General features: G+C 56.4%; 49 protein-coding genes and 1 riboswitch (2 of these 50 cut by a window edge). Of the genes, 28 read left to right on the top strand and 21 right to left on the bottom strand.

Annotated features, from left to right (window positions below; translation table 11 throughout):
• The 4 genes from ACRDD5_RS08275 to folA all read left to right on the top strand — a co-directional run.
• On the top strand, positions 1-314 hold the 3' portion of the coding sequence (locus tag ACRDD5_RS08275; RefSeq protein WP_271282487.1) for a hypothetical protein. 49 nt of this gene lie to the left of the window's left edge; 314 of the gene's 363 nt are visible here — the last part of the coding sequence; its start codon lies off the left edge, out of view; it ends in the stop codon at positions 312-314.
• 401 nt (positions 315-715) lie between these two features.
• Positions 716-1,246, top strand: a complete 531-nt coding sequence (kefF, locus tag ACRDD5_RS08270) for a glutathione-regulated potassium-efflux system oxidoreductase KefF (RefSeq protein WP_271282486.1) — start codon at positions 716-718, stop codon at positions 1,244-1,246.
• Positions 1,239-3,104 carry a glutathione-regulated potassium-efflux system protein KefC gene (gene kefC, locus ACRDD5_RS08265; protein ID WP_438676447.1) on the top strand — a complete coding sequence of 622 codons (1,866 nt, stop codon included), beginning with the start codon at positions 1,239-1,241 and terminating at the stop codon, positions 3,102-3,104. Before kefF ends, kefC begins: the two co-directional genes overlap by 8 nt.
• A 115-nt stretch (positions 3,105-3,219) precedes the next feature.
• Positions 3,220-3,699 (top strand): type 3 dihydrofolate reductase, encoded by a 480-nt coding sequence (gene folA / locus ACRDD5_RS08260; RefSeq protein WP_271282484.1) that lies wholly within the window; start codon positions 3,220-3,222, stop codon positions 3,697-3,699.
• A gap of 42 nt (positions 3,700-3,741) precedes the next feature.
• Here folA and apaH read toward each other — a convergent pair whose 3' ends face one another.
• From apaH to lptD, 6 genes are read right to left on the bottom strand one after another with little or no spacing between them, the layout of a single operon-like run.
• Positions 3,742-4,590, bottom strand: a complete 849-nt coding sequence (apaH, locus tag ACRDD5_RS08255; protein ID WP_271282483.1) for a bis(5'-nucleosyl)-tetraphosphatase (symmetrical) ApaH — start codon at positions 4,588-4,590, stop codon at positions 3,742-3,744.
• 3 nt (positions 4,591-4,593) lie between these two features.
• Positions 4,594-4,971: a Co2+/Mg2+ efflux protein ApaG gene (gene apaG, locus ACRDD5_RS08250; protein WP_271282482.1), complete on the bottom strand. Its 378-nt coding sequence runs from the start codon at positions 4,969-4,971 to the stop codon at positions 4,594-4,596.
• 3 nt (positions 4,972-4,974) lie between these two features.
• Positions 4,975-5,796, bottom strand: coding sequence for a 16S rRNA (adenine(1518)-N(6)/adenine(1519)-N(6))-dimethyltransferase RsmA (gene rsmA, locus ACRDD5_RS08245; RefSeq protein WP_271282481.1), 822 nt, complete (start codon positions 5,794-5,796; stop codon positions 4,975-4,977).
• Positions 5,793-6,779 carry a 4-hydroxythreonine-4-phosphate dehydrogenase PdxA gene (pdxA, locus tag ACRDD5_RS08240; protein ID WP_271282480.1) on the bottom strand — a complete coding sequence of 329 codons (987 nt, stop codon included), beginning with the start codon at positions 6,777-6,779 and terminating at the stop codon, positions 5,793-5,795. The genes rsmA and pdxA overlap by 4 nt, the downstream gene beginning before the upstream one ends.
• A complete protein-coding gene (gene surA / locus ACRDD5_RS08235) occupies positions 6,779-8,065 on the bottom strand; it encodes a peptidylprolyl isomerase SurA (protein WP_271282479.1) in 1,287 nt (428 codons plus the stop codon). The genes pdxA and surA overlap by 1 nt, the downstream gene beginning before the upstream one ends.
• Positions 8,066-8,117: 52 nt before the next feature.
• Positions 8,118-10,466 carry an LPS assembly protein LptD gene (lptD, locus tag ACRDD5_RS08230; RefSeq protein ID WP_438676446.1) on the bottom strand — a complete coding sequence of 783 codons (2,349 nt, stop codon included), beginning with the start codon at positions 10,464-10,466 and terminating at the stop codon, positions 8,118-8,120.
• 240 nt (positions 10,467-10,706) lie between these two features.
• Between lptD and djlA the strand changes: the two genes are divergently transcribed.
• Positions 10,707-11,525 (top strand): co-chaperone DjlA, encoded by an 819-nt coding sequence (gene djlA, locus ACRDD5_RS08225; RefSeq protein WP_271282477.1) that lies wholly within the window; start codon positions 10,707-10,709, stop codon positions 11,523-11,525.
• 40 nt (positions 11,526-11,565) lie between these two features.
• Here djlA and rluA read toward each other — a convergent pair whose 3' ends face one another.
• From rluA to araB, 6 genes are all read right to left on the bottom strand, one after another.
• Complete coding sequence (gene rluA / locus ACRDD5_RS08220) at positions 11,566-12,225, bottom strand: bifunctional tRNA pseudouridine(32) synthase/23S rRNA pseudouridine(746) synthase RluA (protein WP_438676445.1); 660 nt, start codon at positions 12,223-12,225, stop codon at positions 11,566-11,568.
• A 12-nt stretch (positions 12,226-12,237) separates the two neighbouring features.
• Positions 12,238-15,144, bottom strand: a complete 2,907-nt coding sequence (gene rapA / locus ACRDD5_RS08215) for an RNA polymerase-associated protein RapA (RefSeq protein ID WP_438676444.1) — start codon at positions 15,142-15,144, stop codon at positions 12,238-12,240.
• 128 nt (positions 15,145-15,272) lie between these two features.
• Positions 15,273-17,630 (bottom strand): DNA polymerase II, encoded by a 2,358-nt coding sequence (gene polB / locus ACRDD5_RS08210; protein WP_438676443.1) that lies wholly within the window; start codon positions 17,628-17,630, stop codon positions 15,273-15,275.
• 87 nt (positions 17,631-17,717) lie between these two features.
• Positions 17,718-18,413 carry an L-ribulose-5-phosphate 4-epimerase gene (araD, locus tag ACRDD5_RS08205; protein WP_438676442.1) on the bottom strand — a complete coding sequence of 232 codons (696 nt, stop codon included), beginning with the start codon at positions 18,411-18,413 and terminating at the stop codon, positions 17,718-17,720.
• Positions 18,414-18,464: 51 nt separating this feature from the next.
• Positions 18,465-19,967: an L-arabinose isomerase gene (gene araA / locus ACRDD5_RS08200; RefSeq protein ID WP_271282472.1), complete on the bottom strand. Its 1,503-nt coding sequence runs from the start codon at positions 19,965-19,967 to the stop codon at positions 18,465-18,467.
• Positions 19,968-19,977: 10 nt separating this feature from the next.
• Positions 19,978-21,687 (bottom strand): ribulokinase, encoded by a 1,710-nt coding sequence (gene araB / locus ACRDD5_RS08195; protein WP_438676441.1) that lies wholly within the window; start codon positions 21,685-21,687, stop codon positions 19,978-19,980.
• 335 nt (positions 21,688-22,022) lie between these two features.
• Between araB and araC the strand changes: the two genes are divergently transcribed.
• Together araC and ACRDD5_RS08185 are read left to right on the top strand one after the other, a co-directional pair.
• On the top strand, positions 22,023-22,868 hold the full coding sequence (gene araC / locus ACRDD5_RS08190; RefSeq protein WP_271282470.1) for an arabinose operon transcriptional regulator AraC: 846 nt from the start codon (positions 22,023-22,025) through the stop codon (positions 22,866-22,868).
• A gap of 141 nt (positions 22,869-23,009) precedes the next feature.
• A complete protein-coding gene (locus ACRDD5_RS08185) occupies positions 23,010-23,777 on the top strand; it encodes a DedA family protein (protein ID WP_271282469.1) in 768 nt (255 codons plus the stop codon).
• 6 nt (positions 23,778-23,783) lie between these two features.
• Here the strand turns inward: ACRDD5_RS08185 and thiQ are convergent, their stop codons facing one another.
• The 4 genes from thiQ to sgrR form a co-directional block, all read right to left on the bottom strand.
• Positions 23,784-24,479, bottom strand: a complete 696-nt coding sequence (gene thiQ, locus ACRDD5_RS08180) for a thiamine ABC transporter ATP-binding protein ThiQ (RefSeq protein WP_438676440.1) — start codon at positions 24,477-24,479, stop codon at positions 23,784-23,786.
• Positions 24,463-26,073: a thiamine/thiamine pyrophosphate ABC transporter permease ThiP gene (gene thiP, locus ACRDD5_RS08175; protein WP_438676439.1), complete on the bottom strand. Its 1,611-nt coding sequence runs from the start codon at positions 26,071-26,073 to the stop codon at positions 24,463-24,465. Before thiP ends, thiQ begins: the two co-directional genes overlap by 17 nt.
• The gene (gene thiB / locus ACRDD5_RS08170; protein ID WP_438676438.1) at positions 26,049-27,032 is read right to left on the bottom strand and encodes a thiamine ABC transporter substrate binding subunit; all 984 of its coding nucleotides are present in this window, start codon (positions 27,030-27,032) and stop codon (positions 26,049-26,051) included. Before thiB ends, thiP begins: the two co-directional genes overlap by 25 nt.
• A 34-nt stretch (positions 27,033-27,066) precedes the next feature.
• Positions 27,067-27,166: riboswitch (TPP riboswitch) on the bottom strand.
• 36 nt (positions 27,167-27,202) lie between these two features.
• The gene (gene sgrR / locus ACRDD5_RS08165) at positions 27,203-28,858 is read right to left on the bottom strand and encodes an HTH-type transcriptional regulator SgrR (RefSeq protein WP_438676437.1); all 1,656 of its coding nucleotides are present in this window, start codon (positions 28,856-28,858) and stop codon (positions 27,203-27,205) included.
• Positions 28,859-28,945: 87 nt separating this feature from the next.
• On the opposite strand from sgrR, the gene sgrT reads away from it, so the two are divergent.
• Entirely contained in the window at positions 28,946-29,098 is a 153-nt protein-coding gene (gene sgrT, locus ACRDD5_RS08160) for a glucose uptake inhibitor SgrT (RefSeq protein ID WP_271266681.1), read from the top strand.
• A gap of 103 nt (positions 29,099-29,201) precedes the next feature.
• Positions 29,202-30,380 carry a sugar efflux transporter gene (locus ACRDD5_RS08155; protein ID WP_438676436.1) on the top strand — a complete coding sequence of 393 codons (1,179 nt, stop codon included), beginning with the start codon at positions 29,202-29,204 and terminating at the stop codon, positions 30,378-30,380.
• A gap of 50 nt (positions 30,381-30,430) precedes the next feature.
• Here ACRDD5_RS08155 and leuD read toward each other — a convergent pair whose 3' ends face one another.
• From leuD to leuL, 5 genes are all read right to left on the bottom strand, one after another.
• The gene (gene leuD / locus ACRDD5_RS08150) at positions 30,431-31,036 is read right to left on the bottom strand and encodes a 3-isopropylmalate dehydratase small subunit (RefSeq protein ID WP_271282463.1); all 606 of its coding nucleotides are present in this window, start codon (positions 31,034-31,036) and stop codon (positions 30,431-30,433) included.
• 10 nt (positions 31,037-31,046) lie between these two features.
• Positions 31,047-32,447: a 3-isopropylmalate dehydratase large subunit gene (gene leuC, locus ACRDD5_RS08145; protein ID WP_438676435.1), complete on the bottom strand. Its 1,401-nt coding sequence runs from the start codon at positions 32,445-32,447 to the stop codon at positions 31,047-31,049.
• A gap of 2 nt (positions 32,448-32,449) precedes the next feature.
• A complete protein-coding gene (leuB, locus tag ACRDD5_RS08140) occupies positions 32,450-33,541 on the bottom strand; it encodes a 3-isopropylmalate dehydrogenase (protein ID WP_271282461.1) in 1,092 nt (363 codons plus the stop codon).
• Positions 33,541-35,112, bottom strand: coding sequence for a 2-isopropylmalate synthase (gene leuA / locus ACRDD5_RS08135; protein WP_271282460.1), 1,572 nt, complete (start codon positions 35,110-35,112; stop codon positions 33,541-33,543). Before leuA ends, leuB begins: the two co-directional genes overlap by 1 nt.
• 93 nt (positions 35,113-35,205) lie before the next feature.
• Positions 35,206-35,292 carry a leu operon leader peptide gene (gene leuL, locus ACRDD5_RS08130; RefSeq protein WP_350223412.1) on the bottom strand — a complete coding sequence of 29 codons (87 nt, stop codon included), beginning with the start codon at positions 35,290-35,292 and terminating at the stop codon, positions 35,206-35,208.
• 634 nt (positions 35,293-35,926) lie between these two features.
• Between leuL and leuO the strand changes: the two genes are divergently transcribed.
• The 19 genes from leuO to ftsZ form a co-directional block, all read left to right on the top strand.
• A complete protein-coding gene (gene leuO / locus ACRDD5_RS08125) occupies positions 35,927-36,871 on the top strand; it encodes a transcriptional regulator LeuO (protein WP_438676434.1) in 945 nt (314 codons plus the stop codon).
• 384 nt (positions 36,872-37,255) lie between these two features.
• A complete protein-coding gene (gene ilvI, locus ACRDD5_RS08120; protein ID WP_271282458.1) occupies positions 37,256-38,980 on the top strand; it encodes an acetolactate synthase 3 large subunit in 1,725 nt (574 codons plus the stop codon).
• Position 38,981: 1 nt separating this feature from the next.
• Entirely contained in the window at positions 38,982-39,473 is a 492-nt protein-coding gene (gene ilvN, locus ACRDD5_RS08115; RefSeq protein WP_271266689.1) for an acetolactate synthase small subunit, read from the top strand.
• A gap of 180 nt (positions 39,474-39,653) precedes the next feature.
• Positions 39,654-40,658: a catabolite repressor/activator gene (gene cra, locus ACRDD5_RS08110; protein WP_271282457.1), complete on the top strand. Its 1,005-nt coding sequence runs from the start codon at positions 39,654-39,656 to the stop codon at positions 40,656-40,658.
• 597 nt (positions 40,659-41,255) lie between these two features.
• The gene (gene mraZ, locus ACRDD5_RS08105; RefSeq protein ID WP_271282456.1) at positions 41,256-41,714 is read left to right on the top strand and encodes a division/cell wall cluster transcriptional repressor MraZ; all 459 of its coding nucleotides are present in this window, start codon (positions 41,256-41,258) and stop codon (positions 41,712-41,714) included.
• Between the two features lie 2 nt (positions 41,715-41,716).
• Entirely contained in the window at positions 41,717-42,658 is a 942-nt protein-coding gene (rsmH, locus tag ACRDD5_RS08100; protein WP_438676433.1) for a 16S rRNA (cytosine(1402)-N(4))-methyltransferase RsmH, read from the top strand.
• Positions 42,655-43,020, top strand: coding sequence for a cell division protein FtsL (ftsL, locus tag ACRDD5_RS08095; protein WP_271282454.1), 366 nt, complete (start codon positions 42,655-42,657; stop codon positions 43,018-43,020). The genes rsmH and ftsL overlap by 4 nt, the downstream gene beginning before the upstream one ends.
• 15 nt (positions 43,021-43,035) lie before the next feature.
• Positions 43,036-44,802 carry a peptidoglycan glycosyltransferase FtsI gene (locus ACRDD5_RS08090; protein WP_271282453.1) on the top strand — a complete coding sequence of 589 codons (1,767 nt, stop codon included), beginning with the start codon at positions 43,036-43,038 and terminating at the stop codon, positions 44,800-44,802.
• Complete coding sequence (gene murE, locus ACRDD5_RS08085; RefSeq protein ID WP_438676432.1) at positions 44,789-46,276, top strand: UDP-N-acetylmuramoyl-L-alanyl-D-glutamate--2,6-diaminopimelate ligase; 1,488 nt, start codon at positions 44,789-44,791, stop codon at positions 46,274-46,276. The genes ACRDD5_RS08090 and murE overlap by 14 nt, the downstream gene beginning before the upstream one ends.
• Positions 46,273-47,631, top strand: a complete 1,359-nt coding sequence (murF, locus tag ACRDD5_RS08080) for a UDP-N-acetylmuramoyl-tripeptide--D-alanyl-D-alanine ligase (RefSeq protein ID WP_438676431.1) — start codon at positions 46,273-46,275, stop codon at positions 47,629-47,631. Before murE ends, murF begins: the two co-directional genes overlap by 4 nt.
• Complete coding sequence (mraY, locus tag ACRDD5_RS08075; RefSeq protein ID WP_271266697.1) at positions 47,625-48,707, top strand: phospho-N-acetylmuramoyl-pentapeptide-transferase; 1,083 nt, start codon at positions 47,625-47,627, stop codon at positions 48,705-48,707. Before murF ends, mraY begins: the two co-directional genes overlap by 7 nt.
• A 2-nt stretch (positions 48,708-48,709) precedes the next feature.
• Positions 48,710-50,026 carry a UDP-N-acetylmuramoyl-L-alanine--D-glutamate ligase gene (murD, locus tag ACRDD5_RS08070; RefSeq protein WP_438676430.1) on the top strand — a complete coding sequence of 439 codons (1,317 nt, stop codon included), beginning with the start codon at positions 48,710-48,712 and terminating at the stop codon, positions 50,024-50,026.
• A complete protein-coding gene (ftsW, locus tag ACRDD5_RS08065; protein WP_271282449.1) occupies positions 50,026-51,270 on the top strand; it encodes a cell division protein FtsW in 1,245 nt (414 codons plus the stop codon). Before murD ends, ftsW begins: the two co-directional genes overlap by 1 nt.
• A complete protein-coding gene (gene murG, locus ACRDD5_RS08060) occupies positions 51,267-52,331 on the top strand; it encodes an undecaprenyldiphospho-muramoylpentapeptide beta-N-acetylglucosaminyltransferase (RefSeq protein ID WP_271282448.1) in 1,065 nt (354 codons plus the stop codon). Before ftsW ends, murG begins: the two co-directional genes overlap by 4 nt.
• A 59-nt stretch (positions 52,332-52,390) precedes the next feature.
• Positions 52,391-53,866 carry a UDP-N-acetylmuramate--L-alanine ligase gene (gene murC / locus ACRDD5_RS08055; protein ID WP_271282447.1) on the top strand — a complete coding sequence of 492 codons (1,476 nt, stop codon included), beginning with the start codon at positions 52,391-52,393 and terminating at the stop codon, positions 53,864-53,866.
• Complete coding sequence (locus ACRDD5_RS08050; RefSeq protein WP_271282446.1) at positions 53,859-54,779, top strand: D-alanine--D-alanine ligase; 921 nt, start codon at positions 53,859-53,861, stop codon at positions 54,777-54,779. Before murC ends, ACRDD5_RS08050 begins: the two co-directional genes overlap by 8 nt.
• 1 nt (position 54,780) lies before the next feature.
• The gene (gene ftsQ, locus ACRDD5_RS08045; protein WP_271282445.1) at positions 54,781-55,623 is read left to right on the top strand and encodes a cell division protein FtsQ; all 843 of its coding nucleotides are present in this window, start codon (positions 54,781-54,783) and stop codon (positions 55,621-55,623) included.
• Positions 55,620-56,876: a cell division protein FtsA gene (gene ftsA / locus ACRDD5_RS08040; protein ID WP_271266704.1), complete on the top strand. Its 1,257-nt coding sequence runs from the start codon at positions 55,620-55,622 to the stop codon at positions 56,874-56,876. The genes ftsQ and ftsA overlap by 4 nt, the downstream gene beginning before the upstream one ends.
• A 63-nt stretch (positions 56,877-56,939) precedes the next feature.
• Positions 56,940-57,671, top strand: the 5' portion of a protein-coding gene (gene ftsZ, locus ACRDD5_RS08035; RefSeq protein WP_271266705.1) for a cell division protein FtsZ. It continues 420 nt past the right edge of the window; the window shows 732 of its 1,152 coding nt (coding positions 1-732); the start codon lies at positions 56,940-56,942; its stop codon lies off the right edge, out of view.

Genomic DNA, 57,671 nt, shown 5'->3' with positions numbered 1-57,671 from the left:
CGATGGTTGCACCTTGGTTGTTATCAACAAGGAGGTTTTGTCCACCGGTACTGATCAGAAGCCCATCACCAGCACCGGTAATGGTACCTCGGTTTTCAACGTTTGTTACCACACTGTTCTCGAGCGTTACTGAAGGTGCCGTTGTTGCTGGAGAAATAATGACATTATCATTAATCGTATATGTCGTATCGCTGGAGAAAATTTGCGCTTCTGAAGTTGATTCTTCAATTGTTCCTGCATTAACTATTAACGGCGTAAATACAAATAACGCTGGAAATATTTTCCCTAACGACGTTGTTATTGAATTTAACTGAGGAGATTTGTTTTTCATTGCCACGTCCATTTGTGATTAAAAACGAAGATGTATTTTAAAGATAAGGGTATTTTTTTTGTAAATGCATGTTTTAAAAAGAAAAACCATATAATAAAACTCAGATTATTCACTCTTAACAGGTTTATGTATATTTATTAATTTTAAACCGTGATTTTATTATTAATTAAATGCTTTGTTATTAATATTGTTTTTATTAAAATGATCTATATTTTGTATATTATATTCTAGGATTATTAAATTAATTTCCGAAGTAGATTCCAGCAAGGACACGTTTGGCGATCCTTGCGCTATACCCGGTGAAAGGGCGGAACCCCTTCAAACGCCTTCCTTTCCTGACTACACTGACAGCTACAATAAGAACGCAGTCAAACCAGGTTAATCATGATACTCATCATTTACGCCCATCCTTATCCGCATCACTCCCATGCGAATAAGCGGATGCTTGAACAGGCAAGGTCAGTTGAAGGGGTGGAAATCCGCTCTCTCTATCAGCTATACCCTGATTTCAATATTGATGTCGCAGCCGAACAGGCGGCCCTGGCAAGGGCAGATCTCATCATCTGGCAACACCCTATGCAGTGGTATAGCGCGCCTCCTTTGCTCAAACTCTGGATCGATAAAGTGTTCTCTCACGGTTGGGCCTATGGGCACAACGGTAAAGCCCTGCAGGGAAAAAGCCTGCTGTGGGCCGTGACCACCGGGGGCGGTGAGCAACATTTTAACATCGGCTCCCATCCCGGCTTTGAGATACTGGCGCAGCCGCTGCAGGCCACAGCCCTGTACTGCGGGCTGAACTGGCTCCCGCCGTTTGCGATGCACTGTACCTTTGTCTGTGACGACGAGACCCTGCAGGCGCAGGCCCGTCACTACAAACAACGTTTACTCGACTGGCAGGAGGCGCATCATGGATAGCCACACGTTGATACAGGCGCTTATTTATCTGGGGGCTGCGGCGCTGGTTGTGCCTATTGCCGTCCGGCTGGGATTAGGGTCTGTACTGGGGTATCTGATTGCCGGGTGTGTGATTGGGCCCTGGGGATTACGGCTGGTCACCGATGCTGAGGCCATTTTGCATTTTGCCGAAATCGGCGTGGTGCTGATGCTGTTTGTTATCGGGCTTGAGTTAGATCCGCGTCGCCTGTGGAAACTGCGGGCGTCTGTGTTTGGCGGCGGAGCGTTGCAGATGCTGGCCTGTGGTCTGCTGCTGGGCGGGTTTTGCATACTGCTGGGGATGGACTGGAAGGTGGCGGAGCTGATCGGTATGACGCTGGCGCTCTCCTCCACCGCCATCGCCATGCAGGCGATGAACGAGCGTAATCTCACGGTTTCGCAGCTGGGGCGCAGTACCTTTTCGGTCCTGCTGTTCCAGGATATCGCAGCGATTCCGCTGGTGGCGATGATCCCGCTGTTGGCTGCCTCGGGAGCGTCCACTACCCTTGGCGCCTTTGCCCTCTCGGCATTAAAAGTTGCCGGGGCGCTGACCCTGGTGGTACTGCTCGGGCGTTACGTCAGCCGACCGCTGCTGCGGTTTGTGGCGCGCTCTGGCCTGCGGGAAGTGTTCAGCGCCGTGGCCCTGTTCCTGGTCTTTGGCTTCGGGCTGATGCTGGAAGAGGCGGGGCTTTCAATGGCGATGGGGGCTTTTCTGGCAGGCGTTCTGCTGGCAAGTTCGGAATACCGTCATGCGCTGGAGAGCGATATCGAGCCTTTTAAGGGGCTGCTGCTGGGGCTGTTTTTCATTGGCGTCGGCATGTCGGTCGACTTTGGAACCCTGGTGACCCATCCGCTGCGCATCGCAACCCTGCTGGTGGGTTTCCTGGTCATCAAAATGGTAATGCTCTGGCTGGTCGCGCGTCCGCTGAAGGTCCCTAATAAACAGCGCCGCTGGTTTGCCGTGCTGCTGGGGCAGGGGAGCGAATTCGCCTTTGTGGTGTTTGGGGCTGCAAATATGGCGAACGTGCTGGATCCCGAGTGGGCCAAAGCGCTGACGCTGGCGGTCGCGCTGTCGATGGCGGCGACGCCCTTACTGCTGGTGATCCTGAGTCGCCTTGAGGCGAAGGACAGTGGTCAGGAGCGTGAAGCGGATGAGATTGACGAAGAGCAGCCGCGGGTGATTATTGCCGGGTTTGGCCGCTTCGGGCAGATCGCGGGCCGTCTGTTACTCTCCAGCGGGGTGAAAATGGTCATTCTCGATCATGATCCTGACCACGTCGAAACGCTGCGCAAGTTCGATATGAAAGTGTTCTATGGTGATGCCACCCGCGTCGATCTGCTGGAATCCGCTGGGGCACACAAGGCGGAAGTGTTGATCAATGCGATTGACGATCCGCAGGCGAGTCTGCAGCTGGCAGAGCTAGTGCTGGCACATTTCCCGCATCTGAAAATTATCTCCCGCGCCCGCGATGTCGATCATTACATCAAGCTGCGTCAGGCGGGCATCGAGACCGCAGAGCGTGAAACCTTCGAGGGTGCGCTTAAATCAGGGCGTCTGGCGCTGGAAAGTCTCGGACTTGGCGCGTATGAGGCCCGGGAACGTGCGGATCTGTTCCGCCGGTTTAATACTGAGATGGTCGAAGAGATGGTCGAGCTGACGGAAAACGATGCTTCGTCGCGCGCGGCAGTCGTCAAACGCACCAGCGCGATGCTGACCGAGATCATCAATGAAGATCGTAATCATCTGTCTCTGACCCAGCGTCATGGCTGGCAAGGAACGGAAGAGGGCAAGCATACCGGGGATCCGCAGGATGAGCCGGAGAGTAAACCTTTAGCGTGAAGCGGGGTTGCCAGCAAATATAAAATATTTCCGCTTCTTTACTCCGCCGCCAGTCGACGAAAGATTACGCTTTCCGTATAGTGGCGGCAATTTTTTTGCATCCGGGAATTAATCAATGATCAGTCTGATTGCGGCGTTAGCGATAGATCGCGTGATTGGTATGGAGAACGCCATGCCGTGGGATCTGCCTGCCGATCTCGCATGGTTTAAACGTACAACGTTGAACAAGCCGGTAGTAATGGGCCGCCTGACCTGGGAGTCAATCGGGCGACCGTTGCCGGGGCGTAAAAACATCGTATTAAGCAGCCAGCCGGGCACTGACGATCGTGTCGAATGGGTTAAGTCTGTCGAAGAAGCCATTGCTGCATGCGGTGATGCCGAAGAAGTGATGGTGATTGGCGGCGGTCGAGTTTATGAGCAGTTCCTGCCAAAAGCCCAGAAGTTGTATCTGACGCACATTGATGCCGAAGTGGAAGGGGATACCCATTTCCCGGACTACGATCCGGACCAGTGGGAGTCGGTCTTCAGCGAATTCCATGATGCGGATGCGCAAAATTCGCACAGCTACTGCTTCGAGATCCTTGAACGCCGCTAATCCTTATTGCACCTTTCCCATCGGGAAAGGTGCAGCTCTCTGCTACGAGGCTACTGCTTCATCCTCGCCTAAATCCAACCGCCGGTTCGAAGGCTGAATAAAGTACGCTTTATCTTCCCAACGCAGGCAGGTGAGATCGCCCCCCCAGCAGCAGCCGGTATCCAGCCCATAGATGCCCTCAGGGGTACCTTTGCCTTCCAGCGATGCCCAGTGGCCAAAGATCACGCTGTAATGGTCCGTTACTGGCCCAGGGATCGCAAACCACGGCTTGAGCGGCGTTGGCGCATTTTCCGGCACGTCCTTGCAGTACATATCCAGCTGGCCGTTCGGGAAGCAGTAACGCATGCGGGTAAAGGCGTTAGAGATGAAACGCAGGCGCGCAACGCCGCTGAGTTCCAGGCTCCAGTTATTGGGCATGTCGCCATACATTGCATCAAGGAAGAAGGGATACGAGTCGCTGGCCAGCACCGCTTCCACATCGCGTGCGCACTCTTTTGCGGTATCCAGATCCCACTGCGGGGTAATGCCCGCGTGTGCCATCACCAGTTTCTTCTCTTCATCGACCTGCAGCAGCGGCTGACGGCGTAACCAGTTAATCAGTTCATCGGCATCGGGCGCGTCCAGTAACGGCGTGATCCGGTCTTTAGGTTTGTTACGGCTGATACCCGCAAAAACGGCCAGCAGATGCAGGTCATGGTTGCCGAGGACAACCCGAACGCTATCGCCCAGCGACTTCACGTAGCGCAATACTTCCAGCGAGCCAGGGCCACGCGCGACGAGATCGCCCGTCAGCCACAATGTGTCAGTACCCGGGGTAAAATCCACCTGCTTTAACAACGCGATCAGTTCATCGTAGCAACCGTGAACGTCACCAATGAGATATGTAGACATATTTTAGTGAATGAGTGTTGGAACAGCCAGACGGAATACAGGAATGGCAATGCGGAACGCATTGCCGTCGGTATCGACCATTTCATAATGGCCTTGCATGGTACCCAGCGGCGTTTCGATTACTGCACCGCTGGTGTACTGATATTCTTCGCCGGGCTCGATGTGCGGTTGTTCACCGACGACACCTTCGCCCTGCACTTCGATTTCGCGGCCATTGCCGTTGGTAATAAGCCAATAGCGCCCAAGCAGTTGCACAGGCATCCGCCCCAGATTGCGAATGGTAACAGTGTAAGCAAAGACAAAGCGTTCTTCATCCGGTGTGGACTGGGATTCAACATAGATGCTTTGTACATGAACACATACGCGGGGCGAATCAATCATGGCTTAGCTCTCCTTCGGCGGCGCATTTTCGCTGATGTAATTAGCCAGCTTGCAGTACTGCTCTACGGAAATGTTCTCCGCACGCATGGCCGGGTCGATCCCCAGCTCAGCTAAAACCTCAACGGTAAACGAATTGCTCAGGCTGTTACGAATCGTTTTACGGCGCTGGTTAAACGCTTCTGTGGTGATACGGCTCAATACGCGCAATTCTTTGACCGGATACGGCATCGTTTTATGCGGTACAAGACGCACAACCGCAGAATCCACTTTTGGCGGCGGCGTGAACGCGGTTGGCGGCACTTCAAGCACCGGGATCACGTTGCAGAAATATTGAGCCATTACGCTCAATCGACCATACGCTTTACTGTTTGGGCCTGCAACCAGTCGGTTAACAACCTCTTTTTGCAACATGAAGTGCATGTCGGCAATGGCATCAGTATAGCTAAACAGGTGGAACATCAGCGGCGTGGAGATGTTATACGGCAGGTTACCGAACACGCGCAGTGGCTGACCCAGTTTCTCCGACAGCTCGCCGAAGTTCATGGTCATCGCATCCTGCTGATAAATGGTCAGCTTTGGCCCGAGGAACGGATGCGTCTGCAGACGGGCTGCCAGATCGCGGTCCAGTTCGATGACGGTCAGTTCATCCAGACGTTCACCTACCGGTTCGGTCAGTGCGGCCAGACCTGGACCGATCTCGACCATTGCCTGGCCTTTTTGTGGATTGATAGCCGAAACAATACTTTCGATCACGAACTGATCGTTGAGGAAGTTTTGCCCGAAACGTTTACGGGCTAAATGGCCCTGATGGACGCGATTATTCATTGAGTATTAACAATCATTTTGATGGCGAGATTAAGCGCCGTAATAAAACTGCCGACATCTGCTTTCCCCTGGCCTGCTAAATCGAGCGCAGTACCATGGTCAACAGACGTGCGAATAAAGGGTAAACCGAGGGTGATGTTCACGCCGCGGCCAAAGCCCTGGTATTTTAGCACGGGAAGGCCCTGATCGTGGTACATCGCCAGCACGGCGTCAGCATTCCCAAGATATTTCGGTTGGAACAGGGTATCGGCAGGCAAGGGGCCGCTAAGGTTCATCCCCTGCGCCCGCAGCGCGTCCAGTACCGGAATGATGGTGTCGATCTCTTCCATGCCCATGTGTCCGCCTTCCCCTGCATGTGGATTCAGGCCACACACCAGCACGTGCGGATCATTGATACCGAACTTCGTGCGCAGATCGTGATGCAGGATTGTAATGACTTCATGCAGCAAGTCCGGGGTGATGGCATCAGCGACGGCTTTGATCGGCAGATGAGTCGTGGCCAGCGCGACCCGTAGCTCCTCAGTCGCCAGCATCATCACCACTTTCGGGCTGTGCGAGCGTTCTTCAAAAAACTCGGTATGACCGGTAAAGGCCACGCCCGCATCGTTGATCACCCCTTTATGAACCGGCCCGGTAATCAGCGCAGCAAATTCGCCGCTCAGGCAACCATCGCAGGCGCGCGCCAGCGTATCCACCACGTAATGACCGTTCCCGGTGCTGAGCTGGCCAGGGATAACCGGCGCACGTAGCGGAACGGGCAGCAGCGTGAGCGTACCGGCCTGCTGCGGAAGGGGGGCGTTGTCCGCGTGATAAGGCAATAGCGTAAGCGGCAAATTGAGCAGCTTCGCCCGTGCTTCGAGCACGCTGGCATCCGCGCAGATCACCAGTTCGACCGGCCAGCTGCGCTGGGCAAGCTGGACGACCAAATCAGGACCAATCCCGGCGGGTTCGCCGGGCGTGATGACAACACGATGCGGTTGCATTACTTGCTCAGAACTTTGACGTAGGCGCTGGCGCGTTGTTCTTGCATCCAGGTCGCGGCTTCTTCAGAGAACTTACGATTGAACAGCATACGGTACGCGCGGTCTTTTTGTGCCGCATCGGTTTTGTCCACATTGCGGGTGTCCAGCAGCTCAATCAGGTGCCAGCCGAAGGTGGAGTGAACCGGGGCGCTCAGCTGACCTTTGTTCATCTTCATTAATGCATCGCGGAAGGCCGGATCGTAAATATCCGCTGCCGCCCAGCCCAGATCGCCGCCCTGATTGGCAGATCCTGGATCCTGAGAGAACTCTTTCGCGGCGTTCACAAAGGAGGTTTTACCGCTGCGAATATCGGCGGCAATCTGCTCCAGTTTGGTACGCGCCTGGGTATCAGACATGATCGGGGAGGTTTTCAGCAGAATGTGGCGAGCGTGGACTTCGGTGACGGAGATGCTCTGGCTCTGGCCGCGCAAATCGTTCACTTTCAGCACATGGAAACCCACGCCGGAACGGATCGGCCCGACGATATCGCCTTTCTTCGCCGTGCTCAGCGCCTGAGCAAAGATAGAAGGCAGTTCCTGAATACGTCCCCAGCCCATCTGGCCGCCTTTCAGCGCCTGCTGGTCAGCAGAATAGGTGATTGCCAGTTTGCCGAAGTCATCACCGTTACGTGCCTGTTCAACGATAGAACGCGCCTGGCTTTCTGCGTCAGCCACCTGGTCGGAAGACGGGTTTTCCGGCAGTGGAATCAGAATGTGGCTCAGGTTGAGTTCGGTGCTGGCATCGTTCTGGTTGCCGACCTGTTTGGCCAGCGACTCCACTTCCTGCGGCAGGATAGTGACGCGACGACGCACTTCGTTGTTACGCACTTCAGAAATCAGCATCTCTTTGCGGATCTGATTGCGATAGGTTGAATTGCTGATGCCGTCATAGGCCAGACGGCTGCGCATCTGGTCGGCGGACATGTTGTTCTGTTTTGCAATGTTGGCGATTGCCTGATCGAGCTGCTCATCAGAGATCTTCACACCCATTTTCTGACCCATTTGCAGCACGATCTGATCCATGATCAGACGTTCAAGGATCTGATGACGCAGTGTGGCATCATCCGGAAGTTGCTGACCTGCCTGACCCGCGTTGAGCTTCACAGACTGCATCAAACCATCAACGTCGCTCTCAAGTACCACACCGTTGTTCACAACGGCAGCGACTTTGTCGACAACCTGTGGGGCCGCGAAGCTGGTATTCGCAACCATAGCGATACCGAGCAGCAGCGTTTTCCAGTTCTTCATACTTTTTCCATATCAATTACCGCAATTGCGGATTACGTTTCAATTCAAAACATCACAACGAATTTTGGTACGGCAGAATATTCGACCGCAGCATCTGCTGTGTACCCAGACCGTAGTTAGAGCTCAGGCCGCGCAGCTCAATGTTAAAGCCGATAACTTTATCGTATTCGCTTTGCGCTCGGGTGTTATCCCAACCGTTCAGCTTACGTTCGTAGCCAACGCGGATAGCGTAACAGCATGAGCTGTACTGCAGACCCACCATTTGATCCGCCGGTTTGCTGGTATTGGTGTCGAAGTAATAGGCACCCACAACGGACCAGCGGTCAGCAATCGGCCAGCTTGCGGTACCGCCAACCTGCGAAATGCCCTCTTTATACTGCTCGGCAGACGCATAGTTAGGCAATGTCGCCTGGATGTATTCCGGGCTGGCGTAGCGGTAGCTCAGCTGCAGCAGGCGGTCTTCATCACGACGATACTCGAGGGTACCACTGCCGGTGGCAACGTTGTTCAGACGCGTATCGTACTGCACGCCGCCGCGCAGGCCCCAACGATCGGTCATGCGCCAGTAAGTATCTCCGGCCCAGACCAGTGCCCCTTTTTTGTCGTCCTGCTCCCATTGGATATTGTCATCACCGGTACGTGCTTCGGTGAAATAGTAGATTTGACCAACAGAAGCATTAAAACGTTCAATTGCCGCGTCATCATAAACGCGAGTTGTGACCCCGGTCGTGACCTGGTTAGCCGACGCGATACGGTCCAGACCGCCGTAAGTACGGTCGCGGAACAGGCCGCTGTAGTCCGATTGCAGGAACGCAGAGTCGTAGTTCTGGATATTGCTCTGATCGCGATACGGCACATACAGATACTGGGCGCGCGGCTCCAGCGTCTGGGTATAGCCTTCGCTCCAGTTCATGTCGCGTTCGAAGATCAGCTTGCCGTCCATTTTAAACTGCGGCAGCGTACGGTTAACGGAGTCTTCCAGATTAGTGCCGTTAGTGGCGTTGTACTTCTCCAGATTGTCCTGCTGATAGTGCGTCGCCATCAGCTTCACTTCGGTGTCAAGGCTGGCCCAGTTGTTTGACACAGGCAGGTTGATCGCCGGCTCCAGGTGCAGGCGGGTAGATTCTGGCATATCGCTGTTAGTGTTGACGAAATGCACCGCCTGGGCGTAGACGCGGGTATCAAATGGCCCAACGTTATTCTGGTACCAGTTAACGTCCAGCTGCGGTTCAGCGGCGTAAGTGCTGGTACTTTGGGTGCTGAACACCTGGAACTGTTTGGTTGACACCGTGGCGTCAAAGTTCTCTATCGCATAGCCTACGCTAAATTTCTGCGTGGCATAACCGTCGGTGCTGGAGCCGTATTTCGACGAGAAATCGTTGAAATAATTCGGATCGCTGACCTTGGTATAGTCAATATTGAAACGCCACACCTGATCCATCACCCCGGCGTGCTGCCAGTAGTACAGCCAGCGGTGGCGATCGCCCTCGGTCGGATGCTCATCTTCATAGACTTTATCCGAGGGCAGATAGTCCAGTTCCATCAGACCTGAACCGGCCTGTGTCAGATAGCGGAACTCGTTTTCCCACATGATGTTGCCGCGTTTGTGGATATAGTGCGGCGTGATCGTGGCGTCCATATTGGGCGCGATGTTCCAGTAGTACGGCAGGTAGAATTCGAAATAATTGCTGGTACTGTACTGGGCATTCGGGATCAAAAAGCCCGAGCGACGTTTATCACCCACCGGCAGCTGCAGGTAAGGGCTGTAGAAGACCGGCACCGGGCCGAGCTTAAAGCGAGCGTTCCAGATCTCAGCAACCTGCTCTTCGCGGTCGTGGATCACTTCGCTGCCGACCACGCTCCAGGTATCAGAGCCTGGCAGACAGGAAGTAAAGGTGCCGTTCTCGAGAATGGTATAGCGGTTTTCGCCGCGCTGCTTCATCAGATCGGCTTTACCGCGGCCCTGGCGTCCGACCATCTGGTAATCGCCTTCCCAGACGTTGGTATCTTTAGTATTCAGATTCGACCAGGCTTTCGGACCTTTCAGAATGACCTGATTATCGTCATAGTGCACATTACCGAGCGCATCCACCGTACGTACCGGCTCAGCCTTGCCTTCTGGCTGCTTCTGATGCAGCTGAACTTCATCGGCCAGCAGACGGCTGTTACCCTGGTTAATATCCACATTGCCGCTAAACACCGCATCGTCAGGATAGTTACCTTTCGCATTATCAGCGGTAATGGTGACCGGCAGCGTGTTCGTATCACCCTGAACCAGCGGGCGATCGTAGCTGGGGACGCCCAGCATACATTGCGAGGCAAGATCGGCCGCCAGCCCTTGTTGACTGTACAAGGCTGCAGCTATCATCGTGGCCAGGAGGGTGGGGATACGTTTTTTCATACGTTTTATTTATTGTTCCGTCATCAGTGGCTTATCGCTGGCAAACGGTCAGAGACTATCTTACTCATCATCGCAGTGCCAGCGTTAATCCTGCCCGTAAGCGAGCAGTGGGGATAGGCTCGCTATTGAATGACGAGTATGATAATGCAAATTATAGGCGATGTCCTTCAATTGACCGTGGCTCGACCACCGGAATGATGGCGTTGTGCGGGATCAAATACATCACCATTTGGGGAGTATATGCAGTATTGGGGAAAAATTATCGGCGTGGCCTTCGCTTTACTGATGGGCGCGGGTTTCTGGGGCATCGTTCTGGGGCTGATTATCGGCCATATGTTTGATAAAGCGCGAAGTCGTAAGATGGCGTGGTTTGCCAATCAACGCGAACGACAGGCACTTTTTTTTGCCACCACCTTTGAAGTGATGGGCCATCTGACCAAATCGAAAGGGCGGGTGACGGAGGCGGACATCCACATAGCCAGCCAGTTTATGGATCGCTTGAGTCTGCACGGGGACTCCCGGGCGGCGGCACAGCACGCTTTTCGGATCGGCAAGGCGGATAACTATCCCCTGCGCGAAAAAATGCGTCAGTTTCGTGGCATCTGCTTCGGTCGTTCGGACTTAATTCGGATGTTTCTGGAAATTCAGATTCAGGCTGCGTTCGCTGACGGCTCGTTACACCCTAACGAACGTGAGGTGCTGTACGTCATAGCCGAAGAGCTGGGCATCTCCCGCAACCAGTTCGATCAGTTCCTGCGGATGATGCAGGGCGGGGCGCATTTTGGTGGTGGCTATCAGCAACAGCAGGCGGGCGGCGGCGGTTGGCAGCAGGCGCAGCGGGGACCGACGCTGGAAGATGCCTGTAACGTGCTGGGCGTTAAGCCCACTGATGATGCGACGACCATTAAGCGCGCCTACCGCAAGCTGATGAGCGAACACCATCCGGATAAGCTGGTGGCGAAAGGTTTACCGCCAGAAATGATGGAGATGGCGAAGCAGAAAGCGCAGGAAATTCAGAAAGCGTACGAACTGATTAAAGAGCAGAAAGGCTTTAAGTAAGGATGAAAGCCCGGCAGGCAAAGCGCTGCCGGGCAACTCGTCAAAAATCCACCGGGGCCTTGAAGGTCATCGGCGTGCCATATTCAGGATGGGTAATGGTCAGCATCTCAGCGTGCAGCTGCAGGCGCGGGGCCATCGCCAGCGCCTCCGGTGAGGCATAAAAGCGGTCACCCAGAATCGGATGCCCTAACGCCAGCATATGCACACGCAGCTGGTGCGAGCGGCCGGTAATCGGTTTTAACCGCACCCGCGCGCTATTGTCCTGCGCGTACTCCAGCACTTCATACTCGGTTTGCGCCGCTTTACCGGTCTCGTAGCACACCATCTGCTTCGGGCGGTTCGGCCAGTCGCAGATCAGCGGCAGATCAACCAGCCCTTCGGCTGGTTGGGGATGACCCCAGACCCGTGCCACGTACTGTTTCTTCGTCTCTCGCTCGCGAAACTGGCGCTTAAGTTCACGCTCAGCCGCCTTGGTCAACGCCACCACAATCACACCGCTGGTCGCCATGTCCAGACGGTGGACGGACTCCGCCTGCGGGTGATCGCGCTGAATACGCGTCATCACGCTGTCTTTGTGCTCATCCAGCCTGCCGGGCACGGACAACAAGCCGCTCGGCTTGTTGACCACCATAATATGTTCATCCTGATACAGAATGACCAGCCACGGATCCTGCGGGGGATTGTAGGGTTCCATTACCATTTTGCGCCTCGCTTACTGATGCGTCACAACGATGAGGCGCAGCGCATCCAGACGCCAGCCCGCCTCGTCCAGGCTTTCGAGCACCTGCTGACGATTGCTTTCGATCGCCGCCAGCTCGTCGTCACGGATGTTCGGGTTTACCGCTCTCAGCGCTTCCAGACGAGATAGCTCGGCTGACAGTTTTTCATCAGCTTCACTGCGTGCGGCATCAATTAATACGCGAGCCGCTTTCTCAATCTGCGTTTCACCCTGTTGCAGAATGGCATAAACTTCCTGCTGAACGGCGTTCACCAGCTTACTGCCAGTATGACGGTTAACCGCACTGAGCTGACGGTTAAAGCTTTCAAACTCAACCTGCGCCGCGAGGTTGGTACCGTTCTTATCCAGCAGCAAACGCACCGGCGTGGCGGGCAGGAAGCGGTTAAGCTGCAGCTGTTTCGGCGCCTGGGCTTCCACAACGTAAATCAGCTCGAGCAGCAGCGTGCCCACCGGCAAGGCTTTGTTCTTCAATAGCGAAATAGTGCTGCTGCCGGTATCGCCGGAGAGGATCAGATCCAGGCCGTTACGAATCAACGGGTGTTCCCAGGTAATGAACTGGGCATCTTCGCGAGACAGGGCCACATCACGTTCAAAGGTGATGGTGCAGCCATCCTCCGGCAGGCCAGGGAAGTCTGGCACCAGCATATGATCGGACGGGGTGAGCACAATCATGTTCTCCCCGCGATCGTCCTGGTTAATACCGACGATATCGAACAGGTTCATGGCAAAGCTGATCAGGCTGGTATCGTCATCCTGCTCTTCGATGCTTTCGGCCAGGGCCTGCGCTTTTTCACCGCCGTTAGAGTGGATCTCCAGCAGACGATCCCGGCCCTGTTCCAGCTGAACTTTCAGTGCGTCGTGCTGTTCACGACAGACTTTGATCAGATCGTCAAAGCCGTCGGTGATTTCCGGCGATGCGAGGAAGGCTGTCAGCTCGCTATGGACGTTGTCGTAAATGGTGCGACCGGTCGGGCAGGTATGTTCAAACGCATCCAGCCCTTCGTGGAACCAACGCACCAGCACTGACTGGGCCGTTTTTTCCAGATACGGCACATGGATTTGGATATCGTGCGCCTGGCCAATACGGTCCAGACGACCAATACGCTGCTCCAACAGATCCGGGTTGAACGGCAGGTCGAACATCACCAGACGGCTGGCGAACTGGAAGTTACGCCCTTCGGAACCGATTTCGGAACACAGCAGAACCTGTGCGCCGCTGTCTTCTTCGGAGAACCAGGCCGCTGCGCGGTCGCGCTCAATGATCGACATCCCTTCATGGAACACCGCGGCGCGAATGCCTTCCCGCTCGCGCAGAACCTGCTCAAGCTGTAGGGCTGTGGTGGCTTTGGCGCAAATGACCAGCACTTTCTGGGAGCGATTCGCGGTGAGGTAGCCCATCAGCCATTCAACGCGCGGATCGAAGTTCCACCAGGTGCCGCTGTCGCCTTCAAATTCCTGGTAAATCTGTTCCGGATAGAGCATATCGCGGGCGCGCTCTTCCGCCGTTTTGCGTGCGCCCATGATGCCAGAGACTTTGATCGCGGTCTGGTACTGGGTTGGCAGCGGCAGACGGATGGTGTGCAGCTCGCGTTTCGGGAAACCTTTTACCCCGTTACGGGTGTTACGGAACAGGACGCGGCTGGTGCCGTGACGGTCCATTAGCATCGAGACCAGCTCCTGACGCGCGGCTTCAGCGCCGTCACGGTCGCTGTTGGCGGCCTGCAGTAAGGGCTCGATATCCTGTTCGCCAATCAGATCGCTCAGGGTATTGAGCTCGTCGTTGGACAGATGCTTGCCCGCCAGCAGCAGGGCAACGGCATCGGCCACCGGGCGATAATTTTTCTGCTCTTCAACAAACTGCGCGAAGTCGTGGAAGCGGCTCGGATCGAGCAGGCGCAGACGCGCAAAGTGGCTTTCCAGACCCAGCTGCTCCGGCGTTGCGGTCAGCAGCAGGATCCCCGGCACGCGCTCGGCCAGCTGTTCAATCGCCATATACTCACGGCTTGGCGCCTCTTCGCTCCACACCAGATGGTGCGCTTCATCGACCACCATGATGTCCCATTCGGCATCACACAGGTGTTCGAGGCGCTGCTTGCTGCGGCGGACAAAGTCCAGGGAGCAGATTACCAGCTGTTCGGTTTCGAACGGATTATCGGCATCGTGCTGGGCTTCGGCATAGCGCTCATCGTCGAACAGGGAGAAGCGCAGGTTAAAGCGGCGCAGCATCTCCACCAGCCACTGGTGCTGCAGGGTTTCCGGCACCACGATCAGCACACGTTCGGCCGCGCCCGCGAGCAGCTGCTGATGCAGAATCATGCCCGCTTCGATGGTTTTACCTAAACCCACTTCATCGGCCAGCAGGACACGCGGCGCATGGCGACGGCCGACATCATGGGCAATGTTGAGCTGGTGAGGGATCAGGCTGGTGCGCTGACCGCGCAGGCCGCTCCACGGCATTCGGTACTGTTCGCTCTGGAATTTACGCGCGCGATAGCGCAGCGAGAAGCGATCCATACGGTCAATCTGACCGGCAAACAGGCGATCCTGTGGCTTGCTGAACACCAGTTTGCTGTCGAGCAGTACTTCGCGCAGCATCACATCGGTCTCGTCGGTATCGAGACGCGTGCCGATATAGGCCAGCAGTCCGTTCTCTTCTTTTACGTCTTCAATCTTCAGCTGCCAGCCTTCATGGCTGGTAACGGTGTCGCCCGGGTTGAACATCACGCGGGTGACAGGGGAGTCATTGCGAGAATACAGACGGTTTTCACCGGTTGCGGAGAAAAGGAAAGTGACCATCCGCGCATCCAGCGCCACTACCGTTCCTAATCCAAGTTCGCTTTCTGTATCGCTGATCCAGCGTTGACCAAGTGTAAAAGGCATATTTGTTCGGCTCTAATCTTTAATTGCAGGCAATAGTTCAACTACCGTTCAAAATGACGGCAATCGAATAATGGGTCCGGGAATGGAAAGGGCGCTATGGTACTGGATGGCAGCGATTTCGTCACCTGTCAAAATAGCCCCAACTGTCCCGTCATCAGTGTAGCAAAATCGTCGTCCATAAACGGTAAAATTCCTTCTGCCACGGGCTGCAGCTGGCGCGTGAGGTAGTGATCGTAGTCAAGCGGCGAGTGCTGATAATCCACCGGCTCCGGACCGCTGGTGGTCCAGACATATTTGATGGTGCCGCGATTTTGATACTGTGGCGCGCGGCCGCGACGGACATTCTCTTCGTCGGCAAGCCGCGCAGCGCGAACGTGCGGCGGGACGTTACGCTGGTACTCCGTCAGCGGGCGACGCAGGCGCTTGCGGTACACCAGCTGGTTATCCAGCTCGCCCGCCATCAGGCTGGCGATGGTCTCACGCACGTAGTTCTGATAGGGCTCCTGACGGAAGATTTTCAGATACAGCGCCTGCTGGAAATGCTGGGCCAGCGGCGTCCAGTCGGTACGTACCGTTTCCAGCCCTTTAAAGACCATTCGCTGATTACTTCCCTCCTGAATCAGACCGGCATAGCGCTTCTTGCTGCCCTGATCGGTGCCGCGAATGGTCGGCATTAAAAAACGACAAAAGTGGGTCTCATATTCCAGCTCAAGGGTGCTGGTTAAGCCAGCCTGCTGCAGGTGGGTGAGCCACCAGTCGTTAACGTATGCCACCAGCTTCTGGCCGATAGCTGCGGCGGCTTCTTCCCGGTGTGCCCCTTTGAGCCAGACGAAGGTCGAGTCGGTATCGCCGTAAATTACGTCGTAGCCCTGGGACTCAATCAGCGCTTTAGTCTGGCGCATAATTTCATGACCGCGCATCGTGATCGACGACGCCAGGCGAGGATCAAAGAAGCGGCAGGCGCTGGTGCCGAGTACGCCATAAAAGGCGTTCATGATGATCTTCAGAGCCTGGGACAAGGGTTTGTTGCCGTGGCGTTTGGCGTCATCGCGACCGTGCCAGATTTGGCTGACGATCTCCGGCAAACAGTGCTTTTCCCGGGAAAAACGCGCCCCAAGAAAGCCTTCGGTGCTGTGCTGTTCATCCGGCTGCGCCAGCCCTTCCACCAGCCCCACCGGATCGATCAGGAAGGTACGGATAATCGACGGATAAAGGCTTTTATAGTCCAGCACCAGCACCGAGTCGTACAGACCTGGCCGGGAGTCCATCACATAGCCGCCAGGGCTGGCCTGCGGCGGCACATCGCCGAGGTTAGGGGCGACATAGCCCGCCCGGTGCATGCGCGGGATATAGAGGTGGCTGAAGGCCGCAACCGAACCACCGTGCCGGTCAACCGCCAGCCCGTTGACGGTGGCACGCTCCAGCAGGAACGGCATGATCTCCGTTTTGTGGAAAATGCGCGTCACCAGCTCGCAGTCTTTCAGGTTATAGGTCGCCAGAGCCGGTTTATCCTGCGCAAACCGGCGGTCGATCTCGTCCATCCGGTCCCAGGGATTGTCGATGGACTTGCCCTCACCAAGCAGCTCCTGCGATACCGTTTCCAGCGAGAACGACGAGAAGCTCCAGAAGGCAGACTTTAACGCTTCGATACCGTCGATGATAAGGCGCCCGCGAGCCTGGGCAAAGAAAACGCCGTTCTTAAACCCGTGCTCGCGCCACTCCAGCTCGCTGTTGCCGCGCCCGAGCAGCAGCGGAATGCGGTAGCGCTCGGCGTGCTTTTGCAGCACCCTTAAGTCGAACTGCACCACGTTCCAGCCGATGAGCACGTCGGGGTCGTGCTGTGCTACCCACGCGTTGAGCTTTTCCAGCAGTTGCGAACGGCTGTTAACGTACTCAAGCTGGAAATCGAGCCCGGCGGCATCGCCATTGGCCGGACCCAGCATATAGACAACCCGCTGGCCGCAGCCCTCGATGCCAATACAGTACAGCTCGCCGTGGCGGGTGGTTTCAATATCAATCGATGCCCATTTGAGGGGCGGGCGATAGTGCGGATGGGGTTTGAGGCGGGCGTTAATCAGCCCGTCGCCCTGTGGGGTGCCATCGACCCAGACGGGCGCGGTTATAAAGCGCTCCATCAGGAAGCGCTCCGGAGGACGGATGTCCGCTTCGTACAAGGTCACGCCCGCCTCACGCAGCAGCCTTTCATAGCGCATCAGCTGGCGATGGGCGCGACAGTAGAGGCCGTACACCGGACGACGCTGAAAGTCGTGCAGTTCAAGCGGGGTCAGCCGCCAGCCGTTTTCATCGCGCAGCAGCTGTTTGGTTTTTTCGACGTGCGGTTCAGGGATGAATGCGACGGATTCCTGCGCAGGCAGGGTGACGTTAAGCGGTCCCTTGTCGGTCGCCAGCCAGAATTCAACCTCTGTACCCTGCGGCGTATCCCGCCAGTGTCGGGTCAATAAAAAACCTTCTTGCGCCTGCGCCACGCCGCTCTCTCATAAAGTAAAACCAGGCGTGAGTATAGCCTGGTTGAGGGAGTTTTGCTGGGGTTTTATACAGGTGTCCCTGTGTTGTTACTGCCCGTAATAGGCTTTCGCGCCGTGCTTGCGCAGGTAGTGTTTGTCGAGCAGCGTTTGCTGCATGTCTGGTAGCTGCGGGGCCAGCTGACGGCAGAAGATGCCCATATAAGCCACTTCCTCCAGCACGATGGCGTTGTGCACCGCGTCTTCGGCATTTTTGCCCCACGCGAACGGGCCGTGAGAATGCACCAGTATCCCAGGCATCTGCGCCGCATCGATCCCTTGATTCTCAAAGGTTTCGACAATCACGTTGCCAGTTTCCCACTCATACTCCCCGTTGATCTCGGCATCGGTCATCTTGCGGGTGCAGGGTATGGGGCCGTAGAAATAGTCGGCATGGGTAGTGCCGGTCGCTGGGATTGAAAGTCCTGCCTGCGCCCAGATGGTGGCGTGACGGGAGTGGGTATGCACAATGCCGCCAATCGACGGGAAGGATTGATACAGTAGCCGATGGGTGGGCGTATCAGAGGAGGGCTTTTTCTTTCCTTCCACCACTTCGCCGGTCGCAAGGCTCACCACCACCATATCGTCGGCGGTCATCGCCCGGTAATCGACGCCGGACGGTTTAATCACAAACACACCGCGTTCACGATCGACCGCGCTGACGTTACCCCAGGTCAGGGTAACGAGATGATGTTCTGGCAGGGCCAGATTGGCTTCCAGAACCTGACGTTTAAGATCTTCTAGCATGCATCCTCCAGGAAAAAAGGCCCGCCCTGCGGCAGGCCAAAGGTTCCCCTGTTAACGTTTTGAACCGTAATAGACTTCGTTCCAGCGCAGTGCGTCTTTAAAGGCCGGCATACGGGTATCGTTATCGATGACCGCCAGCTCGATGTCGTGCAGTTCAGCGAATTGACGCATGTCGCTGAGATCCAGCGCGTGGCTGAACACGGTATGGTGTGCGCCACCGGCTACGATCCAGGCTTCGGATGCGGTTGGCAGATCCGGCTGAGCTTTCCACAGGGCGTTAGCCACCGGCAGGTTTGGCAGGGCGTGCGGGGTTTCTACCGTATCAACACAGTTGACCAGCAGGCGGAAGCGATCGCCCAGATCGATCAGGCTGGCGTTAATCGCCGGGCCGGTACGGGTGTTGAAGATCAGACGGGCTGGATCGGCTTTGCCGCCAATGCCCAGGTGCTGCACGTCGAGGATCGGTTTTTCGTCAACAGCGATCGATGGACACACTTCCAGCATGTGCGAGCCCAGCACCAGATCGTTGCCGTTCTCGAAGTGGTAGGTGTAATCTTCCATAAATGAGGTGCCGCCCTGCAGACCGGTCGACATCACTTTCATGATGCGTAGCAGGGCGGCGGTTTTCCAGTCGCCTTCGCCTGCAAAGCCATAGCCCTGCTGCATCAGACGTTGTACCGCCAGACCTGGCAGTTGCTTCAGGCCGTGAAGATCTTCAAAGGTGGTGGTGAACGCATGGAAGCCGCCCTGTTCGAGGAAGCGCTTCATGCCCAGCTCAATGCGGGCAGCATCCAGCACGTTCTGGCGCTTGTCACCGTTGATTTGTGCGGCAGCCGTCAGGCGGTAGCTACTTTCGTAGTCATCGATCAGTGCATTCACATCGCCGTCGCTGACCTCGTTGACCACCTGCACCAGGTCGCCTACCGCCCAGGTGTTAACCGAAAAACCAAACTTGATCTGCGCGGCGACTTTATCCCCGTCGGTGACCGCCACTTCACGCATGTTGTCGCCAAAGCGAGCCACTTTCAGCTGGCGGGTATCCTGTTTTGATACCGCCTGGCGCATCCACGAACCAATACGTTTGTGGGCCTGTTGATCCTGCCAGTGACCGGTCACAACCGCGTGCTGCTGGCGCATACGCGCGCCAATGAAGCCAAACTCGCGGCCGCCGTGCGCGGTCTGGTTCAGGTTCATAAAGTCCATGTCGATGCTGTCCCACGGCAGCGCTGCGTTGAACTGGGTATGGAACTGCAGCAGCGGTTTGTTGAGGATTGTCAGGCCGTTGATCCACATTTTGGCCGGGGAGAAGGTGTGCAGCCACACCACCAGACCGGCGCATTTGTCGTCGTAGTTGGCATCGCGGCAGATATGGGTGATCTCATCCGGTGAGGTACCAAGCGGTTTCAGGACCAGCTTGCAGGGCAGTTTGGCCTCTGCATTCAGGGCGTTTACAACATGTTCAGCGTGCTGAGTCACCTGGCGCAGGGCTTCCGGCCCGTAAAGATGCTGGCTACCAATCACAAACCACACTTCATAATTATTAAAAATCGTCATTGTCATGTCCTTAATGTGTCAGGGTTGCCGTGGATTCCGGGGTGTTCTTAACCGGGGCGGCGACAGGGAGATAGTGCTGTTCAGCGCTTTGCGACCACTGCTGATAGCGCTGATAGAGCTGTTCAAAACGTTGCGCCTGCTGCGCACGCGGCTGCAGGGTGTTTTCCACCTCGCTGGCCATATGCTGTTGCGCGGTTGGGATATCGGCATGCACGCCTGCCGCTACGGCAGCGAAGATGGCGGCGCCCAGAGCACAGCATTGATCGGAGGCGACAATCTGCAGCGGACGGTTCAGGACATCGCAGCAGGCCTGCATAATCACCGGGTTCTTACGGGCGATCCCGCCCAGCGCCATCACGTTGTTGACGTCGATACCCTGTTCGGTGAAGCACTCCATAATCGCGCGCGCGCCAAAGGCGGTCGCCGCCACGAGCCCGCCAAATAGCGCCGGGGCGTCGGTGGCGAGATTCAGATCGGTAATTACCCCTTTCAGACGCTGGTTAGCATTCGGCGTACGGCGACCGTTAAACCAGTCGAGTACCACCGGTAGATGGTCCAGAGAGGGGTTTTTTGCCCAGGCGTCGGTTAATTGCACCAGCAGCTGCTTCTTGCTGGCGTCAATCTGAGGTTTGAGTTCCGGATGGGTGGCCGCCAGTTGATCCAGCGGCCAGCCCAGCACCCGGCCAAACCAGGCATAGATATCGCCGAAGGCGGACTGGCCCGCTTCCAGACCGATAAAGTCAGGGACCACGCTGCCGTCGACCTGGCCGCAAATGCCTTTCACTGCGCGGTCGCCCACGCTGGCTTTGTCGGCGGTGAGGATGTCGCAGGTTGAGGTGCCGATCACTTTCACCAGCGTGTTGGGCTGGGCGCCCGCGCCCACTGCGCCCATATGACAGTCAAAGGCGCCGCCGGAAATGGCCACCTGCTGCGGCAGGCCGAGGCGCTCTGCCCACTCTGCACAGAGCGTGCCCACCGGGATATCGGCCGTCCAGGTATCGGTAAACAGCGGGTAGTCGAGGTTCTGATTGATGACAGGGTCGAGTTCGTCAAAGAAGGTGGCGGGTGGCAGACCGCCCCAGCTTTCATGCCACAAGGATTTATGCCCGGCGCTGCAGCGACCCCGGCGAATGTCCTGTGGGCGCGTCGTGCCGGAAAGCAGAGCGGGTACCCAGTCGCAGAGTTCAATCCACGACACCGCGGCCTGCGCCACGCGTGCGTCCTGGCGGGTGACGTGCAGAATTTTGGCCCAGAACCACTCGCTGGAATAAATGCCGCCAATGTAGCGGGAGTAGTCGTTCTTGCCAGGCTGATGGCACAAACGGGTGATGGCTTCGGCTTCTTCCACTGCGGTATGGTCTTTCCACAGCACGAACATGGCGTTCGGGTTATCAGCAAACTCCGGGCGCAGCGCCAGCACGTGGCCGTCGGCGTCAATCGGTGCCGGGGTTGAACCGGTGCTGTCCACGCCAATCCCGACGATCTCGCTGCGCTGTGCGTCGCTCAAGTCGGCCAGCACCGCTTTGATTGCCGCTTCCATCGACTCGATATAGTCGCGTGGGTGGTGGCGGAACTGATTATTCGGCGCATCACAGAAGCGCCCCTCTTGCCAGCGCGGGTACCACTCAACGCTCGTCGCTATCTCCTGGCCCGTTGTGCACTCCACTGCCAGGGCACGTACCGAGTCACTGCCAAAGTCCAGGCCAATCGCAATTGCCATGCTGTTGCTCCATCAAAAAACAGGTATGCATGAACATTAGAGAGTGAGGGAGAAAATCGTCAGGCAGGATCCGCTAATCTTATGGATGATTTTGCTGTGACATGAGAAAGTGTGACGCCGTGCAAATATTCAATGTGGACATTTCTGCCGCGGTTATAGACACTTTTGTTACCGCTGACCTGCACGCTGTTACGGTTAAATCGCAACGGAGGCGTTATCAATCTGGACATAAAAGCGTGCTGATAGCGTTTGGACCTTTCAGGGCCCGGTTTTTATGCCGCTTTTGTTGATATGGACAAATGGTTTCCTTCAGGACCGTCAGGAGTATTGAAATTATGGCTGAAACGCAAAGTGATCCCCTGCTGCCGGGCTACTCGTTTAACGCGCATCTGGTCGCGGGATTAACCCCTATCGAGTCTGAGGGGTATCTCGATTTTTACGTTGATCGACCGCTGGGGATGAAAGGCTATATCCTCAATATGACCGTGCGCGGCGAAGGGGTGATTAAGAATAACGATCAAACCTATATCTGCCGTCCAGGCGATATTCTGCTGTTTCCGCCGGGAGAAATTCACCACTACGGACGCCATCCGGATGCCAGCGAGTGGTATCACCAGTGGGTCTACTTTCGTCCGCGCGCCTACTGGCAGGAGTGGCTGAGCTGGCCGTCGATGTTTGCCCACACTGGATTTTATCGCCCGGATGACGTGCATCAGCCGCAGTTTCGCGAGCTGTTCGCCCAGATTATCGAGGCCGGGCAGGCGGGTGGGCGCTATGCAGAGCTGCTGGCGATCAACCTGCTGGAGCAACTGCTGCTCAGGCGCATGGAGGCGATCAACGAGTCGCTCAACCCGCCGCTGGATCATCGGGTGCGCGAGGCATGCCAGTACATCAGCGATCATCTGGCGGACGGGCAGTTCGACATTGCCAGCGTTGCCCAGCACGTTTGCCTCTCTCCGTCGCGCCTGTCGCACCTGTTCCGCCAGCAGCTGGGCGTGAGCGTGCTGAGCTGGCGCGAAGATCAGCGCATCAGCCAGGCCAAACTGCTGCTGAGCACCACCCGGATGCCGATTGCCAGCGTCGGGCGCAACGTAGGCTTTGAAGATCAACTCTATTTTTCCCGCGTATTTAAGAAATGCACCGGTGCCAGCCCCAGCGAATTCCGCGCGGGCTGTGAGTAAAAAAGTGAACAGAAGGTAAATAAAACTAAACGAATTCGCTGAAAGCCGCGTACACCCGGTAAACTATTCAGACAATTGATGTCTTGACGCAGCAGGCATGTCTTCGCAGAATCCCTGCTTTGTTACCTGACCGGAACAGTTATGCAGGCATTGCTGGAACATTTTATTACCCAGTCCGTTACTTACTCGCTCTTCGCGATTGCGTTAGTGGCCTTTCTCGAATCTCTGGCGCTGGTCGGGCTCATTTTACCCGGCACGGTGATGATGGCCGGGCTTGGGGCGCTGATCGGCAGCGGCGAGGTTAACTTCTGGCAGGCGTGGCTGGCGGGCATCGTCGGCTGTCTGCTGGGCGACTGGATCTCTTTCTGGCTGGGCTGGCGCTTTAAAAAGCCGCTGCACCGCTGGTCGTTCATGAAGAAGAACAAAGCCCTGCTCGATAAAACCGAGCACGCCCTGCATCAGCACAGCATGTTTACCATTCTGGTGGGCCGTTTTGTGGGTCCGACGCGTCCGCTGGTGCCGATGGTGGCGGGGATGCTCGATCTGCCGGTGTCGAAGTTTATTGTGCCGAATCTGATTGGGTGCCTGTTCTGGCCGCCGGTCTATTTCCTGCCGGGCATTCTGGCCGGTGCGGCGATCGATATTCCTGTCGGGATGCAGAGCGGAGGCTTTAAATGGCTGCTGCTGGCGACCGCGCTGCTGCTGTGGCTGGCGGCATGGCTCTGCTGGCGACTGTGGCGCAGCGGTAAAGCGAGCGCCGATCGTCTGAGCACTTACCTGCCGCGTGGACGTCTGCTGTGGGTGGCACCCGTGATGCTGGGCGTGGCGGTGATGGCGCTGGTGGCGTTGATTCGCCACCCGCTGATGCCGGTGTACGGCGAGATCTTGCTAAAAGTGGTCAGCCGTTGACCGGGTTTACGCGATCCCCAACAGCCGCGACGCGCTGACTTTACCTTGCACCAGCGCCTGGGTATCGCCATCCCAGGCGATACGCCCATCGGCCACCACCACGGCGCGGGGGGCGATCCTCGCCGCATCTTCCACGCTGTGTGACACCATCAGCATCGTCAGCTGCTGACGCTCACAAACCTCTTTTACCAGCAGCAGCATCTCCTGGCGTAAGGCGGGATCCAGCGCCGAAAAGGGCTCATCCAGCAGCAAAATGGGCTGTTCACGCACCAGGCAGCGCGCCAGGGCGGCACGCTGACGCTGACCCCCGGAAAGCTCTCCCGGCAGACGTTCCAGCAGGTCGCTGATCCCCATTTGCGCTGCAATGCTGTTCAGCTTTTGCTGCTGATCGGCGTTCAGCCGCAGCCCCGGATGCATCCCAAGGCCGATATTCTGACGCACCGTCAGGTGGGTAAAGAGGTTGTTTTCCTGAAACAGCATCGACACCGGGCGCTGAGAAGGCGGCGTCCGGGTATGGTCTTTCTCTTCAATGGTGATGCTGCCGCTGGCCGGTTGCAGAAAACCGGCGACCAGGTTCAGGAGCGTACTTTTTCCCGCCCCGCTGGGGCCGAGCACCGCGATTAACTCTCCCCGGCGAACGGAGAGGGTGAAACGCATCGGCAGGTGCTGGTAAAGCCAGGTTACATCAGTCAGTTTTAACATCACGTCCCGGAAGTTTTTCGATAACGGTAAATAACGCAAAGCACAGCAGCAGCAGCAGCAGCGCCGTGACGGCACCATCCTGGCTGCGGTAAGAGCCGATCTGTTGATACAGCCAGAACGGCAGGGTGCGGAAATCGTCATTGCCAAACAGCGCCACCACCCCGAAATCCCCGATCGACAGCACGCAGGCAAATGCCAGCGCCTGAGCCAGCGGGCGCTTCAACGCGCGCAGCTCAACCGTTGTGAGCCGCTGCCAGCCGTGCATCCCCAGCGAGGAACAAAGCTGCGTGTAGCGGGCGCTGAGATCGCGCATCGGGTTTTCCAGCACTTTCAGTGCATAGGGGATCGCCATCAGCGCATTGGTGAAAATCACAATCCCGTCCGCCGATTCAGGCAGGCCGATGGTGCTGTTAAACAGCAGGAAAAATCCGCTCGCCAGCACGATGCCGGGCATCGCCAGAATCAACATGCCGCTGAGATCCAGCATCTGTCCGGCCACGATTGCCTGTCGGGCATACAGTTCGCGGCTGGTCCACAGCAGCATCATGGTCAGCACCACGCAGAGTAAACCCGCCCCGAGCGCAATGCGCAGCGAGGTGCCGAGCGCCTGCCAGAGCACCGGCTGTTGCAGGACCGACAGTAGGTTGAGGTTCAGCCCGTCGACCACCACCGCCAGCAGCGGCGGGAGCAGCAGCAGCAGCGCCAGAGCGATCAGCAGGCCATCGGTCAGGCGGCTGCGCAGGCAGTCCTGCGGATCGCGCCAGCCGGTCAGTTGGCTGCTGCCCACCGCAATGGCTTTACCCAGCCGCTGGCTCAGTACCACCAGCCCCAGGCAGCAGAACATCTGCACCATCGCCAGCAGCGCCGCGCGACCGGGATCGTAGTCATAGCTCAGGGCCTGATAGATGGCGAGCTCGATGGTGGTGGCCTGTGGCCCGCCGCCCAGAGAGAGCACCGTGGCAAAGCTGGCGAAGCAGAGCATGAAAATCAGCGCAGCCACCGGGGGGATCTGGCGGCGCAGCCAGGGCCACTCGACAAACCGGAAAAACGACCAGCCGCGCATCCCGAGCTGGGCGGCCAGCTGGCGCTGCTCACCGGGGATATTCTCCAGCGCCTGCAGCAGCAGCCGCGTGGCCATCGGCATATTGAAAAAGACGTGTGCCAGCAAAATGCCCTGCAGGCCATAGGGTGAGAACGTCCACTCCAGTCCGAGTACCTGACACAGGGAGGCAAGCCAGCCCTGACGGCCATAGACGCTAAGAATGCCAAACACCGCCACCAGTACCGGCAGGATAAGCGTCATCGCGCACAGGCGTAGCAGCGCCTGCCTGCCGGGGAAGCGACGTCGGTAGAGGGCGCGGGCGAGGAAGATGGCAGGTACGACAGAGAGCAGTGCGGAGAGAAATGCCTGCCAGAACGAGAAGCGGATGACGTGCCACAGATAGCTGTCGTGCCACAGTGCCGCTACGTCAGTAGCGGGTGCGTTAAGCCACAGCGCGAGAAACGCCCCCAGCGCGACGGTCACCATCAGCGTGGCAGCCGTCAGCCCCGGAAGGAGCCAGCCGGCGATTAGCGGCTGACGGCGCGTTGCCATTCACTGACCCAGGCGGCACGTTTCCCGGCGACGTCGTGCGGGGTAAATTCCAGCGTGGTTTTGGGTTTCACCAGCGTGTCAAAACCGGCAGGTAACGCGACGTTGGTGACCGGGTACATCCAGTTGCCCTCTGGAATGGCGCTCTGGAACGACGGTGAGACCATGAATTTCAGGAACTTCTCGGCCAGCTCCGGCTGTTTGCTGGCATGGGTGCGGGCAGCCACTTCAACCTGCAGGTAGTGACCTTCGGCAAAATCAGCGGCGGCATAATTGTCTTTCTTCTCGGCGATAATATGATACGCAGGCGAGGTGGTGTAGCTCAGCACCAGGTCGCTTTCCCCTTTCAGGAACAGACCGTAGGCTTCACTCCAGCCCTTGGTCACGGTGACCGTTTTGGCGGCCAGTTTCTGCCAGGCTTCCGGCGCTTTATCGCCGTACACTTTCTGCATCCACAGTAGCAGGCCGAGACCCGGGGTGCTGGTGCGTGGGTCTTCGTAGATCACGCGCCATTTCTGGTCACTCTCGACCAGCTCTTTCAGGCTTTTCGGCGGGTTTTTCAGCTTGTTTTTGTCGTAGACGAAGGCGAAGTAGCCGTAATCGAAAGGCACAAAGGTGTCATTTTTCCAGCCGCCGGGCACGTTTACCGCATCGGTCGCCACGCCACTTTTCGCGAACAGCCCGGTTTGGGTGGCGGCTTCCAGCAGGTTGTTATCCAGACCCAGCACCACATCGGCTTTGCTGTTTTTACCTTCCATGCGCAGGCGATTGAGCAGCGAGACGCCATCTTCCAGCGCCACGAACTTCAGCTCGCAGCCGCAGTCGGCTTCAAAGGCTTTTTTGACCGCCGGGCCCGGGCCCCAGTCGGCGGCGAAAGAGTCGTAGGTGTAGACCGTCAGCACAGGGCTGGCGACGGCAGGCAGCGCGATCAGCGCCAGCAGGGGAAGAACAGTTTTGAACACTTTGCACCTCTTACATTGAGAGTGGCAAAGGATTTTGAGCGACAGCCTCAAATCCCTTCGCCGGCGTTATCCGGATCAGGTTCGACGGGTATTTTCTCAGCACACGCTCGCGCGCAGCACCCCGATGAGAACGACAGCATTGTAATGATTTGGTGAATATTACGAAAGTATTATGGTTCAGGCGGCGCAAACCATGCCGACTTAAAGTCAAACCAGCCCAGCGTGTTCATGCGCAGGCCACGCATGCTGCGCTGCCCCTGGATCATCAGCCAGTGGTGGATCAGCGGGACCATCGCCTGCTGCGCCAGCAGCTGCTGGCACCAGACCGCCAGATTCATCTCGCCCGCGCGCCAGGCGGCGGCGTCCTGCTGCCAGTCGCGGGGAATACAGTGCTGCAGCAGCGGCACTTCATACAGGTGTGAGAACAGCGAAAAATCGAGCGGCAGGGTGAAGTTAACGCTGTTGAGCCAGATGTCGCTTACCACATCGCCGCGATGCCATTCGTCGTAGTTGACTTCCTGAATGTTGAGCGTCACCTGCTCGGCGGCCAGCAGTTCGCTCATCATTCTGGCGATGACCCGATGTTCGACATGCTCCCGATAGAAGGTCAGGGTAATGCTCTCCAGCCCGGCCGGTTTTTCACCGCGCCCCGGACGGGCATGGTGCCAGCGGGGAAGCAGGCCATACGCCGGGAACCAGTAGGACTGGTACAGCTCTTCGGCCTGATAGATCAGGTTCGCAGGAGAGAGGATCCGGCTTATCCACTGGCGCACGTCGGTGCTGGCACCGCGCGGGGAGCGGGCATCGAACAGCAGGTAGTAACACCCCTCCTCAAGACGGCTCTCCACCGCTTTTTCGCCCTCGGTGGGCCCCTCCAGCGTCAGACCGACGCTCAGCTCTTCGTTAATATCCGGCAAAACCCAGACGTTCACTTCGTCAATCAGCGCCCGGTAACCAAAGTAATCATCGAAGGCGCGGATCTTGAGCTGATTGTTATTGTTACGCGAGACCGCATAAGGGCCGGTGCCGATCGGCTGGCTGGCAAAGTTGTGCATCGTTTCCCATTCCTGCGGCAGGATCATCGACGGCACATACCCCAGCAGCCACGGCAGCCAGCGGTCAGGCTCCGAGAGCTGAATATCCAGCGTCCAGGCGGTGGGGGACTGGATCTGCGTAATGTGCGAATAGAGAGGCAGCTTGCGGGCGCGCTGCAGCGAGGCAATCACGTCGGCCATCTCCAGCTCGCGACCATGGTGGAAATGAATGCCGGGGCGCAGGAAAAAGCGCCAGTGCAGCGGAGAAAGTTGCTGCCAGTGATGGGCGATATCGGCTTCCAGTTCCCCATTTTCCTCATTTATGCGCGTCAGCCCGCTAAATATCTGTCGCGCCATATGGGTTTCGGAGCGGCGTAACGCGCTGCCCGGTAAAAGATTTTTCATCGGACGGTAATAGAGCACGCGCAGGATGTGCTTTCCCTGACGGAAGCTACGGCCCAGGTGCGACACCAGCATCTGGCGCACGGCGGCTTTATCCCCCACCAGCTGTACCAGCTGCTCGATGCGATCCTGCTCCAGCAGGTCTTCCGCCCGCTGCTGCTGAAGCGCCAGCCCGGTATAGAGAAAGGTCAGGCGGGATCGTTTCCCGCGTCCGGCTTCAGCTTCCCAACTCAGCCAGCCCTGCTGCTGCATAGTGTTGAGGAGGGTGCGCATATGGCGTCGCGAACAGCTGAGCAGCTCGGCGAGTTCGCTGAGCGTGGTGTCCCGGGTTTGGCCATCACAGCATTGCCACAGGCGGATGAATTGTTGTTGCAGACGACCAGACGGCATAAAAGAGGAACTCCTGACAAAAAATCAGCAATTTATTTATCCCTATATTAGGCCAATAATTCATTTCGATGAAGCGAGGAGGTGATGATGAAGAGGTCTACCGCACGTCAGTTTTACCGAAAGTACTTCTCAGCGACAAAAGGAGTGTCCTGGCTGGCCCGCCTGTGCGCAGAACAGCAGCTGAAAATACTGGACGATCTGATGCAGTGGGAGGTGACAACGTCGACCTCGGAACGCTGAATTGCTTCGATCATGTGTGACTGAGTATTGGTGCGAATCACCACGCCAGCAGGTATCATCTGCTGGCTTTTTTCGTTTTCACTTGCGCTGAAGGGAACTGATCATGCTCTGGTTAATGACGATGGGGCGCCGCCTCAACGGTGTCTACGCTGCCTTTTTAATGGTGGCATTTATGATGGGCGTGGCCGGTGCGTTGCAGGCGCCTACCTTAAGTCTATTCCTGAGCCGTGAGGTGGGGGCCCAGCCATTCTGGGGGGGGCTGTTTTATACTGTTAACGCCATCGCCGGGATCCTGGTCAGCCTGTGGCTGGCGAAGCGCTCGGACAGTCAGGGCGATCGGCGCAAACTGATCCTGTTTTGCTGCGCCATGGCCATCGGCAATGCGCTGCTGTTTGCCTTTAACCGTCATTATCTGACCTTATTAACCTGCGGCGTGTTTCTGGCGTCACTGGCCAATACCGCCATGCCGCAGCTGTTCGCCCTCGCGCGTGAATACGCCGACAGCTCCGCACGTGAAGTGGTGATGTTCAGCTCGGTGATGCGTGCCCAGCTCTCCCTGGCGTGGGTAATCGGCCCGCCGCTGGCCTTTATGCTGGCGCTCAACTATGGCTTTACCGTCATGTTCTCCATCGCGGCAGGGATTTTTGCCATCAGCCTGGGATTGATCGCCTTTGCGCTTCCGACCGTCTCCCGGGTGGAATCAGCGACCGCGACGCCTTTAACCCAGGTCAGCGGCTGGCAGAACAAAAACGTACGGATGCTGTTTATCGCCTCCACGCTGATGTGGACCTGCAACACCATGTATATCATCGACATGCCGCTGTGGATCAGCAGCGATCTGGGTCTGCCGGATAAGCTGGCTGGGATCTTAATGGGAACGGCGGCTGGGCTGGAAATTCCGGCGATGATCCTCGCGGGTTACTACGTGAAGCACTTTGGTAAACGGCGGATGATGCTGATCGCGGTGGCGGCGGGCGTGCTGTTTTACGTGGGGCTCATTCTTTTTCACAGCCACGAAGCGCTGCTCGCCCTGCAGCTGTTTAACGCCATTTTTATAGGGATTGTCGCCGGCATCGGCATGCTCTGGTTCCAGGATCTGATGCCGGGTCGAGCCGGTTCGGCCACCACGCTGTTTACTAATAGCATTTCAACCGGGGTGATTCTGGCAGGGATGATTCAGGGCGCGCTGGCACAAAGCTACGGCCACTCTGCGGTCTACTGGGCGATCGCAGCCATTTCAGTGGTGACACTGGCGCTGACTTTCCGCATCAAGGATGTGTGATTTTCTGAACGATGGCTTTTTTAGAATGGCCCGCGGCGCGGGCCATTTCATTACGCCATAAAGGCTGGCTGTTTATTCTCGTAGGCGGCAATTGCCTCTTCATGCTGCAGGGTCAGGCCGATGCTGTCGAGGCCGTTGATCATGCAGTGGCGGCGGAAGGCATCGAGGCTAAAGCCATAGGTTTTATCCCCGGCTTTCACTTCCTGCGCTTCCAGATCCACTTCAAATTTAATCCCTGGGCTGCTTTGCACCAGCGCAAACAGCTCGTCGACCTGTTCGTCGCTTAACGTCACCGGCAGCAGCTGGTTGTTGAAGCTATTACCGTAAAAGATATCGGCGAAGCTCGGTGCAATCACCACTTTGAAGCCGTAATCGGTCAGCGCCCAGGGCGCATGCTCGCGTGATGAACCGCAGCCGAAGTTTTCCCTGGCCAGCAGGATCGACGCGCCTTTGAACTCCGGGAAGTTCAGCACGAACTCCGGGTTCGGCACCTCGCCTTTCTCATCCAGAAAACGCCAGTCGTTAAACAGGTGCGCACCAAAACCGGTGCGGGTCACTTTCTGCAAAAACTGCTTCGGGATAATGGCGTCGGTATCGACGTTGGCCGCGTCCAGGGGGACAACCAGGCCAGTATGCTGGATAAATTTCTCTGCCATGATGGTCTCCTTATTTCAGGTTGCGAATATCGGCGAAATGCCCGGTCACTGCTGCTGCCGCGGCCATTGCCGGGCTGACCAGATGCGTGCGTCCGCCGCGCCCCTGACGACCTTCAAAGTTACGGTTGCTGGTGGATGCGCAGCGCTCGCCCGGATTCAGGCGATCGTTGTTCATCGCCAGACACATGGAGCAGCCTGGCAGACGCCATTCAAAGCCCGCTTCGATGAAAATCTTATCCAGACCTTCCTCTTCTGCCTGGGCTTTCACCGGACCGGAGCCGGGAACGACCAGCGCCTGCACGCCTGGTGCGACTTTACGGCCTTTCGCGACCTCAGCCGCCGCGCGCAAATCTTCGATCCGCGAGTTGGTACAGGAGCCGATAAAGACTTTATCAATCGCCACCTCGGTCAACGGCACGCCCGGTTTCAGCCCCATATAGGCCAACGCTTTTTCGGCACTGGCGCGCTCAACCGGATCGGCAAACGACGCTGGATCGGGGATTGCGTCGGTGACCGAAATCACCTGGCCTGGGTTAGTACCCCAGGTCACCTGCGGCGCAATGGTTTCGGCCTGCAGGGTCACAACGGTGTCGAATTGCGCGCCGTCGTCGGTTTTGAGGGTTGACCAGTACGCGACGGCGTCGTCATAATGCTGGTCTTTCGGCGCGTGCAGACGGCCTTTGACATACTCGAAGGTGATTTCATCCGGAGCAACCAGACCGGCTTTCGCACCCATCTCAATGGCCATGTTGCACAGGGTCATGCGGCCTTCCATGCTCAATGCCTGAATAGCGCTGCCACAGAATTCCACCACGTGCCCGGTACCGCCTGCGCTACCCGTTTTCCCAATGATTGCCAGCACAATGTCTTTGGCGGTGATGCCCGGCGCAGCCTGGCCGGTGACTTCAATCTTCATGGTTCTGGCGCGGCCCTGCTTCAGGGTCTGGGTCGCCAGCACGTGTTCTACTTCGGAGGTGCCGATACCGAACGCCAGCGCGCCAAACGCGCCGTGGGTGGCGGTATGGGAGTCGCCGCAGACGATGGTCATCCCCGGCAGGGTGATACCCTGTTCCGGCCCCATCACGTGGACAATGCCCTGGTATGGGTGGTTCAGGTCATACAGCTCAACGCCAAACTCGTTGCAGTTCTTAATCAGCTCCTGCATCTGGATGCGGGCCATCTCACCGGAGGCATTGATGTCTTTGGTCTGCGTCGAGACGTTATGGTCCATCGTCGCAAAGGTTTTACCCGGCTGACGCACCGGACGATGATGCGCGCGCAGGCCATCAAATGCCTGCGGCGAGGTGACTTCGTGCACCAGATGGCGGTCTATATAGAGCAGTGGGGTTTCGTTTTGCGCTTCATAAACCACGTGAGCGTCAAACAACTTTTCGTACAACGTCTTCGCCATGATTACACCCCTTCAGCGACATAGCGGGCAATGATATCGCCCATTTCATCGGTACTGACTGCAGACGCACCACGGGCTAAATCGCCGGTGCGGATGCCTTCTTCCAGTGCACGGTTGATGGCGTTTTCAATCGCCGTCGCCGCCTCGTTGGCATCCAGGCTGTAGCGCAGCAGCAGCGCCAGAGAGAGGATCTGCGCAATCGGGTTGGCAATGTTCTTGCCCGCGATATCCGGTGCCGAGCCGCCTGCTGGTTCGTACAGGCCAAAACCTTCTTCGTTCAGGCTGGCGGAAGGCAGCATCCCCATTGAGCCGGTGATCATTGCGCACTCGTCAGACAGAATGTCGCCAAACAGGTTGGAGCACAGCAGCACGTCGAACTGGGACGGATCTTTGATCAGCTGCATGGTGGCGTTATCGATATACATATGCGCCAGCTGCACGTCCGGGTATTCCCGGGCGATTTCGTTAACGATTTCTCGCCACAGGATCGAGGATTGCAGCACGTTGGCTTTATCAATCGACGTCACTTTATGACCGCGCTTACGGGCCGACTCGAAGGCGATACGGGCGATGCGTTCGATCTCAAAGCGGTGATAAACCTCAGTATCAAAGGCTTTTTCATGCTGACCGCTGCCTTCGCGGCCTTTTGGCTGGCCAAAGTAGATGCCGCCGGTTAACTCACGCACGCACAGAATATCGAAACCGTTAGCTGCAATATCAGCACGCAGCGGGCAAAACTCTTCCAGACCCGGGTACAGTTTGGCCGGGCGCAGGTTGCTGAACAGCTTGAAATGTTTACGCAGTGGCAGCAGCGCCCCGCGCTCTGGTTGCTCTGCTGGCGGCAGGTGTTCCCATTTCGGGCCACCGACGGAACCAAACAGCACCGCATCCGCATTCTCACAGCCGGTCACCGTTGCCTGCGGCAGCGGCGTGCCGTGGTTATCGATCGCGACACCGCCCACATCGTAGTGGCTGGTGGTAATTTTCATCGCAAAACGGGTGCGGATAGCTTCCAGAACCTTCAGCGCCTGTGCCATAACTTCGGGACCAATTCCGTCGCCCGGTAACACAGCAATATGGTAATTCTTCGACATTACACGGTTTCCTTATTGTTCTCTTTATTCTGAGCTTTGCGTTGCAACTCTTTTTCAACTTCTGCGGCGCGCCAGATGTTATTCAGGACGTGAACCATCGCTTTTGCGGAGGACTCGACGATATCGGTCGCCAGACCCACGCCGTGGAAGCGACGGCCGTTATAGTTCACCACGATGTCAACCTGGCCCAGCGCATCCTTACCCTGGCCTTTCGCCGTCAGGTCATATTTGACCAGCTCAACGTCGTAGTCGGTGATACGGTTGATGGCCTGGTAAATCGCATCGACCGGACCGTTGCCGTTCGCTGCTTCTGCTTTCGTTTCGTCACCACAGGCCAGCTTCACCGAGGCAGTGGCGATATCGCTGGAACCGGACTGCACGCTGAAGTAGTCCAGACGAAAATGCTCTGGCTCTTCCTGCTGCTTGTTGATGAACGCCAGCGCTTCCAGGTCGTAATCGAAGACCTGACCTTTCTTATCGGCCAGCTTCAGGAAAGCGTCATACAGGTGATCCATGTTGTAGTCGGACTCTTTATAACCCATCTCTTCCATGCGGTGTTTCACCGCTGCGCGGCCAGAGCGGGAGGTCAGGTTCAACTGTACCTGGTTCAGACCGATAGATTCCGGGGTCATGATTTCGTAGTTTTCACGGTTCTTCAGCACGCCATCCTGGTGGATACCGGAGGAGTGGGCAAAGGCACCGGTGCCAACAATCGCTTTGTTTGCCGGGACGGGCATGTTGCAAATCTGGCTGACGGTCTGGCTGGTGCGCCAGATTTCATGGTGATTGATGCGGGTTTGCACATTCATAATGTCTTTGCGCACCTTGATCGCCATGATCACTTCTTCCAGCGAACAGTTGCCTGCGCGCTCACCGATCCCGTTCATTGCCCCTTCAACCTGACGTGCTCCGGCGTGGACGGCGGCAATGGCGTTACCGACCGCCAGGCCCAAATCGTCATGGGTATGCACGGAGATAATCGCTTTATCGATATTCGGGACGCGCTCATACAGCCCGGTAATGATGTTGGAGAATTCGAACGGCATGGTATAGCCGACGGTATCCGGGATGTTGATGGTGGTGGCACCGGCGCGGATCGCAGCTTCAACCACGCGAGCCAGATCCTCGATCGGCGTGCGGCCTGCATCTTCACAGGAGAACTCCACGTCGTCGGTATAGTTGCGTGCGTGTTTCACCATATGAATTGAGCGCGCAATAACCTCATCCAGCGTGCTGCGCAACTTGGTGGCGATATGCATCGGAGAGGTCGCAATAAAGGTATGGATTCGGAAGGCTTCGGCCACTTTTAACGACTCGGCCGCGACATCGATATCGTGCTCGACGCAGCGTGCCAGCGCGCACACCCGGCTGTTTTTGATGGTGCGGGCAATCGTCTGAACCGACTCAAAATCACCCGGAGATGAGACAGGGAAGCCCACTTCCATTACGTCTACACCCATACGTTCGAGGGCCAGCGCAATCTGCAATTTTTCTTTAACGCTCAGGCTTGCCTGTAATGCCTGTTCGCCGTCACGTAAGGTGGTATCGAAGATAATGACTTGCTGGCTCATGGGTTAGGTCCTTGTCTGTATTTGGGCGCCTTGCTACGAGCATAAAAAAACCCGCGCAGTGGCGCGGGTTTTTTGTGTTAACCAGAGGACAATTCAACGCTGAATTTCGCCCGCCAGTCTACCGCGCACAGTGGATGCGTTTAGTAGTAGTAGACCGGTGAAACGAATGCTGTGAATCATGAATCATGCCCCAGATAAATACGATATGCCTTTAGTGGTACTGGATACGCGGATTGATGTCAACCCCTCGCCCGAGAAAACGGCTGTTACGCGTCATTTCCCGCACCACTGAAATTAGCTTATTGTGCTGGTTTTTCAATTGCTGACGATTTTATTTGTCTGAATTTGCACTGGCGATTAATCCCAGGAATCATTTAAATATATTTGATTGCAATTAAATAAACTTTTGAAATATCCGCTGTTTCATTTGAATGCGTTTACTATCATCAGGTTAGTTTGCCTTCGGCTGCAAAATGCATTGGGAGGTAAGCTTAGTGATAATGAGATGTTAAGCATTTCAGGTAAAAAATGATTAATGTTTAATTGGAGCTTAAATCATCCTTAACTGAGTGCTGTATTGTTTATTTGTGGGATCTATGATTTCATTTAATATATAAACTATTTGATATGTTATTGCTCTCCCTGAACATATTTCTCGTCTCATAGTGTATCCCTGTCAACGTTGGCAGGTATTAATATATTCCTAAATTGTAACATTTCTCTTTTGCTGAATTTATATGCGTGATAAATCATATTTTTTAAGGTTATCGTTACACACGAGAACAGGGAGTTTAGCGTAACAATGGAGCAGGGTATGTTTGAAGAAAAAATGGATACACCGCAAGTGCCTGACGGGACAAAACCACAGCTTCGTACCGTGGATCTCAATCTTTTAACCGTATTCGATGCCGTAATGCAGGAACAAAATATCACTCGAGCTGCTCACTCACTGGGGATGTCGCAGCCCGCCGTCAGTAACGCCGTCGCCAGGCTTAAGCTGATGTTTAATGACGAATTATTTGTCCGGTATGGCCGTGGTATTCAGCCTACAGCACGGGCGTTCCAGCTATTCGCATCGGTACGGCAGGCACTGCAGTTGGTACAGAATGAATTACCGGGATCGGGTTTTGACCCTTCAGTCAGCGAGCGTATTTATCATTTGTGTGTTTGCAGCCCGCTTGATAACTATCTGACCTCGCTTATCTATAATAAAGTCGAGCAGATTGCGCCAAATATTCATCTGGTCTTCAAATCATCGCTCAATCAAAATACTGAACACCAGCTGCGATATCAGGAAACAGAATTTGTGATCGGCTATGAGGAATTTCGCCGTCCTGAGTTTTCCTGTGTGCCATTATTCAACGATGAAATGGTTCTGGTGACCAGCAAAACGCATCCGCGTCTGAATGAAACATTGCAGGAAAGCGATATTTACCGCGAACAGCATGCGGTTGTCGCGCTTGACCGCTACGCTTCCTTTAGCCAGCCGTGGTACGACACGCCCGATAAGCAGGCCTGCGTTGCCTATCAGGGAATGGCGATGACCAGTGTTTTAAATATTGTCTCGCAAACTCAGCTGGTTGCCATCGCCCCACGCTGGCTGGCAGAAGAATTTGCTGAGGCGCTGAATTTGCGCATCCGGGTACTGCCTCTGAATCTAAACTCGCGGACCTGTTACCTTTCCTGGCATGAAGCGGCCGGGCGCGATAAAGGGCACCAGTGGATGGAAGAGCTGTTAGTCAGCGTCTGCCATCGCTAAACGCCCTCAGGATAAATAATGCTATTCCTGTTATTTATCCTGATTTTTACTTAATGTCTGAAGTTTTATTCTGTCGTGATTTTTTTTGGCGCGTTTCCCTGCAGTAAAAATGCATGAATTACTAAACCTCCTCCTTTTTAAATGATCAATGGTCAGTCTGCCTCGTTATCGTAGTGGATTTATCCATAACTATTTTTAATACCCTCTGTTTCTGCTTTTTTCTTTATACGTCAACTCAGGTTTGCTAATTGCCTGCCTTTCGGCGAGCGGTTATGGTAACTGTCACTCTGCACAATAAAAAACGTCAGAGCGTCACTCTGACAAAAAAGACAAAACAGGGCCGTTACGCCTGTTTGTCTGAAACGATAAGCCTGGAGGCTAATCATGGAGATGTTGTCTGGCGCCGAAATGGTCGTCCGATCGTTAATTGATCAAGGCGTGAAGCAAGTGTTCGGTTACCCTGGGGGCGCGGTCCTGGATATTTACGATGCCCTGCATACCGTCGGTGGGATCGATCACGTCCTGGTGCGCCATGAGCAGGCCGCGGTACATATGGCTGACGGACTGGCACGCGCAACGGGTGAAGTCGGCGTGGTGCTGGTGACCTCAGGTCCAGGGGCGACAAACGCCATAACGGGTATTGCGACAGCCTATATGGATTCAATTCCGATGGTGGTGCTCTCCGGTCAGGTTGCCACCTCGCTGATTGGCTACGATGCCTTTCAGGAGTGCGACATGGTCGGCATTTCTCGCCCGGTGGTGAAACACAGCTTCCTCGTCAAGCAGACGGAAGATATTCCGGGTGTGCTGAAAAAAGCGTTCTGGCTGGCGGCGAGCGGGCGTCCTGGCCCGGTGGTGGTCGATCTCCCGAAAGACATTCTCAATCCGGCGAACAAAATGCCTTACGTCTGGCCGGATTCGGTTAGCATGCGTTCCTATAACCCAACGACCCAGGGGCATAAAGGCCAGATTAAACGCGCGTTGCAAACCCTGGTAGCGGCTAAAAAACCGGTAGTGTACGTCGGCGGCGGAGCGGTGAACTCACAGTGCGGACCGCAACTGCGTGAGCTTATCGAAAAGCTGAACCTTCCGGTGGCATCGTCGTTAATGGGGCTCGGGGCATTCCCGGCCACCCACCGTCAGGCACTCGGTATGCTCGGCATGCACGGCACCTACGAAGCCAATATGACGATGCATCATTCCGACGTCATTTTTGCCGTCGGGGTACGCTTTGACGATCGCACCACCAATAACCTGGCAAAATACTGCCCGAACGCCACTGTGCTGCACATCGATATCGATCCGACCTCTATTTCCAAAACCGTTCCGGCGGATGTGCCGATTGTTGGCGATGCGCGTCAGGTGCTGGAGCAGATGCTGGAGCTGCTGGCTCAGGAAAGCTCGGTTCAGCCGTTGGATGATAATCGCGACTGGTGGCTGCAGATTGAGCAGTGGCGCGCGCGTCAGTGCCTGAAGTATGACACGCAAAGTGCGAGCATTAAGCCGCAGGCGGTCATTGAAACTATCTGGCGTCTGACCAAAGGCGAGGCCTATGTGACCTCTGATGTGGGCCAGCACCAGATGTTTGCCGCGCTCTATTACCCATTCGATAAACCGCGCCGGTGGATCAATTCCGGCGGTCTGGGCACCATGGGGTTCGGTCTGCCTGCCGCGCTGGGCGTCAAGCTGGCACTGCCGGATGAAACGGTGATCTGCGTGACCGGCGATGGCAGTATTCAGATGAACATTCAGGAGTTGTCGACTGCGCTGCAGTATGACCTGCCCGTGCTGGTGCTGAATCTCAACAACGGCTACCTCGGGATGGTGAAGCAGTGGCAGGACATGATCTATTCCGGACGTCATTCGCAATCCTATATGAAATCGCTGCCTGACTTTGTTCGTCTGGCGGAAGCTTACGGCCACGTGGGGATTCGCATCAGCGACCCGACGGAACTGGAAGCGAAGCTCAATGAAGCCCTGGAGCACGTCAGGAATAACCGCCTGGTGTTCGTTGATGTTGTTGTCGATGGCACCGAGCATGTGTATCCGATGCACATTCGCGGGGGTGGTATGGATGAAATGTGGTTAAGCAAAACGGAGAGGACCTGATATGCGCCGGATACTGTCTGTATTACTGGAAAACGAGTCCGGTGCGCTGTCGCGCGTGATTGGGCTTTTTGCACAGCGCGGCTACAACATCGAAAGTCTGACGGTTGCGCCGACCGACGATCCGACCCTCTCCCGCATGACCATTCAGACGGTGGGTGATGCCAAAGTGCTGGAGCAGATTGAAAAGCAGCTGCACAAGCTGGTGGATGTTCTGCGCGTTAGCGAGCTGGGCCAGGGAGCATACGTTGAACGTGAAGTGATGCTGGTGAAAATTCAGGCGACCGGTTACGGGCGTGAAGAGGTGAAACGCAACGCGGATATTTTCCGCGGGCAGATCATCGACGTGACCCCCTCTATCTATACCGTCCAGCTCGCCGGGACCAGCGATAAACTGGATGCTTTTCTCGCCTCGGTGAGAGATGTCGCAAAAATTGTTGAAGTGGCGCGCTCCGGCGTCGTGGGGCTTTCCCGCGGTGATAAAGTGATGCGTTAAAGCCAAAAAAGTTCGCCTCAATCTTGCCCGGTGACTATTGCCGGGCTTTTTTTTGTGTACAGGTGCATCAGTGCTGACAAAAGCGGTTGCCGGAAGGCCTATTCTGCGCTTAGATGTTACAAGATTTAGCCATAACCCTGGCAAGGTCATGGACTCTTTTATTTCTTTTAAGGGGCAATTGTGAAACTGGATGAAATCGCCAGACTCGCTGGCGTGTCGCGAACCACAGCAAGCTATGTGATTAACGGTAAAGCGAAGCAGTATCGTGTCAGCGATAAGACCGTAGAGAAAGTCATGGCCGTGGTGCGTGAACATAACTACCATCCGAATGCCGTGGCGGCAGGTTTACGCGCCGGGCGCACCCGATCGATCGGCCTGGTGATCCCGGATCTGGAAAACACCAGCTATACCCGGATTGCTAACTATCTTGAGCGTCAGGCACGCCAGCGCGGCTATCAACTGCTGATTGCCTGTTCAGAAGATCAGCCCGACAATGAAATGCGCTGTATTGAGCACCTGTTACAGCGCCAGGTGGATGCGATTATCGTTTCCACGGCGCTCCCTCCTGAGCATCCGTTTTACCAACGCTGGGCGAATGATTCGTTTCCGATCGTCGCACTCGACCGTGCGTTAGATCGTGAGCATTTCACCAGCGTTGTCGGTGCCGATCAGGACGATGCCGAGATGCTGGCAGCCGAACTGCGGACGTTCCCTGCGGAAAACATACTGTACCTCGGCGCGCTGCCTGAGCTCTCGGTGAGCTTCTTACGCGAGCAAGGGTTCCGCACGGCCTGGAAAGACGATCCGCGCACAGTGGATTTCCTGTATGCCAACAGCTACGAGCGCGAAGCCGCGGCGCAGCTCTTCGAGAAATGGCTGGAAACCCATCCGATGCCGCAGGCGCTGTTCACGACCTCATTTGCGCTGCTGCAGGGGGTGATGGACGTGACCTTACGCCGTGACGGCAAACTGCCGTCAGACCTGGCGATTGCCACCTTTGGTGATAATGAGCTGCTCGATTTCCTGCAATGCCCGGTGCTGGCGGTGGCGCAGCGTCATCGCGATGTGGCTGAACGCGTGCTGGAAATTGTGCTGGCCAGCCTGGATGAGCCACGTAAGCCGAAACCTGGGCTGACACGTATCCGTCGTAATCTCTATCGTCGCGGTGTGTTAAGTCGTACTTAAACGCAGCAGGGCAGTGGAAACTGCCCTAAATTTCCCTGACGTGTCCGCGTAATAATTCCCTTATTATTTTTAAGATAATTCCTTAAAAATCATTGCCTGCTTATCATTTTAATTCCGTTCGTAATTTAAATGTCCCTTTCAGACTTATTAATTGTCATTAAGCGTCTATTTTGTATTATTTTGTTACATCCGCTGCTGCCGCTGCTGAATTATCAGCCATTTTTACCTCGCCAACACTTCAACCGGCACCACCCCGACCTGCGCTTCGCGCCAGCAGTGAATCTGAGGCTGTTATCCCCCGGCAATATGGCTTAAAATGCCGCCCGCGTCGCAAACTGACACTTTATATTTCCTTGCGATGATATGAGTTGTGTTTTAACGCTGTTATGTATATTCGCATTTTTTCTTACAAATATTCATCACGTTAATTTGCCTCGCCGGTTGTGCAGTAATTAGCCATGTCAGGATCGGTCCGTAAATCAGATGCATTTAGACTGATGTCGCGGAAGTCCTGGCTTGACAAGCTTTTCCATCGCTCCGTAAACTCCTTCAAGTGGGAATTTGTGGGTTAAAGTGGCGAGGAGGGGTAAGACTGGCATGTTCCGTGGCGCTACGTTAGTCAATCTCGACAGCAAAGGACGTTTATCGGTACCAACCCGATATCGCGATCGGCTGAACGAGAGCGCTTCAGGTCAAATGGTTTGCACCATTGACATCAACCACGCCTGCCTGCTGCTTTACCCCTTGCCTGAATGGGAAATCATTGAGCAAAAGCTGTCTCGACTGTCGAGCATGAACCCGCAGGAACGCCGCGTACAGCGGCTGTTATTGGGACATGCCAGTGAATGTCAGATGGACAGCGCGGGGCGTTTACTGATTGCGCCCGTGCTGCGACAGCATGCCGGTCTGACGAAAGAAGTGATGCTGGTCGGACAGTTCAATAAGTTTGAACTGTGGGATGAAACGGCCTGGTATCAACGGGTCAAGGAAGATATCGACGCTGAGCACTCTGATTCCGCGACAATGTCGGAACGATTGCAGGATTTGTCTCTATAAAAATGATGGAAAATTATAAACATACGACGGTACTGCTGGATGAAGCCGTTAACGGACTGAATATTCGTCCTGATGGAATCTATATTGACGGCACGTTTGGCCGTGGCGGCCACTCGCGCTTGATCCTGTCTCAGCTGGGAGCGGAAGGTCGCTTGCTGGCTATCGATCGCGATCCGCAGGCGATCGAGGTCGCGAAAACCATTGACGATCCGCGCTTTTCCATTGTGCATGGTCCTTTTTCTGCCCTGGCGGACTATGTCGAGGAACGCGGGTTAACCGGCAAGATCGACGGGATTCTGCTCGATCTTGGTGTCTCTTCCCCGCAGCTTGACGATGCTGAACGCGGTTTCTCTTTTATGCGTGATGGTCCGCTGGACATGCGTATGGATCCCACTCGCGGCCAGTCTGCGGCTGAGTGGCTGCAAACGGCAGATGAAGCGGATATTGCCTGGGTGATCAAGACCTTTGGCGAAGAGCGTTTTGGCAAACGGATCGCGCGCGCCATCGTTGATCGCAACAGCATCGAACCGATGACCCGAACCAAAGAGCTGGCAACCGTTATTGCGGCGGCTATGCCGGTGAAAGACAAATTTAAACATCCGGCGACCCGAACTTTCCAGGCGGTGCGTATCTGGGTGAACAGCGAACTGGAAGAGATAGAACAGGCGTTAAAAAACTCGCTGGGCGTGCTGGCGCCAGGTGGGCGTTTATCCATTATCAGTTTCCACTCGCTGGAAGACAGAATTGTGAAGCGCTTTATGCGCGAACATACCCGTGGGCCACAAGTCCCGGCGGGTCTTCCGATGACGGAAGAGCAGCTCAGGAAACTGGGTGGCCGTCAGCTGAAAGCGTTGGGGAAATTAATGCCGGGTGAGGAAGAGGTGGCAGAGAACCCACGCGCCCGAAGCTCAGTGTTGCGCATTGCAGAAAGGACCAACGCATGATCGGCATCGTGGCAGACACCCTCAGCAAAGTGAAAGGAACCCTGGCGAGCAACGAGCGCCATGCCTTGCCCGGCGTTATCTGGGAAGATCTTTTGCGTTTCGGGAAACTGCCACTGTGTCTGTTTATTTGCATCATCGTGTCGGCGGTGACGGTTGTCACCACCGCGCACCATACCCGTTTGTTAACGGCGCAGCGCGAACAGCTGGTGCTGGAGCGTGATGCGCTGGATATCGAGTGGCGAAATCTGATTCTTGAAGAAAATGCGCTCGGCGATCATAGCCGGGTAGAACGGATCGCAACGGAAAAGCTGCAGATGCAGCATGTTGATCCTTCTCAGGAAAATATCGTAGTACAAAAATAAGGGAAAACGCGACGCATGAAACCCGCGGCGAAGGCGCTAAAACCAAAACGTCAGGAAGAACAGGCCAGCTTTATCAGCTGGCGTTTTGCGTTGCTGTGCGGCTGCATTTTACTGGCGCTGACTTTCCTGCTGGGTCGGGTAGCATGGTTACAGATCATTGCACCCGACATGCTGGTCCGTCAGGGGGATATGCGTTCCCTGCGTGTACAGGAAGTCTCCACCTCACGCGGTTTGATCACCGATCGCTCGGGTCGTCCACTGGCCGTGAGTGTGCCGGTGAAAGCGATCTGGGCAGATCCTAAAGAGCTGCATGACGCGGGCGGGATCACTCTCGATAACCGCTGGAAGGCGCTTGCAGACGCGCTGAAGATACCGCTAGATCAGCTGTCAACGCGCGTCAATGCGAACCCGAAAGGGCGCTTTATCTATCTGGCGCGTCAGGTGAACCCTGACATGGCCGATTACATCAAAAAGCTGAAGTTGCCCGGGATTCATCTGCGTGAAGAGTCCCGCCGTTACTACCCGTCAGGGGAAGTGACCGCCCACCTGATCGGCTTCACCAACGTTGACAGCCAGGGTATTGAGGGCGTTGAAAAGAGCTTTGATAAATGGCTGACCGGGCAACCGGGCGAGCGCGTGGTGCGTAAAGACCGCTATGGCCGCGTAATAGAAGATATCTCCTCAACGGACAGTCAGGCAGCGCACAACCTGGCGTTGAGCATCGACGAGCGCTTACAGGCGCTGGTCTACCGTGAGCTGAACAACGCCGTTGCCTTCAACAAAGCGGAGTCTGGCAGCGCCGTGCTGGTGGATGTGAACACCGGCGAAGTGCTGGCGATGGCCAGTAGCCCGTCTTATAACCCGAATAATTTTGCCGGAACGGCCAAAGACGCGATGCGTAACCGTTCGATCACCGACGTGTTCGAGCCGGGTTCGACGGTCAAACCGATGGTGGTGATGTCTGCCCTGCAGCGCGGCATCGTCAATGAAAACACCGTACTGAACACGGTGCCCTACCGAATTAACGGCCACGAAATCAAAGACGTGGCGCGCTACAGTGAATTGACCCTCACCGGGGTCCTGCAGAAGTCGAGTAACGTCGGCGTTTCTAAGCTGGCGTTAGCGATGCCGTCCTCAGCGTTAGTAGAAACTTACTCACGTTTTGGGCTTGGAAAGGCGACCAATTTGGGGTTGGTCGGAGAACGCAGTGGCTTATATCCTCAAAAACAACGGTGGTCTGACATAGAGAGGGCCACCTTCTCTTTCGGCTACGGGCTAATGGTAACGCCGTTACAGCTAGCGCGAGTCTATGCAACGATTGGCAGCTATGGCGTCTATCGCCCGCTGTCGATCACCAAAGTTGATCCGCCGGTTCCCGGTGAGCGCATCTTCCCTGAATCGATCGTGCGTACCGTGGTTCACATGATGGAAAGCGTGGCGCTGCCGGGCGGCGGTGGCGTGAAGGCGGCGATCAAAGGCTATCGCATCGCAATTAAAACCGGTACCGCGAAGAAAGTCGGACCGGACGGCCGCTACATCAACAAATACATTGCCTACACCGCGGGCGTTGCACCTGCGAGTAATCCACGATTTGCGCTGGTGGTCGTCATAAACGACCCACAGGCGGGTAAATACTACGGCGGCGCCGTTTCCGCGCCGGTCTTCGGTGCCATCATGGGCGGCGTTCTGCGCACCATGAACATCGAGCCGGATGCGCTGGCAACGGGCGAGAAAAGTGAATTTGTAATTAATCAAGGCGAGGGAACAGGTGGCAGATCGTAATTTGCGCGACCTTCTTGCTCCGTGGGTAGCTGGTTTACCTGCGCGAGAACTGCGGGAGATGGTACTCGACAGCCGTGTGGCTGCATCGGGCGATCTTTTTGTGGCAGTAGTCGGTCATCAGGCGGACGGGCGTCGGTATATCCCGCAGGCGATAGCGCAAGGTGTAGCTGCCATTATTGCTGAGGCAAAAGATGAGGCCGCGGATGGTGAAGTGCGCGAAATGCACGGCGTGCCAGTCATCTATCTGAGCCAGTTAACTGAACGCCTCTCCGCGCTGGCGGGGCGTTTTTACCATGAGCCGTCCGACAGGCTGCGCCTGATTGGCGTCACCGGGACCAACGGTAAAACCACCACCACGCAGCTGGTGGCGCAGTGGAGTCAGCTGCTGGGCGAAACCAGCGCGGTGATGGGCACGGTCGGCAACGGCCTGCTGGGCAAAGTCAGCCCAACGGAAAATACCACCGGCTCTGCGGTCGACGTGCAGCATGTGCTGTCCGGCCTGGCTGGGCAGGGGGCGACCTTCGCTGCGATGGAAGTCTCTTCCCATGGGTTGGTACAGCACCGCGTTGCGGCGCTGAAATTTGCAGCCTCGGTGTTCACTAACCTGAGCCGGGACCATCTCGACTACCATGGCGATATGGAAAACTACGAAGCGGCGAAATGGCAGCTTTATTCCACGCACCACTGCGGGCAGGCGATTATCAATGCCGATGACGAAGTGGGCCGCCGCTGGCTGGCGAAGTTGCCGGATGCGGTTGCGGTCTCTATGGACAACCATATCAATCCGAACTGTCACGGCCGCTGGTTGAAAGCCACCGACGTGACCTATCACGACAGCGGTGCGACCATCCGCTTTACCTCTTCCTGGGGTGAAGGCGAAATCGAAAGCCATCTGATGGGGGCCTTCAACGTCAGCAACCTGCTGCTGGCCCTGGCAACCCTGCTGGCGCTGGATTACCCGTTGGCAGAATTGCTCAACACCAGTTCGCAACTGCAGCCAGTATGCGGGCGAATGGAAGTTTTCAGTGCACCAGGCAAACCGACGGTCGTGGTCGATTACGCTCATACGCCGGATGCGCTGGAAAAAGCGCTCGAAGCTGCACGTTTGCACTGTGCCGGCAAGCTGTGGTGCGTCTTTGGCTGCGGCGGCGATCGCGATAAAGGTAAACGTCCGCTGATGGGGGCGATTGCTGAACAGTTTGCTGATATTGCCGTGGTGACGGATGACAACCCGCGTACCGAAGAGCCGCGCGCCATTATCAACGACATCCTGGCAGGAATGCTGGATGCGGGTCGTGCTCGCGTGGTGGAAGGCCGCGCCGAAGCGGTGACCAACACCATCATGCAGGCAGCCGAAAACGACGTGGTCCTGCTGGCCGGTAAAGGCCATGAAGATTATCAGGTCGTTGGTACCCACCGTCTGGATTACTCCGACCGCATCACCGCGGCACGTCTGCTGGGAGTGGTGGCATGATTAGCGTAACGCTCAGTCAGCTCGCCACAATCCTGCAGGCCGACGTCAGCGGCGTCGAGCTCACGCTCGATGCCGTGACCAGCGACACGCGTAAAATCACCCCCGGCTGCCTGTTTGTGGCGCTGAAGGGTGAGCGTTTTGACGCGCATGATTTTGCTGAACAGGCGAAGGCCGCAGGCGCCGGTGCGCTGCTGGTGAGCCGCAAGCTGGACATCGATCTGCCGCAGGTGGTGGTCAAAGACACCCGTCTGGCGTTTGGCGAACTGGCGGCATGGGTTCGCCAGCAGGTGCCGACGCGCATTGTTGCGCTGACCGGCTCCTCCGGTAAAACCTCCGTCAAGGAGATGACCGCTGCGATCCTCAGCCAGTGTGGCAATACGCTCTACACGGCGGGTAACCTGAACAACGATATCGGCGTGCCGATGACATTGCTGCGCCTGACCAAAGAGCATGAATATGCGGTCATCGAACTCGGAGCCAATCATCAGGGTGAAATTGCCTGGACCGTCGACCTGACGCGACCAGAAGCCGCGCTGGTGAATAACCTGGCGGCCGCGCACCTCGAAGGTTTCGGTTCGCTGGAAGGTGTGGCGAAAGCGAAAGGCGAAATTTATACCGGTCTGCCGCTGAACGGCATTGCCATTTTGAATGCCGATAACAACGACTGGCTGAACTGGAAAAGCGTCATTGGCGATCGCAAAACCTGGCGCTTCTCGCCAAACGCTGCCAACAGCGACTTTACCGCCACCAATATCCATGTGACCTCGCACGGTACCGAATTTACGCTGCAGACCCCAACAGGGGATGTGGATGTACTGCTGCCGCTGCCGGGTCGTCACAATATCGCCAATGCCCTCGCGGCAAGCGCGCTGGCAATGGCTGTCGGTGCACCGCTGTCGGCGATCAAAACCGGGCTGGCAAATCTGACGGCCGTACCCGGGCGTCTGTTCCCCATTCAACTGGGAGAAAACAAGCTGCTGCTGGATGACAGCTACAACGCTAACGTCGGCTCGATGACGGCGGCGGTGCAGGTGCTGTCTGAGATGCCGGGTTACCGCGTGATGGTGGTCGGGGATATGGCCGAGCTGGGGGCGGAGAGCGAAGCTTGTCACATCCAGGTGGGTGAGGCGGCGAAAGCGTCCGGTATCGACAGCGTGTTAAGCACAGGCCACCTCAGCCAGGCTATCAGCCAGGCCAGCGGTGTGGGTGAGCATTTCGCCGATAAAGCGACCCTGATCGCTCGGCTGAAAGCGCTGGTAGAAGAACAACAAATTGTGACGGTTTTAGTGAAGGGTTCACGCAGTGCTGCCATGGAAGAGGTTGTGCACGCATTACAGGAGAATGGAACATGCTAGTTTGGCTGGCCGAACATTTGGTCAAATATTATTCCGGCTTTAACGTCTTTTCCTATCTGACGTTTCGCGCCATCGTCAGCCTGCTGACTGCACTGTTCATCTCGCTGTGGATGGGCCCGCGCATGATTGCCCGTCTGCAAAAACTCTCTTTCGGTCAGGTTGTGCGTAACGACGGTCCGGAATCACACTTCAGCAAACGCGGTACCCCGACCATGGGCGGCATTATGATCCTCACCGCGATTGTGGTGTCGGTGCTGCTATGGGCCTACCCGTCAAACCCGTACGTCTGGTGCGTACTGGTGGTGCTGATTGGTTACGGCATTATCGGTTTCGTTGATGACTATCGCAAAGTGGTGCGCAAAGACACCAAGGGGCTGATCGCACGCTGGAAGTATTTCTGGATGTCGGTGATTGCGCTGGGCGTGGCATTTGCGCTGTATCTGGCCGGTAAAGACACCCCGGCAACCGAGTTGGTGGTGCCGTTCTTTAAAGACGTCATGCCGCAACTGGGCCTGTTCTACGTCCTGTTGGCCTACTTCGTGATTGTCGGGACCGGTAACGCGGTGAACCTGACTGACGGCCTGGATGGTTTGGCAATCATGCCAACGGTCTTCGTCGCGGCGGGCTTTGCGCTGGTGGCGTGGGCCAGCGGTAACATGAATTTCGCCAGCTATCTGCACATCCCTTATCTGCGTCATGCCGGTGAGCTGGTGATCGTCTGTACGGCGATAGTCGGCGCGGGCCTGGGCTTCCTGTGGTTTAACACCTATCCGGCGCAGGTCTTTATGGGCGACGTCGGTTCACTGGCACTGGGCGGCGCGCTGGGCATTATCGCCGTGCTGCTGCGCCAGGAGTTCCTGCTGGTGATCATGGGCGGCGTGTTCGTGGTCGAAACCTTGTCGGTGATTTTGCAGGTCGGTTCCTTCAAGCTGCGCGGACAGCGCATCTTCCGGATGGCGCCTATCCATCACCACTATGAACTGAAAGGCTGGCCGGAACCGCGCGTCATCGTGCGCTTCTGGATTATTTCGCTGATGCTGGTGCTGATTGGCCTGGCAACGCTGAAGGTACGTTAATCATGGCAGATTACCTGGGTAAAAAAGTCGTTATCATCGGGTTAGGCTTAACCGGCCTCTCCTGCGTGGACTTTTTCCTCGCACGCGGCGTGACGCCGCGCGTGATGGATACGCGTGTCTCGCCACCGGGTCTGGATAAACTGCCGGAGCAGGTTGAACGCCACCTGGGTAGTCTGAACGAAGACTGGCTAAGTGCTGCCGATTTGATTGTCGCCAGCCCGGGGATGGCTCTCGCACACCCTGCGCTGAGCGCAGCGGCAGAGGCGGGCGTTGAGATCGTCGGCGATATCGAACTGTTCTGCCGTGAAGCGCAGGCGCCAGTGATTGCTATTACCGGTTCAAACGGGAAAAGCACCGTCACCACGCTGGTGGGCGAGATGGCAAAAGCTGCAGGCGTCAACGTTGGCGTGGGCGGTAATATCGGCCTGCCAGCCCTGATGCTGCTGGATGCCGCGCGCGAGCTGTACATTCTGGAACTTTCCAGCTTCCAGCTGGAAACCACCTCAAGCCTGCAGGCAACTGCAGCGACCATTCTGAACGTCACCGAAGACCATATGGATCGCTATCCGTTTGGCCTGCAGCAGTACCGTGCCGCCAAGCTGCGGGTGTATGAAAATGCCCGCGTATGCGTGGTGAATGCCGATGACGCGCTGACCATGCCGGTACGCGGTGCGGATGAACGCTGCGTGAGTTTTGGCATCAATATGGGTGACTATCACCTCACCCGTCAGCAAGGCGAAACCTGGCTGCGGGCACAAGGTGAGAAGGTGTTGAACGTGAAAGAGATGCCGCTTTCTGGCCAGCATAACTACACCAACGCCCTTGCTGCACTGGCGCTGGCGGATGCCGCCGGTTTGCCGCGCGCCACCAGCCTGAAAGCCTTGACTACCTTCAGTGGCCTGGCGCACCGCTTCCAGCTTGCGCTGGAGCATAACGGCGTGCGCTGGGTTAACGATTCAAAAGCCACTAACGTCGGCAGCACCGAAGCGGCGCTGAATGGCCTGCACGTTGACGGTACCTTGCATCTGCTGCTGGGCGGCGACGGCAAGTCTGCCGATTTCTCTTCGCTCAAACAGTACCTGAGCGGCGATAACGTGCGTCTTTACTGCTTTGGCCGCGACGGTGCCGAGCTGGCCGAGCTGCGCCCGGAAATCGCCGAGCAGACCGACACGATGGAACAGGCGATGCGCCTCATCGCGCCGCGCGTGAAGCCGGGCGACATGGTGTTGCTTTCTCCGGCCTGCGCCAGCCTCGATCAATTTAAGAATTTCGAGCAACGGGGCGATCTCTTTACCCGTCTGGCGAAGGAGTTGGGCTGATGCGTTTCTCTTTCCCTCGCCTGAGAATGCCGCGCCTGCCAGGATTTGGCATCCTGATGTGGGTCGCTTCGGCGTTAAAAGGCTGGGTAATGGGCTCCCGGGATCGCGATACCGAGACCCTGATTATGTACGACCGCATGCTGCTCTGGCTCACGCTGGGGCTGGCGGCGATCGGTTTTATTATGGTGACCTCGGCTTCAATGCCCGTTGGGCAGCGCCTGGCGAACGATCCTTTCCTGTTCGCCAAACGTGACGGGTTGTACATCATTCTGGCGTTCTGTCTGGCGATGGTGACGTTACGCCTGCCGATGGAGTTCTGGCAACGCCACAGTACCGCGATGCTGATTGCCTCGATCGCCATGCTGCTGATTGTACTGGTGGTGGGGAGCTCGGTTAACGGAGCGTCGCGCTGGATTGCCTTTGGCCCGCTGCGCATTCAGCCTGCGGAATTTACCAAGCTTTCGCTGTTCTGCTACCTCGCCAACTATCTGGTGCGCAAGGTGGATGAAGTGCGTAACAACCTGCGCGGCTTCTTAAAACCGATGGGCGTGATCCTGGTACTGGCGGTACTGCTGCTGGCCCAGCCTGACCTCGGGACCGTGGTGGTGCTGTTCGTGACCACACTGGCGATGTTGTTCCTGGCGGGAGCGAAACTCTGGCAGTTCATCGCCATCATCGGGATGGGGATTTCAGCCGTGGTGCTGCTGATCCTCGCCGAACCTTACCGTATTCGTCGTGTGACATCGTTCTGGAACCCGTGGGAAGATCCCTTTGGCAGTGGCTACCAGCTGACGCAGTCGTTAATGGCATTTGGCCGCGGTGAAATCTGGGGTCAGGGACTGGGCAATTCCGTACAAAAACTGGAATATTTGCCCGAGGCACATACCGACTTCATCTTCTCCATTATCGGCGAAGAGCTGGGTTATATCGGTGTGGTACTGGCACTTTTAATGGTATTCTTCGTCGCTTTCCGTGCGATGTCTATTGGCCGAAAAGCACTGGTGATCGACCACCGTTTTTCAGGGTTTTTAGCCTGTTCAATTGGCGTCTGGTTTAGCTTCCAGGCTCTGGTTAATGTCGGTGCCGCAGCCGGTATGCTGCCGACCAAAGGGCTGACCTTACCGTTGATCAGTTACGGTGGGTCGAGCCTGCTGATTATGTCGACCGCAATTATGTTTTTACTGCGGATAGATTATGAAACGCGTCTGGAAAATGCCCAGGCGTTTACACGAGGTTCACGATGAATCAACCGAAGCGGTTAATGGTGATGGCGGGCGGTACCGGTGGACACGTGTTCCCGGGGCTCGCGGTTGCGCACCATTTAATGGATCAGGGCTGGCAAGTGCGCTGGCTGGGAACCGCAGACCGCATGGAGGCCGATCTGGTGCCGAAGCACGGGATCGACATCGACTTTATCCATATTTCCGGCCTGCGTGGCAAAGGGCTGAAAGCCCTGCTGCTGGCTCCGGTGCGTATTTTCAATGCCTGGCGTCAGGCGCGGGCGATCATGCAGCGCTTTAAGCCAGACGTGGTGCTGGGCATGGGCGGATATGTCTCGGGTCCTGGCGGACTGGCCGCATGGTCGCTGGGTATTCCGGTGGTTCTGCATGAGCAGAACGGCATCGCAGGTCTGACCAACAAGTGGCTGTCCCGAATCGCCAGCAAAGTGATGCAGGCCTTCCCCGGCGCATTTCCGAACGCTGATGTGGTGGGCAACCCGGTGCGCGTCGATGTGCTGGCGCTGCCATTGCCGCAGCAACGTCTCGTCGGGCGTGAAGGCCCGGTGCGCGTGCTGGTGGTGGGCGGCTCTCAGGGGGCGCGTATTCTGAACCAGACCCTGCCGCAGGTGGCCGCTAAGCTCGGCGACGCGGTGACCATCTGGCATCAAAGCGGTAAAGGTGCGCAGCAAACGGTCGAGCAAGCGTATGCCGACGCGGGTCAGGCGCAGCATAAAGTGACAGAATTTATCGACGATATGGCAGCAGCCTATGCCTGGGCCGATGTCGTGGTCTGCCGCTCCGGTGCGCTGACGGTGAGCGAAATTGCTGCTGCAGGGTTACCGGCGCTGTTTGTGCCGTTCCAGCACAAAGACAGGCAGCAGTACTGGAATGCACTGCCGCTTGAGAAAGCCGGTGCCGCAAAAATATTTGAACAGCCGCAGTTTACCGCTGATGCGGTCGCCACTACCCTGGCGGGCTGGAACCGGGAGACCTTGCTGGAGATGGCGCAGCACGCACGTGCGGCCGCGATCCCGGATGCAACGGAACGGGTGGCGAAAGAAGTGAGCCTGGCAGCACAGGCTTAACCCTCGCAGCGCGTGTTGCGCTGCACGAATTTTTTGAAGTAGTCGATGGCGTTTAGAGAATGAATACACAACAACTGGCGAAACTGCGTTCAATCGTGCCCGAGATGCGTCGCGTCCGGCACATTCACTTTGTTGGCATCGGCGGCGCCGGTATGGGCGGTATTGCCGAAGTGCTGGCGAATGAAGGTTACCAGATCAGCGGTTCCGATCTGGCGCCGAACCCTGTTACGCAACAGTTGGCGTCACTTGGCGCGACCATTTATTTTAACCATCGCCCGGAAAACGTCCTCGACGCGAGCGTCGTGGTGGTTTCCAGCGCCATCTCTGCGGACAACCCTGAGATCGTCGCTGCGCACGACGCGCGTATCCCGGTGATCCGCCGCGCAGAGATGCTGGCTGAGCTGATGCGTTTTCGTCATGGTATCGCCGTTGCAGGCACCCATGGCAAAACCACCACTACGGCGATGGTCTCCAGTATTTATGCTGAAGCCGGTCTCGATCCGACCTTCGTCAATGGCGGGCTGGTAAAAGCCGCTGGCGTGCATGCGCGCCTGGGTCACAGCCGCTACCTGATCGCTGAAGCGGATGAGAGCGATGCATCGTTCCTGCATCTGCAGCCGATGGTGGCAATTGTGACCAACATCGAAGCCGACCATATGGATACCTACCAGGGCGATTTCGAAAATTTAAAGCAGACCTTTATCAACTTCCTGCACAACCTGCCGTTTTATGGCCGTGCGGTAATGTGCGTTGATGACCCAGTGATCCGCGAGCTGTTGCCGCGCGTCGGGCGTCAGACCACCACGTACGGTTTCAGTGACGATGCCGACGTGCGCCTGGAAGACTATCAGCAGACAGGCGCCCAGGGGCATTTCACCCTGGTGCGACAGGATAAAGAGAGTATCCGCGTTACCCTGAACGCGCCAGGTCGCCATAATGCGTTGAACGCCGCAGCGGCCGTGGCGGTGGCAACGGAAGAGGGCATTGAAGACGAGGCCATTTTACGGGCGCTGGAAAGCTTCCAGGGGACCGGTCGTCGTTTTGATTTCCTTGGCGAATTCCCACTGGAAGCCGTTAACGGTAAAAGCGGTACTGCGATGCTGGTTGATGACTACGGACATCACCCGACTGAAGTCGAGGCCACCATCAAAGCGGCGCGCGCGGGATGGCCGGATAAAAATCTGGTAATGCTGTTCCAGCCGCACCGTTATACGCGTACTCGCGATCTTTACGACGACTTTGCCAACGTGCTGGGGCAGGTCGATACGCTGCTGATGCTGGACGTGTACGCGGCAGGCGAAGCGGCGATACCGGGTGCGGACAGTCGCTCCCTGTGCCGTACCATCCGTGGCCGCGGCAAGATTGACCCGATTCTGGTCTCCGACCATGCCCAGGCGGCGGCGATGCTTGCCCCTGTGCTGACCGGCAATGATTTGATTCTGGTGCAAGGTGCGGGAAATATCGGCAAGATCGCCCGTAGCCTGGCTGAAATCAAACTTAAGCCGCAAATTTCGGAGGAAGAGCGTCATGGCTGATAAAATCGCGGTCCTGTTTGGCGGCACTTCCGCCGAGCGCGAGGTTTCCCTGAATTCCGGCGCCGCTGTACTGGCAGGACTCCGTGAAGGCGGCGTCGATGCACACCCGATCGATCCAAAAGAGACGGACGTGACGCGCCTGAAAGAGATGGGCTTTGATAAAGTCTTTATCGCACTACACGGTCGCGGCGGTGAAGATGGCACGCTGCAGGGGTTGCTGGATGTGATCGGCCTGCCTTATACCGGTAGCGGCGTCATGGCGTCGGCCATTTCGATGGATAAACTGCGCAGCAAATTGCTGTGGCAGGGCGCGGGTCTGCCGGTCGCGCCATGGGTAGCACTGACGCGTCGCGAGTTTACGCGAGGCCTTGATGCCAGCGTAAACGCACAGATCGCCGAACTCGGTTTACCGGTCATTGTGAAGCCCAGCCGTGAAGGCTCCAGCGTGGGCATGTCCAAAGTTGAATGTGCTGCTGATTTAACATCTGCATTAGCGCTGGCATTTCAACACGATGAAGAAGTACTCATCGAAAAATGGCTCAGTGGACCCGAATTCACCGTTGCGATGCTGGGCGAAGAAATTTTACCGTCAATTCGTATCCAACCAGCCGGAACCTTCTATGATTATGAGGCGAAGTATCTCTCTGATGAGACGCAATATTTTTGCCCAAGTGGTCTCGAGGCTGAACAAGACGCTGATTTGCGCATTCTGGTACTCAAAGCCTGGAATATGCTGGGCTGTCAGGGCTGGGGACGGATTGACGTGATGCAGGACAGTGACGGGCAATTCTACCTGCTGGAAGCCAATACTTCTCCAGGTATGACCAGCCACAGTCTGGTACCGATGGCGGCGCGTCAGGCGGGAATGAGTTTTTCGCAGTTAGTCGTGCGCATTCTGGATCAGGCAGGCTGATATGTCTCAGGCTGCGCTGAACACGCGAAACCGCGAGGAAGAGGAAGAAGAATATTCTTCACGGCGGAGCAATGGAACGCGTCTTGCAGGGATTACCTTCCTGCTCGCCGTGCTGTGTACCGTGTTTGTCAGCGGCTGGATGGTGCTCGGCTGGATGGAAGATGCACAACGTCTGCCTCTGTCGAAGCTGGTCGTCACGGGCGACCGCCACTACACGCGCAACGATGATATCCGTCAGTCGATTCTGGCGTTAGGCTCGCCGGGTACGTTTATGACGCAAGATGTGAATATCATCCAGAGTCAAATCGAACGTCTGCCGTGGATTAAGCAGGCAAGCGTCAGAAAGCAGTGGCCCGATGAATTGAAGATTCATCTGGTTGAATATGTACCCATTGCACGTTGGAATGATCAGCATATGGTTGACGTAGATGGAAATTCCTTCAGCGTTCCCGCCGATCGTGTCAGCAAGAATAATTTACCTCTGTTGTATGGCCCGGAAGGTAGCGAAAACGAAGTGTTAGACGGTTTTCGCACCATGGGGCAGGTTCTGGCGAAAGATCGCTTTAACTTAAAAGAAGCGGCGATGACGGCGCGTCGTTCATGGCAGTTGACGCTAACGAACGACATTAAGCTGAATCTTGGTCGCGGTGACACGATGAAGCGCCTGGGACGTTTTGTAGAACTCTATCCGGTTCTGCAGCAGCACGCTCAGGCCGAAGGCAAACGGATAAGCTACGTTGATTTGCGCTATGACTCAGGCGCATCGGTCGGGTGGATCCCTGCACCGGTTGAGGAACCTAATCAGCAACAGAATCAGGCACAGGTACAGGCAGAACAACAATGATCAAGGCGACGGACAGAAAACTGGTAGTTGGACTGGAGATTGGCACCGCGAAGGTTGCCGCTTTAGTAGGGGAAGTTCTGCCCGACGGTATGGTCAATATCATTGGTGTGGGCAGTTGCCCGTCTCGTGGTATGGATAAAGGTGGGGTAAACGACCTCGAGTCGGTGGTGAAATGCGTGCAGCGCGCCATCGACCAGGCTGAATTGATGGCAGATTGCCAGATTTCCTCCGTGTATCTGGCGCTCTCTGGCAAGCACATTAGCTGCCAGAATGAGATCGGGATGGTGCCGATCTCAGAAGAAGAAGTTTCGCAGGAAGACGTCGAAAACGTGGTGCATACGGCGAAGTCGGTACGCGTACGCGATGAACATCGCGTTCTGCACGTAATCCCACAGGAATACGCCATCGACTATCAGGAAGGCATCAAAAATCCTGTCGGACTTTCCGGCGTGCGTATGCAGGCAAAAGTGCACTTGATCACATGTCACAACGATATGGCGAAAAACATCGTCAAAGCGGTTGAACGTTGTGGTCTGAAAGTTGACCAACTTATCTTCGCCGGTCTGGCCGCGAGTTATTCCGTGCTAACTGAGGACGAACGTGAGCTGGGTGTCTGTGTGGTGGATATCGGTGGTGGTACTATGGATATCGCCGTCTACACGGGTGGCGCGCTGCGCCATACCAAAGTAATCCCTTATGCCGGGAATGTGGTCACCAGCGATATCGCTTATGCCTTTGGCACTCCGCCAAGTGATGCAGAAGCCATCAAGGTGCGTCACGGCTGTGCATTAGGCTCCATTGTGGGCAAAGATGAGAGCGTTGAAGTGCCGAGCGTTGGCGGTCGTCCGCCGCGCAGCCTGCAGCGCCAGACACTGGCCGAGGTCATTGAGCCGCGTTATACCGAGCTGCTTAACCTGGTCAACGAAGAAATTTTGCAATTACAGGAACAGCTTCGCCAGCAGGGCGTGAAACATCATCTTGCGGCGGGAATTGTGTTAACCGGCGGTGCAGCGCAAATTGAAGGTCTTGCAGCCTGTGCGCAGCGCGTGTTCCATACGCAGGTGCGAATTGGCGCCCCGTTGAACATCACCGGTCTGACGGATTATGCTCAGGAGCCGTATTATTCGACGGCCGTGGGCTTGCTTCACTACGGGAAGGAGACCCACCTCAGTGGTGAAGCAGAAGTAGAAAAACGCGTGTCAGTCGGTTCGTGGATCAAACGAATCAACACCTGGCTGCGAAAAGAATTTTAATTTTAGTAAGAGACCGGTGAACATTTACGGTTTCAGGCGACAGGCACAAAACGGAGAGAAACTATGTTTGAACCTATGGAACTGACCAACGACGCGGTGATTAAAGTCATCGGCGTCGGTGGCGGCGGCGGTAATGCTGTAGAGCATATGGTGCGCGAGCGCATTGAAGGTGTTGAATTCTTTGCAGTCAACACCGACGCACAGGCGCTGCGTAAAACGGCCGTTGGCCAGACGATCCAAATCGGTGGTGGCATTACGAAAGGTCTTGGCGCTGGGGCAAACCCTGAAGTCGGCCGTAATGCAGCAGAAGAAGACCGCGAAGCGCTGCGCGCTGCGCTGGATGGTGCAGACATGGTGTTTATCGCTGCAGGCATGGGCGGGGGTACCGGCACGGGTGCTGCGCCAGTGGTTGCTGAAGTCGCTAAAGATTTAGGTATCCTGACCGTTGCTGTCGTGACGAAGCCTTTCAACTTTGAAGGCAAGAAGCGTATGGCATTCGCGGAGCAGGGTATCACCGAGCTGTCCAAACACGTGGACTCGCTGATCACCATCCCGAACGACAAGCTGCTGAAAGTGCTGGGTCGTGGCATCTCTCTGCTGGACGCTTTTGGCGCAGCGAACGATGTTTTAAAAGGCGCTGTGCAGGGTATCGCAGAACTGATCACCCGTCCGGGTCTGATGAACGTCGACTTTGCTGACGTGCGCACAGTGATGTCCGAAATGGGCTACGCAATGATGGGTTCCGGCGTGGCGAAAGGCGAAGACCGTGCAGAAGAAGCGGCTGAAATGGCCATC

Source organism: Silvania sp. (assembly GCF_051656365.1).
Classification (GTDB): Bacteria; Pseudomonadota; Gammaproteobacteria; order Enterobacterales; family Enterobacteriaceae; genus Enterobacter; species Enterobacter hatchlandensis.
Note: the sequence above shows the minus strand (reverse complement) of the source record. Positions and strands in the feature narration are given on the sequence as shown.

Coding starts and splice junctions, on each gene's coding strand:
- araB (WP_438676441.1), bottom strand. CDS start 21,687: ATGGCAATTGCGATTGGCCTGGACTTTGGCAGTGACTCGGTACGTGCC.
- leuB (WP_271282461.1), bottom strand. CDS start 33,541: ATGTCGAAGAATTACCATATTGCTGTGTTACCGGGCGACGGAATTGGT.
- ACRDD5_RS08090 (WP_271282453.1), top strand. CDS start 43,036: ATGAAACCCGCGGCGAAGGCGCTAAAACCAAAACGTCAGGAAGAACAG.
- ilvN (WP_271266689.1), top strand. CDS start 38,982: ATGCGCCGGATACTGTCTGTATTACTGGAAAACGAGTCCGGTGCGCTG.
- ACRDD5_RS08155 (WP_438676436.1), top strand. CDS start 29,202: ATGCTCTGGTTAATGACGATGGGGCGCCGCCTCAACGGTGTCTACGCT.
- pdxA (WP_271282480.1), bottom strand. CDS start 6,779: ATGCAACCGCATCGTGTTGTCATCACGCCCGGCGAACCCGCCGGGATT.
- ilvI (WP_271282458.1), top strand. CDS start 37,256: ATGGAGATGTTGTCTGGCGCCGAAATGGTCGTCCGATCGTTAATTGAT.
- murC (WP_271282447.1), top strand. CDS start 52,391: ATGAATACACAACAACTGGCGAAACTGCGTTCAATCGTGCCCGAGATG.
- murD (WP_438676430.1), top strand. CDS start 48,710: ATGGCAGATTACCTGGGTAAAAAAGTCGTTATCATCGGGTTAGGCTTA.
- araA (WP_271282472.1), bottom strand. CDS start 19,967: ATGACGATTTTTAATAATTATGAAGTGTGGTTTGTGATTGGTAGCCAG.
- murG (WP_271282448.1), top strand. CDS start 51,267: ATGAATCAACCGAAGCGGTTAATGGTGATGGCGGGCGGTACCGGTGGA.
- mraZ (WP_271282456.1), top strand. CDS start 41,256: ATGTTCCGTGGCGCTACGTTAGTCAATCTCGACAGCAAAGGACGTTTA.
- apaH (WP_271282483.1), bottom strand. CDS start 4,590: ATGTCTACATATCTCATTGGTGACGTTCACGGTTGCTACGATGAACTG.
- araC (WP_271282470.1), top strand. CDS start 22,023: ATGGCTGAAACGCAAAGTGATCCCCTGCTGCCGGGCTACTCGTTTAAC.
- rluA (WP_438676445.1), bottom strand. CDS start 12,225: ATGGTAATGGAACCCTACAATCCCCCGCAGGATCCGTGGCTGGTCATT.
- sgrR (WP_438676437.1), bottom strand. CDS start 28,858: ATGCCGTCTGGTCGTCTGCAACAACAATTCATCCGCCTGTGGCAATGC.
- leuA (WP_271282460.1), bottom strand. CDS start 35,112: ATGAGCCAGCAAGTCATTATCTTCGATACCACCTTACGTGACGGCGAA.
- ACRDD5_RS08050 (WP_271282446.1), top strand. CDS start 53,859: ATGGCTGATAAAATCGCGGTCCTGTTTGGCGGCACTTCCGCCGAGCGC.
- araD (WP_438676442.1), bottom strand. CDS start 18,413: ATGCTAGAAGATCTTAAACGTCAGGTTCTGGAAGCCAATCTGGCCCTG.
- lptD (WP_438676446.1), bottom strand. CDS start 10,466: ATGAAAAAACGTATCCCCACCCTCCTGGCCACGATGATAGCTGCAGCC.
- leuO (WP_438676434.1), top strand. CDS start 35,927: ATGTTTGAAGAAAAAATGGATACACCGCAAGTGCCTGACGGGACAAAA.
- ACRDD5_RS08185 (WP_271282469.1), top strand. CDS start 23,010: ATGCAGGCATTGCTGGAACATTTTATTACCCAGTCCGTTACTTACTCG.
- djlA (WP_271282477.1), top strand. CDS start 10,707: ATGCAGTATTGGGGAAAAATTATCGGCGTGGCCTTCGCTTTACTGATG.
- ftsW (WP_271282449.1), top strand. CDS start 50,026: ATGCGTTTCTCTTTCCCTCGCCTGAGAATGCCGCGCCTGCCAGGATTT.
- folA (WP_271282484.1), top strand. CDS start 3,220: ATGATCAGTCTGATTGCGGCGTTAGCGATAGATCGCGTGATTGGTATG.
- rapA (WP_438676444.1), bottom strand. CDS start 15,144: ATGCCTTTTACACTTGGTCAACGCTGGATCAGCGATACAGAAAGCGAA.
- apaG (WP_271282482.1), bottom strand. CDS start 4,971: ATGATTGATTCGCCCCGCGTATGTGTTCATGTACAAAGCATCTATGTT.
- thiP (WP_438676439.1), bottom strand. CDS start 26,073: ATGGCAACGCGCCGTCAGCCGCTAATCGCCGGCTGGCTCCTTCCGGGG.
- thiQ (WP_438676440.1), bottom strand. CDS start 24,479: ATGTTAAAACTGACTGATGTAACCTGGCTTTACCAGCACCTGCCGATG.
- rsmH (WP_438676433.1), top strand. CDS start 41,717: ATGATGGAAAATTATAAACATACGACGGTACTGCTGGATGAAGCCGTT.
- surA (WP_271282479.1), bottom strand. CDS start 8,065: ATGAAGAACTGGAAAACGCTGCTGCTCGGTATCGCTATGGTTGCGAAT.
- murF (WP_438676431.1), top strand. CDS start 46,273: ATGATTAGCGTAACGCTCAGTCAGCTCGCCACAATCCTGCAGGCCGAC.
- kefC (WP_438676447.1), top strand. CDS start 1,239: ATGGATAGCCACACGTTGATACAGGCGCTTATTTATCTGGGGGCTGCG.
- ftsA (WP_271266704.1), top strand. CDS start 55,620: ATGATCAAGGCGACGGACAGAAAACTGGTAGTTGGACTGGAGATTGGC.
- leuD (WP_271282463.1), bottom strand. CDS start 31,036: ATGGCAGAGAAATTTATCCAGCATACTGGCCTGGTTGTCCCCCTGGAC.
- ftsQ (WP_271282445.1), top strand. CDS start 54,781: ATGTCTCAGGCTGCGCTGAACACGCGAAACCGCGAGGAAGAGGAAGAA.
- leuC (WP_438676435.1), bottom strand. CDS start 32,447: ATGGCGAAGACGTTGTACGAAAAGTTGTTTGACGCTCACGTGGTTTAT.
- ftsL (WP_271282454.1), top strand. CDS start 42,655: ATGATCGGCATCGTGGCAGACACCCTCAGCAAAGTGAAAGGAACCCTG.
- leuL (WP_350223412.1), bottom strand. CDS start 35,292: ATGATTCACAGCATTCGTTTCACCGGTCTACTACTACTAAACGCATCC.
- sgrT (WP_271266681.1), top strand. CDS start 28,946: ATGAAGAGGTCTACCGCACGTCAGTTTTACCGAAAGTACTTCTCAGCG.
- kefF (WP_271282486.1), top strand. CDS start 716: ATGATACTCATCATTTACGCCCATCCTTATCCGCATCACTCCCATGCG.
- mraY (WP_271266697.1), top strand. CDS start 47,625: ATGCTAGTTTGGCTGGCCGAACATTTGGTCAAATATTATTCCGGCTTT.
- rsmA (WP_271282481.1), bottom strand. CDS start 5,796: ATGAATAATCGCGTCCATCAGGGCCATTTAGCCCGTAAACGTTTCGGG.